Below are 57,671 nucleotides of genomic sequence, written 5' to 3'. Positions count from 1 at the left end.
TGGCTGCAAATATGCTGGGCTATCTGAGCATATTTGATACGGAAACCGGAAGAAAAGCACTAGAGAATCTAAAAGAAATTCAAGCTCTTCAAATTGCATATGACACTTTAACTCATTGTGTAGAATTTATCAAACAAAACCGCTTAAAAATAAATGCTGATGAAATAAGGTTTGGGATGTATCTGGCTAATCAAAAAAAGCTTGAGTTACATAGAGGGTATTGTGGATTCGGAGGAATTCCGGGATTTATTCAAGTTTCAATATTCCCCAATTCATATAACATACCGAGACTGCCTGCTGTAATCGCACATGAATTTCATCATAATATTCGTTTTTCGTATTTCAATTGGGATTATGGGAACGTAACGGTTGGGGATTACTTAATTATAGAGGGGCTGGCAGAATCGTTTGCCAAAGAACTTTACGGAGAAGCTCTGTTAGGTCCCTGGGTTACTTCTTTTGAAAAAGAAGACTTAGAATACTCAAAAGAAATCATCAAAGACTCATTAAATGTGAAAGGGTTTGCTGAGGTCAGCAGTTACATGTTTGGTGACACCTTTGCAGCCGAACAAGGTTATCAGCCTGTCGGCTTATCACCGTTTGCCGGTTATGCGGTTGGCTACCAAGCGGTGCAATCCTTCATGAAAGCCAACAATGTGGGCATTAGTGAGGCCACTTTACTTGGCACAGATGAGATACTAAGAAATAGCGGGTTGTTTCTTTAAGAATGAAGATTATTTTATCCCGTATTAAAGCGATGGAAGAGGGTTTTCTTTTCCCCTCTTTCCACGCTATAAATGATCATCCTATTTTTTCCGCAAGAAAACAACCTTCAAATAATTCCCTTCTTTAAACGCGGGAATCGTTTTGAAATCTTCCGGAAGCGTATATTCTTCCAAAATGTCGTAACGCTCATTTGTTTCTTTAAAGGCGGTCTCTATAAAGCCTTTAAATTTCTTCATATTGAAGGCGCTGCTGTTTGTCGAAGCGATGATGATGCCGCTTTTTGCAGTGATGGCGATCGTTTCCTTCAGCAGGTTTTTATAATCTTTCGCCGCGCTGAACGTCCGTTTTTTTGTGCGGGCGAAAGAAGGCGGATCAAGGATGATGAGGTCAAACTCCAGCCCTTTTTTTGCCGCATAGCCGAAGTATTTGAAAACATCCATGACCTTAATGTCATGCGCCTCATAATCAATTCCGTTGGCGCTGAACTGTTCAATCGTTTTTGCGAGACTGCGGTTGGCGACATCGACGCTGGTCGTTTTCTCAGCTCCGCCAAGCGCCGCCGCAACGGAAAATGCCCCCGTATAAGAGAACGTATTCAGCACCCGTCTGCCGCTTGCATACTTATCCCGAATCGCTTTGCGCACATGACGCTGGTCTAAGAAAATGCCCGTCATCGCCCCGTCGTTTAAATCCACCGCGTACCGTATACCGTTTTCTTGAACAATGACCGGAAAATCTCCTCTTTCGCCTTTGACAAAATCGTCGTCTTCCACGTATTGCCCGGCCGTATCGAATCGTTTCTTTTCATAGATCGCTTTATAAGAAAGCTCCAGTCCGTCAATCGCCTCCATCATGCTGTCCTTATAAGCGTAAATGCCTTTACTGTACCATTGAATCAGCAGATAACCGTCATAAAAGTCAATCGTGACGCCGCCGATGCCGTCGCCCTCACCGTTGAAAAGCCGGAACGCCGTCGTATCGGGCGCCTTAAACAGATGGGCTCTTGCTTCAGCCGCTTTTTTCAGCTTGTCCAGAAAGAAACGTCCGTCGATCCGTTCATCTCTCGCGCGGGACAGCACCCAGCCGACTCCTTTATTCTGCAAACCGTAATAGCCTTTTCCGATAAACTCACCCTTCTCGGATGTCACATCAAAAAGATCGCCCTCTGTTAAATGAGCCGAGCTTCCGGACAGAGCGTCTTTTTCAATCAGGGGGAATCCTTTTTTCAGCTTTCCGGCAAATGTATCTTTCACTGTAAGTAGCTTCATTGTGCATTCCTCTTTCGTTTTGCTTTCTCTTATCGTACCATAAAACATGATCAACACCGCATTGTCCCGAAAAATTCAAAACAGGGGGAAAACCATGACAGCCAAAAGAATCGACCATACAGGCATTATGGTCAAAGATATTGAAACATCCATCGCCTTTTATCAAGACGTTCTCGGTATGACGTTAAAGGATCGTATCACTCATACGAACGGCATTATTGAACTTGCCTTTCTCGGCTTTCAAGAAGGGCCGGAGACGGAAATTGAGCTGATCCAGGGCTACAGCAGCGAGCTTCCCGCAGAAGGAAAAGTTCACCATGTCGCTTTATTGACTGAAGATATCGCGGCGGAGTTCACGCATGCGAAACGTCAGGGCGCCGTATTTATCGATGAAGAAATCACGACGCTTCCGAACGGGTACCGCTACTTTTACATTGAAGGACCTGACGGCGAATGGATCGAATTTTTCCAGCGTTAAAAAAAACGGGCGAAGGCGCCCGTTTTTTTTATGTTTCTTCTGTGACGTTTTGTTCCGCCGCCCGTTCCTCTCTCCATTTTTGAAGATCCCAAATTCGGAAAAACGGATAATAGATGATAAATGTAATCAGGAGATTGATCAGCTGCATGACCGAACCGGAGATTTTCCCGCCCGTCGCCAAATAACCGGATATCAGCGGCGGCATCGTCCACGGCACGGCGATTCCCGCCGGTTTTGCCACCATCCCCGTGCTCATCCCGATGTACGTCGCCGTAATGGTCAAGAGCGGCGCAATGATAAAGGGCACGATTAACAGCGGATTCATGACGAGCGGCATCCCGAAAATAATCGGTTCGTTAATGTTAAAAATCGCGGGCCCGATGCCGAGACGGCCGAGCTGTTTCATCTGTTTGCTTCTGGAGCGCACAAGCATGGTCAGCACAAGGGCAAGCGTCGCTCCGCTTCCGCCGACATTAATCCATATTTGAAAAAACTGTGTCGTAAAAATGCTCGGCAGCGCTTCTCCCGCCTGAAAAGCCAAACGGTTGGCGTCCATCGCCCCGTACCAGATCGGCGACATGACGCCGCCGATAATGGACGCGCCGTGTATGCCGCACGACCAAAGCAGCATTTGCACGAATTCGGCGATAAGACTTCCGCCGAGACTCCCGCCCAGAATAGACAGCGGGGTGCCCAGCAGATCGCCTACGACATTGTGGAGGCTTTTAAAAGGAGTTATTTCAATAAACAGACGGGCCAGCCATACAAGCGTAATAATAATGAAACCGGGGATGAGCGCAACGAACGATTTGCTGACCGCAGGCGGCACTCCGTCAGGCATCTTAATAACGATATTTCTTTGTATGATAAACCGGTACACTTCCGTAGACAGCATTGCAATGATCATCGCGACAAACAGACCTTTGCTTCCGAGCAGCGAAATCGGAATGCCGCCTCCCACCATAATCTCTGTTGCCGAGCCGTCAGGAATAAACGGAATCTGATACGGCGTCGCCAATAAAAAGGCGGCAAGGGCAATGGCTCCCGACGACAGGGCATCCACCTCATAGCTTTCCGCAAGCCGGTAGGCAATCCCAAAGGCGGCGACAAGCGCCATAATGTCAAAGGACGCATTCACGGGATACCCGAGCTTTTCAACCCAATTTTCACCGAAAAGACCAGCCATAAAATCGGCATAACCGGGAATCGGAAGACTCGTCAGAATCAGAAAAACCGATCCGATGATGATAAGCGGCATAGTCAAAATAATGCCGTCCCGCAAAGCTCTTAAGTGCCTTTGGCCGGCGACTTTTCCGGCGACAGGCATGATTTTTTCTTCCATGACCCGATTGAACGTACTCATTTATCAAAAACCCCCTTTTTGAGTTCATTGCGCAGATGTCTTAAAGCATTTTCTCCATCATATTTTGGAAACGCTTACATTTGCATACAGAAATTTTCCTTATCCCTCAGGAAAAAAAGAATTCCGCACTGCCGATATATAAAGAAAAAGGGGGAATCACAATGTATCACATCCTGAAACCGATAATGGCCGCGGCCTTGTGCGTCGGCCTGTTCTCCGCCGCGGCGCCCGCGCACGCCGAGACGCACGACCGGGACGTTATCGTGGTGTACAAAAATCAAAACGGCAAGGAATCCGCCATAGACAGCGGAGCGGATGTGGAACAGACCTATCAGCATCTCCCGGCAGTCGCCGTGTCTGCCGATTCACAAACGGTGAAAGACCTGAAACAGGACCCTGACATCTTATATGTAGAAGACAATGTATCCTTTCAGGCAGCAGGCGGTTTTGATATCCGCCCGTTAACAGCGGCCCAAAGCAGCAGTTACACGCTGCCGCAATGGGATATAGAACCGACTCAGGTCAAGCAGGCGTGGAAAGAAGGCTTGACGGGAAAAAAGGTGAAAGTGGCTGTCATTGACAGCGGCATTTACCCTCATGATGACCTTTCCATTGCCGGAGGCTATTCCGCAGTCAGCTATACTTCCTCATACAAAGATGACAACGGACACGGGACGCATGTCGCCGGAATCATTGCGGCCAAACATGACGGATACGGCATTGACGGCATCGCGCCGGATGTCCGGTTATATGCGGTTAAGGCATTAGACAGAAAGGGTGCAGGCGATCTTAAAAGCCTTCTTAAAGCGATCGACTGGTCGATCGCCAACAAAATGGACATCATCAATATGAGCCTCGGAACTAACGCAGACAGCAAAATTCTTCACGACGCCGTAGACAAAGCATACAAAAAAGGAATCGTGATCGTAGCCGCCGCAGGAAACGACGGCAACAAAAAACCCGTCAATTATCCGGGTGCCTACAGCAGCGTAACGGCAGTCTCAGCGTCAACTGAAAAAAACGGTCTCGCGGCTTTTTCCACGACCGGAAAACAAATTGAATTTGCCGCACCCGGCACCAATATTACGAGCACGTATCTGAATCAAATGTACGCCGCGGCTGACGGCACATCTCAAGCCGCGCCGCACGTCACCGGCATGTTCGCGCTGCTCAGGCAGAAATATCCCGAGGAAACAAATACACAGCTCCGGCAGCAGATGCAGCAAAACATCAAAGATCTGGGCGCTCCCGGACGTGACAGCCGATTCGGCTACGGCCTGGTGCAATATCACGTAAAGCAAAAGAGTTTCGCCGAACGGGCCGTAATAAAAGCGGAAAAGACGAAAAAACAGGCAGATATCAATCAAGCAAAAACGGCAGTCAGCAAGCTGTCCAAGTCAAAGGGAAAAACCGCTCTTGAGGCGCGGATCAATAAAGTCCAGACGGCAAGAAATGTGACGGACGCAAGAGACAAAGTCCGGACTGCCGAAAAACAAAAGAAAAAAACCGCCGTCAATGCCGCACAAAGCGCCATCCGCAAATTACCGGCCGGTTCAGAGAAAAAAGGGCTGCAAAAGCGGCTTAACGCTGTCAACTCAAGCCTTTTGAAAACAGCTGAGGCCAGCGTCAAGCAGGCGGAAAAAAAGACCTCTGAGGCCAGCACCGCAAAAGCCCAAAAAGCAGTCAGCGAAATCCAGCCGGGAAAAGAAAAAACCGCTCTGGAAAATCGGCTTGACCGGATAAAAGATAAACTCAACCGGCAGCAGGCTAGAGACAAAGTAAAAGCGGCTGAAAAAACCAAGACGAAAAAAGCACAATCAGCGGCGCAAACGGCAGTCAGCCGATTGAAGCCGTCTGCCGAAAAGACCAGCCTGCAAAAACGCGTGCGTGCGATTCGGGTGAAATAATAAAAAAAAACGCTTGTGAGCCGGATAGCGGCTTCACAAGCGTTTTCATCGCACCTGCCTATTGGTTCATGGCCGGGCGGTCAATCGTGTTCCATTTCGTAAAGGACATATATCGGAAATAATGATCACGATACGGGTGCGAGGTGCCTGTATTCCAAGGCTTGTCGCTGCCGCAGAAATGGACGATGGCCGGTTCGGCACGTGTTTCTCTGTAACGGATACGGTCGATCAGTTCAGGAGGCGTTTTCTCATTCATGATAATATGCGTCTGCGCGTTCCAGCGCGGATGCAGTTCATGCCATTGATCATATAAGATCGCGTTAAGCGCGTCCTGATCATGAAACACGAGAAAATCCTCCGAGCTGTTTTCGTTGATAAAATCAATCACCTTTTCGGAAATATTCTGTCTTCTCCAAGGTTCGAAATCTATAATCATAATGCCGGAATTAAAATACTTGGCAGTGTCGCTGATATTCATTTTTTTCAGTCTTTCATGCTGTCCGGCGTCTTCTACCGCCGCAACTATTGCCGGGGAAATATCCAAGTCCCATAAAACCGAAATATCTTCCATCACAATTGCATCGCAATCAATGTAAATCATCCGCTTTACGGACTCATCCTTAATTAAATCAGGGATGGAAATGCGGTAATAAGCCGCTTTTGTAATGTGGCTGCTTTCGACTGCATGCTTGTATTGATCAGCGTCTACTTCTAAAAATTCAAGCGGTGTCCCGAATGACATCGCGGTCTGTTCAAGCTTGTCCTTGTTTTCGGAAGTAATTCCGCCGTCGATCACATATAATTTCGCATCCCTTGTTTTATCCATATTCATCAATAAAGAAGCGAACATCCCACCCAAATGACGAGCATAATGATCATCGGCACATGATACGATATGCATTGTTTCATTCTTTCCCACTGATATTCATCTCCCTTTTTGTTGTACAAATGTCTTTCCCTTTTTTTAAAAAGTAAACCTCGATCTTACACATTTTTTCTGCGGGAATGTGCTGTTTGCGATTTGATATCTTTTGCATTCTCTGTTAAAATTCATTTCATAGCTAATGATTCTGACAATAATAAGGAGCAAGACGCCATTGACGAATCGCAACGATGCCGGATCAGACAATAAGAAGCCGAACAGGCCTTTTTCCGATCTATCCGGCCGAAACAAAGAGGCGGCCTATATTGCCGCTGCACTCTATCGGTCCGCCCAGCAGCTCCGTGTAAAAATGGAGAAAGAGGTGCTGTCGGCACACAAATTATCATGGACGGCGTTTTCCATTCTGTATGACCTTTGTGAATGGGAAACGCTTGATACAAGAAGGATAGCCGCTCTATCCGGAATTACCGCGGCGACGGCGAGCAATGTCCTGAACACTTTGGAGAAGAAGGGCTTATGCAGCAGACAAACGAACAAAAGAGACCGCAGGCTTGTATTCGTCAGTATTACCGATGAGGGCAGAAAGGTTATTGAAGACCTTTACCCCGACTTTCATCAGGGGGAAATTGAACTGACGGCCTGTCTGGATAAACAGGAACAAAAAACGCTGTCCGCCCTGCTGCAAAAAATCGCTGACAATTTCATAACATAGCAGCTATGACGGGAATCAGTAACGGATTGTCTCCCTGTTTCAGAGAGCCGGCGGATGGTGCAAGCCGGCACAAAGACAAACGTGAATTACCTCCCTGAGCTTTCTTTGTGAACTTCAGTAGCAAAGAACGGGAAACCGTTATTCGAATGAGCGGAAGACGTCGTCTTCAATCAGGGTGGTACCGCGTGCATACAGCCACGTCCCTTTTGGGATGCGGCTTTTTTGTTTGGCTAAAAAAAGGAGGATGTAAAAGATGGAATCAATCACTTTAACGAATGATCAGGAGAAAGAAGTGCAAAGGCAGCTGGATTTGTACATGACCGGCGCCGCGGACGTCATACCGCCTGAAGAATTGAGAAATAAAATCGCCAAATCAGTGACATCCGGCAAGCCGCTGAACATTAAACTCGGCCTTGATCCGTCCGCACCCGACGTCCACTTGGGCCATACCGTCGTGTTAAACAAATTGCGCCAATTTCAAGAAAACGGCCATATCATACAGCTTGTTATCGGGGACTTTACCGGAAAAATCGGTGATCCGACGGGGAAGTCGCAAGCCAGAAAACAGCTGACTGATGAAGAAGTCCAGCACAATGCCAAAACCTACTTTGAACAGTTTGGCAAGGTGCTGGATCAAGACAAAGTTGAACTTCACTGCAACTCAAAATGGCTGAAGACATTGAATCTGGAAGATGTGATTGAATTAGCGGGGAAAATTACTGTCGCCCGTCTGATGGAGCGCGACGACTTTGAGGAGCGCATCGCCATGCAAAAACCGATCTCACTTCACGAATTCTTTTACCCGCTGATGCAGGGCTACGATTCTGTCGTTCTCGAAAGCGATATCGAACTCGGCGGTACGGACCAGCATTTTAACGTGCTGATGGGCCGCCATTTCCAAGAACGCTACAAAAAAGAAAAGCAGGTCGTCATCCTCATGCCGCTTTTGGAGGGTCTTGACGGCGTTGAAAAAATGTCTAAATCAAAAAACAACTACATCGGTATTGACGAGCATCCGAACGACATGTACGGCAAAACGATGTCATTGCCGGACAGCCTGATGAAAACATATATTCATTTAGCGACAGACTTAGAGCCTGCGGAGAAAAAACAGATGGAGAAGGATTTGGAATCAGGAAAGCTTCATCCGAGAGATGCCAAAATGATCTTAGCGGGTACAATCGTCAGAATGTACCACGGCAGGAAAGCGGCGGATGCGGCAGAACAGCATTTCAAACGTGTCTTCCAGCAAAACAGCCTGCCTGAAGATATGAAAACCGTCATATGGGACGGAGAAAAGCCCGTGCCCCTTATTGAGCTGCTCGTCACGATTGGACTCTTTTCTTCAAAAAGCGAAGCACGCCGTATGATTCAAAACGGCGGAGTCAAAGTGAACGGGGAGAAAACGGATGCCCTTCATACCGTCATTACCGCAGAAGACGGCATGACGATTCAGGTGGGCAAGCGAAAATTTGTACAGCTGCGCGTAAACGGATAAATAAACAGCCGGACTGCACATAAAAGCGGTCCGGCTGTTTGTGATGCGTCAATCGTTTAATCGACTTCTTTCTTAATCCCAAGCATCTTTTCGTCTAAATAATGGGCGATGTCCGCTGCTTCCTTCAGCTCGTCGGTCAGATGCTTTGGGACTTCGTTATTTAATTTGTAATAAATTTTATGTTCAAGACTCGCCCAAAAATCCATGGCGATGGTGCGGATTTGAATTTCCGCCTTCACATATTCCACACGATTCGTCAAATAAACGGGAATTTCAATAATCAAATGCAGGCTGCGGTAGCCGTTCGGCTTCGGATGTTTGATATAATCCTTCACCTTTACGATCTTCAGGTCCTTATGCTGCTTCAAAACCTCAGCGACATTATAAATATCGGAAATAAAGGAACAGATAATCCTGACACCCGCAATATCATGAATATGCTCTTTCATTTCCTGCGTCGTCACATCGCAGCCTTTGCGCATCAGTTTATTGACGATACTCTCGAAACTTTTTACGCGTGATTTTGTATGCTCGATCGGGTTATGCCCGTGAATCAAATTATATTCCTGGCTGATGATCGAAAACTTCGTATCCAGCTCATCTAAAGCGAATTTATAAACTAATAATTCATTTTTCCAATCTTCCATGACCGTTTTCAAATCATCCATATGGGCTGTTGACAAGTCCATTTTTTTCATCTCCTTGCTTTGCTGTCCGTATATAAGACGGGTCAGTCCTCAGTCAGGTTCTTTACAAAATCATGAAGATTATTTCATAAAAAAAAGCAAATGCCGGTTATGGCATTTGCCTTTTCATTTGATCAGCGGAAATAACTGATCAGGAGTCCGATTGAAAGCAGGAATCCGAAAAATGTATTGGTTTGCGCCGTTGATTTCATCGCAATAATCATGTTCATCGGCATTTCGTTTTTCACAAAGCCTTTCACAGCCTGAACGGGCTTCGGCACGCTCAGGAAGACCAGGAACAGCCATGGGCTTGTGTAACCCATGATGACAAGACCGACGATCCAGATGTAAGCGATGGCAAAAGATGCGGCCAGTATCATGACGGCTCCTCTATGCCCCATCAAAATGGCCAGCGTTTTACGTCCGCCCTTTTTATCTTCCTCAATATCACGGATATTGTTGGACAGGTTAATCGCTCCGACCAAGATGGCAATCGGGATGGAAATCAAAATGCTCTGTTCATTAATTCTGCCTGTCTGAATGAAGAAAGAAATAAGGACAAATACAGAGCCCATGCAAATGCCGGAGAACAGTTCCCCGAACGGTGTATACGCAATCGGCAGCGGGCCGCCCGTATACAGATAGCCGATCAGCATGCCGGCAAGGCCGATAACCGCAAGCCACCAGCTGCTGCTCATGCAGATATAAACACCGAGCACGAGGGCAATCGCATAAGAGCCGAGCGCCAGCTGCAGAATTGTTTTCGGCTTCATGCCGTGGCGGACGATCGCTCCGCCGATACCGACGGAATCCTCCGTATCTAAACCGCGTTTAAAATCGTAATATTCATTGAATAAGTTCGTGGCGATCTGAATCCAAAGGCAGGAAAACAGCATGGCCAAAAACAGCAGGAAATCAACCTTTACGTAAAACATCGCCAATACGGTGCCGAGAAGTACGGGCACAAACGATGCCGTCAATGTATGAGGGCGGGTTAGCTGCCACAAAATGCGGCCCATGCTTTCTTTCTCGGGCGTCTTTTGGCTGCCCCCCATATTGTTTTGATTCATTTTCCTCTTCCTTTCTATTAAAAGGCTTTCACAGTCAGCCGATAACAGTAGTGTTGAATTGGGGTTTTCACGTTTTCTGCTACCTTATCTATCATAATAATTTCTTCCTCATTTCACAAGATGCGGCGCTTTATCGGCTATCCTGCCGGAAACGGCTTTTCGCCCTTCTCCATTGGGGTTCGGCACAAGCCTGCGTAAGAAAAAGCCGCCAAAATTTTTTTACCTCGTTTATATTTACGATAAGTTAAAAATCCCGCCTGAACAGCGCCTTTTTAGTATGATCATTTGCCAATTTATACATGCGTGTTTTCCATCCTTTTGTTTCTCATTCATTTTTAAGGAAATTTTAAGCTTAGGATATTAGACATATTTTGAAACTTTTTGTTAATCTAATCGTCATATACTGGTGTAATTATTGAATACGCGGGGAAGGAATTTTGAATATGATGCAAAAATTAAAACGTGCTTATGAAAATACATTGATCAAATGGACGTTTCATACGGGCTTTTATTTTCTGATATTAGTATTGCTCTTTTGGATGTATGGATTTCATACAGCGAATACCGGCACTTATATTTACAACGATTTCTAATCGGGGAGGATAACTATGAAACTACTTGATGCTATAAAAACATACGCAGACGCCAAGCCGCAGGCCGAAGCGTTTCGTTCCTTAGATCATTCCCTCACTTACGGGGAATTATGGGATTTGTCGGAGCGGGTTGCGTCCGGCATTCAAAAACATACAGCTGACGGTTCGAAAGCGCCTGTCCTGGTTTACGGACATATGGAGCCGAATATGATCGTTTCTTTCTTAGGAAGCGTCAAAGCGGGCCGCCCTTACATCCCTGTCGATGTTTCCATTCCGGCGGAGCGGATCGTCAAAATCATTGAAAGCTCAGGCGCAGAGCTGCTTATCAGCGTATCGGGCGATGCAGTCGATACGGGAAGCAATCTGATTAAAACCGTTACGCCCGAAGAGCTTGCAGCTGACGGAGATGCAGACCTCAGCCGTGAGAACTGGGTAAAAGAGCTGGACACATTTTACATTATTTACACGTCCGGCAGCACGGGAAATCCGAAGGGCGTGCAGATATCGGCTGATAACCTGCAAAGCTTCACTGACTGGATCTGCAGGGATTTTCCTGTGGGCGATGGTAAGACATTCTTAAACCAAGCGCCGTTTTCTTTTGATTTATCTGTCATGGACATTTTCCCTTCGCTTCAAACGGGAGGTACGCTGCATTGCGTAACGAAAGACAAAATCAATAAACCGAAAGTACTATTTGAAGAGCTGGAGAAATCCAAACTGAACGTCTGGACATCGACGCCGTCTTTCGTCCAAATGTGTCTGATGGACCCCGGCTTTACGCAGGAGCTCCTGCCTGAGACAGAAGTATTTATGTTTTGCGGAGAAGCGCTTCCGGCTGCCGTGGCACAGGAACTGTTAAACCGTTTTCCGAAGGCCCGCGTATTCAATACATACGGCCCGACTGAAACAACGGTTGCCGTCACCTCCGTTGAAATTACGCAGCAGATCATCGATGAACATGAATCTCTGCCCGTCGGTTTTGCAAAACCCGATATGAATATCTTCATCATGGATGAAAACGGGAATAAGCTTCCGGACGGAGAAAAAGGGGAAATCATCATCGCGGGCCCGAGCGTGAGCAAAGGCTATCTCGGAGAGCCTTCTCTGACAGAAAAAGCGTTTTTCCCGATCGACGGCCAGTGGGCATATCACACGGGTGATGCCGGTTATGTTCAGGATGGTCAGATTTTCTGCCAAGGACGCCTTGATTTCCAGATTAAGCTTCACGGCTACCGCATGGAGCTGGAGGAAATCGAAGTACATGTAAGGCAGTCTCAATATGTGCGCACGGCGGTTGTCATCCCGTATCAGCCTAACGGACCTGTCGAATATTTAATTGCCGCCATCGTGCCTGAAAAACATGATTTTGAAAAAGAATTCCAGCTGACAAGCGCCATTAAGAAAGAACTGGCCGCTTCGCTTCCGGCCTACATGATTCCGAGAAAATTCATTTATCAGGATCACATCCAAATGACTGCGAACGGAAAAATCGACCGTAAACGCATTGGCGAAGAGGTTCTTGTATGACGCCTTACAGCTCGTTTTTCTTCTTTATCTTACTTGGAATCCTTCTTTTGCCGACGATTATTTTAGGGCTGAACGGCAAGAGATTCCAAGGATACAACATGTTTATATCCATCATCGTATTGGCTTTGATTTTCGCGCATGATCTGCACGGCGTGATCGCACTATGTATCTTTACGCTGTGGCAGGTGCTTTTAATCAGGGGTTATCTCGCTTACAGACTGAAAGCCAACAGCGGCTTTGTCTTCAGTATGGCCGTGATCGCGTCCATTTTACCCCTGTTTTTATCTAAATTATGGCCGTTTTTCTTTCCGCCGGCGCCTCATCACCCGGTTCATAACCTGATCAGTTTCTTAGGAATTTCTTATTTGACATTTAAAGGCGTCCAGCTGATCATGGAAACGAGAGACGGGCTGATTAAAGAAAAAATGCCGCTTCACCGCCTTTTGTACTTTATTATGTTTTTCCCGACCATTTCTTCCGGTCCGATCGACAGATACCGCAGATTTGCCAAGGACGAACAGAAAGTATGGACAAAGGGAGAATACGCTGATTTACTGTATACCGGCATTCATAAAATTTTTATCGGTTTCTTATACAAATTCATTATCGGATATGCGATTAACACGTATTTCATTATGAATCTGTCCCATATCACCCACAGCAAACTGTGGGGTAATGTGCTGTACATGTACGGATACAGCTTGTACCTGTTTTTTGATTTTGCGGGTTACACGATGTTTGCCGTCGGTGTAAGCTATATCATGGGCATCAAATCTCCGGAAAACTTTAATAAGCCGTTTATCAGCAAAAACATTAAAGACTTCTGGAACCGCTGGCACATGTCCTTATCCTTCTGGTTCAGAGACTACGTATTTATGCGCTTTGTTTTCTGGATGACAAAGAAAAAATGGATAAAGAACCGGATGGCCGTCTCGAACATCGGGTATTTCCTGCTGTTCATGCTGATGGGCGTCTGGCACGGACTCGCCCTGCAATATATTGTATACGGCCTGTACCACGCCGTATTAATGACCGGGTATAACTTTTTTGAGAAATGGAATAAGAAATACAAGTGGCTGCCCGCCAATCGTTTTACGGCCTTTTTAGCCATCGTCATCACATTCCATTTCGTATGTTTCGGATTTTATATTTTCTCAGGAAAACCATTTCATCACTAAAGGAGATTGAAAACACATGGAATTTAAACAGGAAGTATTAGACGTATTAGCTGAAGTTTGTCAGGAGGACGCTGTGAAAGAAAATCCTGATATTGAAATCTTTGAAGAAGGACTGCTTGATTCTTTCGGAACTGTAGAGCTGCTTGTCGCCATCGAAAACCGCTTCGGCATTACAGTGCCGATCACTGAATTTGACCGTGACGAGTGGAATACGCCAAACAACATTGTAAACAAACTGACTGAGTTGAAGTAAATGAAAAAGCGTTTCTTTGGACCAATTATTTTAGCGTTCGTCCTGTTTGTCGGAGCTATCGCAGTTCCGGCTTCATGGCTTACGCGCTTCATTCCTGAAAAACGTGTCGAAGAGTCGGCGGCAGCCTTAAATCCGAATATGTTCCAGGGGCTCTATCTGCAAAATAAAATGTTCGAAGACTCGAAGTATCTGCCGATTTTCGGTTCTTCCGAGCTTTCAAGACTGGATGAGTTTCATCCGTCCAACTATTTCCAAGTGAACAACCAAGGCTTTACGCCTTATCTTGTCGGAAAAGGCGGGGACCAATCCTTGATACACGCCGTGAACTTTGCGGCGCATTATCAGCAGCTGAAAGGCAAAAAGCTGGTATTCATTGTTTCTCCGCAATGGTTTATCAAAAAAGGTTCTGATGAACAGCACTTTGCGCCGAATTTTTCATCACTTCAGGCATTGGATTTAGCATTTAATAACCAGATTGATCCCGCGGTCAAAAAGAACATGATGAAGCGCATGCTCCGTTTTAAAGTCGTTCAGCATGATGCCGTCCTTTCTGAATTGTACAAGGGAATGGTCAACGGACAATCATGGAAAGTGAAAGCGGTCATGCCGGCTGCCAAAGCTTATTATTCTCTGCTTGAGAAAAAAGATCTTTATTATTCAATGGGAGAAACCAAGGGCCCTGAACGGACGATCTCTGAAAACCTGAAAGGGAAATCGTGGTCAGAGTTAAAAACAGCCGCCGCGCAATTAGGAGAACGGAGCTCCAAGTCCAATCCTTTCTATATCGATGACGCTTCTTATAAAAAGATTAAGAAGAAAGTAAAGAGAGTGAAAGGGATCAACAAAGGAAGAACGTACGCCAAATCAGTCGAATATCACGACTTTGAGGATATGCTGGACATTCTGAAAGATGCCGGCGCTGAACCGATGTTCGTGGTTATTCCGGTCAACGGAAAATGGTATGACTACACCGGCTTCCCGAAAAAAGGCCGGACTGATTACTACAAAAAAGTCACTAAGCAAATTAAAGCGAAGGGCTTTCAGGTTGCCGACTTATCCGGGCACGAATATGATCCGTACTTTATGAAAGACACCATCCATATCGCCTGGAAAGGCTGGGTGTACGTCGATAAAGCAATGGAGCAGTTTTACAAAACCGGCAAGGTGACGGTTCACTGAGCACGGTGATGACAGAATACGTAAAAACGAACACGCAGGGGGCATTCTCTCCCCTGCTTTTTATGTGATTTGATTTTTTCACAAATTTGAGGAAAACTATTGCGAATATTTGTTGAAGGTATACAATAGAATATAAATTATTTTCAAATAAGTTTGACAATAACACCAATAGGGAGACAGAACATTATGAAACAAGACATTCGTGTTGAATTGACTTCAGCCAAAAAACCGAAACCGGACCCCCATGACCTTGCGTTCGGCAGAATTTTCACCGACCATATGTTTGTTATGGATTACGACGCTGATCAAGGCTGGTACGATCCGAGAATTATCCCTTATCAGTCCATCTCAATGGATCCTGCGGCCATGGTTTATCATTACGGCCAAACCGTTTTTGAAGGGCTTAAAGCGTATGTAACGAAGGATCAGGAAGTGCTTCTGTTCAGACCGGAGAAAAATATGGAGCGCCTGAACCAGTCAAATGACCGCCTTTGCATCCCGCTCATTGATGAAGAGCTTGTTCTTGAAGGCCTGAAACAGCTCGTAGCCATCGACAAAGACTGGATTCCGAAAGCGGAAGGCACTTCCCTTTATATCCGTCCGTTTATTATTGCGACTGAGCCTTTCCTCGGTGTAGCGGCATCCCATACGTACAAGCTGTTTATCATTCTTTCCCCGGTCGGCTCTTATTACAAAGAAGGCATTAAACCGGTGAAAATCGCCGTGGAAAACGAATTCGTGCGCGCCGTCAAAGGCGGCACCGGAAACGCGAAAACCGCCGGCAACTACGCATCAAGTCTGAAAGCGCAGCAGGTTGCGGAAGAGAAGGGATTTTCCCAGGTTTTATGGCTTGACGGCATTGAGAAAAAATACATCGAAGAAGTCGGCAGCATGAACATCTTCTTCAAAATCAGCGGCGAGATCGTGACGCCGGAGCTGAACGGAAGCATTCTTGAAGGAATTACGAGAAATTCTGTCATCACCCTTCTCAAACATTGGGGACTGACTGTGTCTGAGCGGAAGATTTCGATCGATGAAATCATCCAGGCGCATCGTGACGGCCGATTGGAAGAAACATTCGGAACCGGTACGGCGGCGGTCATTTCTCCGGTCGGCGAACTGATCTGGAATGATGAAAGTCTTGTCATCGGCAGCGGTGAAACCGGAGAGATCTCGAAGAAATTGTATGATACCATTACAGGCATTCAAAAAGGCGCGGAAGCCGACGTGTTCGGCTGGACGACGGAAGTCGCCTCACTAAGCGAATCAAAATAAGCAAAAAACCCGGAAGCGAATCCGGGTTTTTTTTACTGCTCTTATGCTTCAATCGACTTAAAGAAATGAGGCAGATGTTCTTTGTGGGCCTCAAGCATTTCATCCAGAATGGCCTTTGCCACGGAGTCTGACGGGACGAGAGGGTTGATCGTCATCGCAAGTAGCGCCGTTTGATAATCTCCCGTGACGGCTGCTTCAGCGGCGACGCGCTCAAATGATTTGATTTGCTGGACGAGTCCGCGGACAGACACCGGCAGATCACCGACGGCGATCGGTTTCGGACCGTCTTTCGTCATGACACAGTTCACTTCGACCGCTGAGTCATTCGGAATGCTGGCGATCGCGCCGTTGTTTATCGTATTGACGGGCTGGATATCATGTTTGTCGTTATAGATGGAGCTGATCAGGTTGCAGGCCGCGTCACTGTAGTACGCTCCGCCCCGTTTTTCAAGCTGCGGCGGTTTGATGGCGAGATTCGGATCTTTGTACAGTTCGAACAGTTCTTTCTCAACCTTCTGCACGACCTCGGCGCGTGTGCCCTCCGTCTGTGACGCTTCTATTTCATGCTCGAGCATTTCTTTCGTTTTGAAATAATAGCGGTGGTAGCCGCAAGGAATCAGATCGAGCGCCTTCAGGAATTCAGGCTCCCATTCCGCTCCTGAAATATTTTTCATCGTCATGGCGTTTTTCGGGTCTCCCATGGCTTCAATGACTTGATCTTTCACGCTGACGCCGTCTAAGAAAACATCTAATCCGAAGACCATGTGATTCAGCCCGGCAAATTGCACTTCGATCCGGCTGACATCCACATCCAATGCTTTTGCGACGCCCATTTTAATGCCGATCGGCACATTGCAGAGGCCGACGACTTTTGTGAGATTCGAGTAGCGGAGCAAGGCCTCGGTAACCATGCCGGCAGGGTTTGTGAAATTCACGAGCCATGCATTCGGACAAAGCTCTTCGATGTCTTTCGCGATTTCCAGAATAACCGGGATGGTGCGCAGCCCTTTGAATAAACCGCCCGGACCGTTTGTCTCCTGGCCGATTACGCCGTATTTTAACGGAATCCGTTCGTCTTTGGCGCGGGCCTCAAGAAGGCCGACGCGGAATTGAGTCGTTACGAAATCCGCATCCTTCAAGGCTTCTCTCCGGTCAAGCGTCAGGTGAATCTCTATCGGAACACCCGCTTTTTCGACCATGCGTTTTGCAAGCGTGCCGACGATATTGAGTTTTTTCTCGCCTTCAGGAATGTCGACGAGCCATAATTCTCTGACAGGCAGTTCCTCATAGCGCTTAATGATGCCTTCCACAAGCTCCGGTGTATAGCTTGAACCTCCGCCGATCGTTACAATTTTAATTCCTTTTGTCATATTTTTGCTCCCCCTTGCAGACTCACTTTTTCGTAAATCTCGACTAACTCAGCGGCCAAGTCTTTCACGGTCATGGCATTCATTAAATGATCTTGCGCATGCACCATCAAAAGCGTCATGTCTGTTTTTTCTCCGCCGGCTTCATTTTGGATCAGTTCTGTCTGATAATGATGAGCTTCGGTCAGTTCCCTTGCGGCTTCCTGAAGCTTTTCCTCCGCCATGGCTCTGTCCCCCCGCTTTGCGGCGGCAATGGCTTCCATTGATGCGCTTCTGCCGTTGCCGCCATGCAGGATGATCTGAAAAATGGTCTGTTCCATTTTTTCATTCATGTGTTTCACTCCCTTTCTCTACAGCACGGCTTTTTCGTCTCCCTGTACGGCTGGCGCCTGCGATTGTTCAAGTTCGTTTTCTTCTTTCAGCTTTTGCGAATCCCACATTCTGAAGAACGGATAGTACACGATAAAGGCTGTGATGATATTAATCGCCTGCATGACAGCCCCTGATATTTTTCCGCCCGTGGCAAGATAGCCGGAGAAAATCGGCGGCATCGTCCATGGGACGACAATGCCGGCAGGTTTGGCGACGAGGCCGGTGCTCATGCCGATATAGGTAAGGACCAGTGTGACAAGCGGTGTGATAATGAACGGAATGAGAAGCATCGGGTTCATGACGATCGGCATTCCGAAAATAATCGGCTCATTAATATTAAAGACGGCCGGCCCGATGGCGAGTTTCCCAAGCTGCTTCATCTGCTTGCTTCGCGAACGGAGAAACATGGTGACCACGAGCGCCAGTGTCGCGCCGCTTCCGCCGATGTTGATCCAGATTTCAAAAAACTGCTGGGTGAAAATATTCGGAAGCGCATCGCCCGCCTGAAACGCAATCCGGTTGGCATCCATCGCTCCGAACCAGATCGGCGCCATGACGCCGCCGACTATGTTCGCCCCGTGTAATCCGCACGCCCACAAGAGCATTTGAACCGCTTCGGCTATCAGGCTTCCGCCGAGACTTCCCCCAAGAATCGAGAGCGGCGTCCCCAGTACAACGCTTACAATGTTATGAAGGTTTTCAAACGGCGTCGCTTCGACAATTAAACGCGCACCCCAGATCAGAAAGATGACGGCAAAGCCGGGAATTAAGGCGACAAACGATTTGCTGACCGCCGGAGGTACGCCGTCCGGCATTTTGAAGACGAAATTCCGCTGGATGATCAAGCGGTAAATTTCCGTCGACAGCATGGCGATGATCATCGCGACAAACAGCCCTTTGCTTCCCATGAGAGACAGCGGGATGCCGCCGCCCACCATGATTTCCTCTTTGGCGCCGGAAGGCAGAAACGGAACTTTGTACGGCGTTGCCAAGAGAAACGCCGCCAAAGATATCGCACCGGCCGATAATGCGTCCACCCCGTATTTTTCGGCCAGGCGGTAGGCGATTCCGAAAGCGGCGACAAGACCCATGATTTCAAAGGTCGCATCAACCGGATATTGCAGTTTTTGAGACCAGGCGCTTCCGAACGTCTTTGCCATGAAATCCGCATATCCCGGAATCGGCAGGTTGCCGATGATCAGAAAAAACGAACCGATGATGATAAGCGGCATGGTGAGGATGATCCCGTCACGCAATGCTTGCAGATGCCGCTGGGAGGCAATTTTTCCGGCAATGGGCATGACTTTCTCTTCTAAAAACTGGTTCACCTTATTCACACGGCCCGCCCCTTTCTACGATGCGTTTCCGAGCTGTTCCGCTGATTTCAGAACCTCCGCTCCGTTGCAAGTGCCGTAATGGACGGTATTGATGACTTCAACCGGCACTCCTTTTGATTCACCCAATTTTTTCAGCTGCGGAAGCAAATAACGGACTTGAGGCCCAAGCAGCAATACGTCCGCTTTATCAATATGCTGGTTGACTGAATCGCCTGACACCGCCCAGATTTTATATTCTTTTCCTTGTTCCTGCGCGCTTTTTTCCATCTTGGTAACGAGTAAGCTTGTTGACATCCCTGCTGCACAAACGAGTAATATATTCATGTAAAAGACCTCCTGAAAGTTTGATATTTTGTATGTCTCGATGTTAGTACCATCATATTATGAAATCGCTTTCATAACTACTCAGGCTTTTTCCGCTGCTAACGGAAAAAAGGTGTATCCCGGTCTTTCTCTGATCGTTTGTCTCTGAATACTCGTAAAACCTCCTGATAGGTTGTGCATTTTAAGAGACGGCTTACCGCGGCCGGATCATCTAACATGCCGCCGAGCCATTTGTACATATGCTGGAGGTCGGCTTTGCTTTCTTTCTCGACGCAGAGCAGGCAGACAAATTGGACACGCTTATCCGCCCAGTCAATCGGTTTCTTCAGCGTGCATACCGCCCAAAACGTCGTGTCTGTCTGCGGAACGAGCGGGTGCGGAATCGCCGTAAGATTGCCGAAACTCGTAGGAGAAATCGCTTCCCTTTCAAAAATAGAATCGGTCAGAGAATCAGAAGCGAGGCCGGCTTCTGCAACCTGCTGTCCGAGAAAACGAATGACGTCTTCCTTCGTCTCCAGATCCTGCTGCAAAAATACCAGCTCCGGTTTCAGAAAGTTCAATTGTTCCCGCTTTTCTTCCAGCATGGCGTCGATTTTTGTAAAATCCCCGCCGCCCAGCAGCGTATGAACCTTCAATACGGGAACGGGCAGGTCTTTTTTGATCGGCACTGTACTGACCACAAAATCAATCGACTCAAAGGAAAGCTGGTCAAGGCTGCAGTAATCAGCCGTTCCGACGATTTCAAGACGCTTTGCGAACCGGGAACGGAGCTTTTCTCTTAAAAGCTGCGCGCTGCCGGCGCCGGACGCACAAACAATCAGACAGCGTTTAGGCGGCCGTTCCGTCTTTCTCCTTTCAATGGCGGCTCCGAAATGAAGCGCCAAATATCCGATCTCATTTTCATGAATATCAATGCCGGTTTGCTCCTTGATCACGATTCCCGCAATCACTCCCGCTTCAAATGCGAGCGGATAATTTTCCTTTATGGCGGAGAGCATCGGGTTTCTCAGGTTCATTCCGTACCGGTTTCGGTTAATCGCCGGCTTGATGTGGAGCGCAAGACCCGCTTTCAGCTCATTGTCGTCCGTGATTCCGAGCTTCAGCTCCCGCTCAATGGCTTCGATCATGGCCTCCGTCAAACGGCTGGTTTCCCCGTCTATCAGCCTTGTAAGCTCTTTTCCGTCCAATTGTGACTGGGTCATGCGCTTTGTCCCGAGCAGGTGAATGGCAATATAGGCGGTTTCCTGTTCGGGAAAGGTGACCGAAAGCGCAGATTCAAGCTCTTTTACGATGGCTTCCGCTGACTGATATTCTGTTTCAAGCTTAATATCATGAAGATCTTCCGGGATGAGAGATACATAGTTTTCTGTCCGGATTCGTTTGCAGGCAATGGCGATATGGATGATGAGATTGTTCAGGCCGAAGAAAGAAAGCGGGATCTTATGGTTTCGAACCTGCTTCATAATGGCTGTGCGGATCACGTGAATGTCGTCTTTCGGCAGAATACCGGCCTTTTCACTCAGGAGATCAGGCTCAGGCTCGCGGTCGTCCACTAAGTATTCCGCCATACAATAACGGAGGCGGAGCTCTTCGCCGCGCAGCTTAAAGCCGTAGTTCGGCCTTGTTTCCAAAATGATGTCATAGGGGCGGAGCCGTTTTTTGACTTCTTTTAAATCAGATTGAAGTGTGGATTTACTGATGAACAGTTCTTCCGCCAAGTCATCCAGCTTGAGGTAGCCGTCGGCCAGAAGCATTCTTTTCATAAGGTAATCTAACCGTTCACCGGGAAAAATCGGCACGGTGCTGTTCTGCTGGAAATTGTCCTGAAGCCAGTTTTTAAACGGCTGCTCATTCCGGATCAGCAGCTTATAGCCGCTCCCTCTGACAGATTGAATGGATGCGCCGTGTTTTTCTACAATGGTTTGCAGTTCCTTTATGTCATTGCGGACCGTCCGCGTCGTTACCTTTACATTTGCAGCGATGACTGAGCTTGTAACCGGTGTTTCAGCAGCTAAAAGCAAGCGCAGAAGTTCACGAAGCCGCCCATGAAGCATGAGAAAAACCTCCTATCAGATCAGATGCAGACGTGAAAAATGGGCAAATAGAATGAGGAAGGGGTAAATGTATGTAAATTCTATAATGGGGAGGATTTCAAGTCAATGCGGCAATCCGATGCCAGGCCCGTAAAAAAACAGCCGGATCAGCCGGCTGTTCGGGATGCGGACATGCGGTTCCGCTTAGATGCCTTCCGTTCTTTTATGATTTTTCTGATGATCGGATAGATGACGGGCGCCCATTTGATAATCGTTTTGAAAAATTTTTTCAATGTCTGAATCCCCTTTCTTTTACCTTGTCTTTCCCCTGTTATCAGCGTTTATAAACATGGTCAGCGTGAGACATACCGGTTCCCCGTCACCCAATAGCGCCACGGATAATCCCGGGCTTCTCCGCTGTTGTCAATCCCGATTCTCGGGCCTGTTGATATATGCTCAGGCGTAAAGCCCTCCGTAATATACAGCGGCGGTTCCGTGATCATGCTGCCGTAGTCGTTCATTGAAATGCCCATCGCCTTCGTCAGTTTTCCCGGGCCGTTTGTCCGCTCTCTCGGGGGTCTGCCCGGTCTCCTGCTCTCCATCAGGAACTGTCCTTCATGAGGCTCCGCCGCCCTGATTAACACGGCCTGCGGAATGCCGATGTCCGCGGCGACGACGTTCATTAATGTATGAGTGTGCATGACGTATGTATAAATGCGGCCCGCCTCATGGAACATAATTTCCGTCCGTTTCGTGCGCCGGTTGCCGAAGCTGTGCGCCGCCCTGTCATCCGCTCCCATATAAGCTTCCGTTTCCACGATAAAACCTGAAGCCGTTCCCTCGTCCGTCTCCTTCACCAAGAGACAGCCGAGCAATAAAGGGGCAAGCTCCACTGACGGTCTCTGGTAAAATTCAATCGGCAAAGGCTTTCGTTCTCCCGCCATTTGCCTCCCTCCTTTCTGAATATAGCGATTTCCTCTTTCACGTTTTTCACTTCTTTTTTACAATATAAACATGAGAGAAAAAAAGGACATCATTGTTGAACGCTCTATTGCGTTTTGAAAATCAGCTCGGTATAATATGATGGTTCAAATGAAAATGATTCTCACATTCAATAAATACCGGACAATGATCATAAAAGTAGGTGAATTGATTTTTGAGCGATTCTGTCACGTCCGCAAACCGTCTGATCAGCATCTTAAAAAACGGGGTTTTCTTCCTGATCGCGGTGATCGGGCTGCTTGTATCTATTTTTTTCGCTGTCTCATTCGGCGCGAAAGACATTACTTTACATACGGTTTGGTCGGCTGTTGCTGATTACAATCCGAACATAACGGGCCAGCAGATCATTCATGAATTGCGTCTTCCGAGGGTGCTCGGGGCGGCCGTTACAGGAGCCGCTTTTGCTGCAGCCGGCGCCCTCATGCAGGGTGTCACGAGAAACCCGCTTGCCGATTCGGGTGTCTTAGGCGTAAACGCGGGCGCCATGTTTGTTGTTGCGCTCAGCTTTGCTTTTTTCCCTCATTTGTCATACGCCCTGCTGATGGTGATGTCATTTTTGGGAGCACTGGCAAGCACCGGCTTGATTTTCTTTATCAGTGCGGCGGGAAAAGGCAGCATGACACCTTTAAAGGTGACGCTTGCCGGGGCGGTCGTGGCCGCTCTTTTACATTCACTCAGTACCGGTGTGGCGATTTATTACGATTTAAGCCAGGATTTGGCCTTCTGGTACGCCGGCGGGGTGTCAGGGATCAAGTGGGCTCATTTACAAGTCCTTGTTCCCGTGATTGCGGTCTTCATCATTCTCGCGACATTCATGGGCCGGTCCGTCACCCTTCTCTCAATGGGAAATGACGTGGCGGCGAATTTAGGGGTGAACACGGCTCTGACGCGTGCCGCCGGATTAATGATCGCCGTCGTTCTTGCCGGTGTGTCTGTTTCCGCTGCGGGCGCGATCGGCTTCGTCGGGCTGGTCATTCCCCATATCGCGCGAAAGATCGTCGGCGTTACGTACAGGCTGATTATTCCGATGTCCGCGTTACTCGGCGCGATTCTATTGATTTTGGCCGACCTGGCCTCGCGCACGGTCAGTCCCCCGAGGGAATTGGCGATAGGCATTATGGTCGCACTTGTCGGTGTCCCTTTCTTTCTTTATATTGCCCGCAAGGAAGGGAGAGACTTATAAATGAAAGTACAGAAAGAAACAAAAAAAGCGGCGGCGGCAGGACTCATTCTGCTGGTCATCGCCGTTTGCATGATTCTGATCGGGCTGCATACGGGCTCATTCCGGCTTTCTCCTCTCACCGTGGGAAAAACGCTGTTCGGATACGGCACGTTTCAAAGCACAACCGTTTTATTCGATTACCGGCTTCCCCGGATTCTGGTGACGATGCTGGCCGGCATCGGTTTAGGAGTGTCGGGCGCTATTTTGCAGGGTGTATCCCGAAATCCGCTTGCCGATCCGGGCATTCTCGGACTGCATGCCGGCGCTTCCTTCGGTTTGATGATGTATATCACATTCTTTCATTCCCTGGAGGCGCAGGCGTCGATGTTCATCCCGCTGTTTACGTTTGCGGGCGGAACACTCGCCGCCCTGCTGATTGTAGTGCTTACGTACGACAGGCTGAACGGTTTTTTAACGATCCGTATGCTGTTAGTCGGGATCGCCGTTTCCGCGGGCTTCAGCGCCGTTACATTGTTTATGTCGCTGCGCCTGAATGAAGAAACTTATACATTCGCTTCCCGCTGGCTGGTGGGAAACGTCTGGGGCAGGGATTGGATTCACGTGTGGTCGCTATTGCCCTGGATCGGCATTCTCGCACCGCTTGCATGGCTGAACGCCCGCTCTTTGAATATTTTAATGCTCGGTGACCAGGCAGCCGCGGGGCTCGGCGCACACGTGCAGAGAAAAAGGATCATGCTGATCGCCATAGCGGTCGGCTTGTCCTGCGCGAGCGTCGCGATGGCCGGCGGAATCGGCTTTATCGGCTTTGCCGCCCCTCACTTGGCAAGACGGCTCGTCGGTACCATGCATCAGCATATTATTCCGATTGCAGGATTAATCGGACTTGTCATTCTTGTCGCGGCAGACACCATCGGCCGGTCTTTGTTTCAGCCGAACGCCATTCCGGCCGGCGTGGTTGCGGCAGCCATCGGCGCGCCGTATTTTCTCTATCTCGTCATGAAAATCAAATCATAAAACAAGGAGTATTCCCATGAAAAAAATAATTGCGCTCGTCAGTTTCATGTGTATTTTCTTACTGGCTGCCTGCCAATCCGATTCAACACAGCCGGAGTCAAAAAAGAAATCCGGCGATCATAAAATCGCTTCGATGTCCATTCACCTGACAAATGATCTGCTGGCTCTCGGCGTTACACCTGCCGGTTCCGTCGTGGGCGGAGAATTAAAAGATTTTCTCCCTCATGTGAAAAATCAGCTGAAAGACACGAAAAAACTCGGCCCTGCCTCAGATCCGGATATGGAAGCTTTACTTGAGCTGAACCCTGACAACATTTATCTTGATAAAGAATTTGCGGGAAAAGATGTGTCAAAATACAAGAAAGTCGGAAACACACACGTTTTCGACCTTGATAAAGGCACATGGCGCGATCATTTAAAAGACATCGGAAAAATCGTCAAGCGTGAAAAAGAAGCGAAAACGTTTATTCAAGATTACGAAGATGAAACAAAACAAGTCAAATCCATGATAAATAAGGAATTAGGGAAAAACGCCAAAGTCATGGCGATCCGCGTGAACGCAAAAGAGCTTCGCGTCTTCAGCACACGCCGCCCGATGGGACCGATTCTGTTTGACGATCTGAAGCTGAAACCGGCTGACGGCATTAAAGAAATGAACACCTCCCGCCCTTATGAAGTCATTTCTCAAGAAGTGCTGCCTGATTACAACGCAGATGCGATTTTCGTCGTCGTTAACAGAGACGACAAGTCACAGCAAGCCTATAAAGAATTGCAAAAAAGCGCTGTATGGAAAGGGCTGAAGGCCGTGAAAGCAAACCACGTCTATAAAATTGCCGATCAGCCTTGGCTTGATTATTCAGCACTGGGAAATAAATTAGCAATGGATGAAGCGAAAAAAATGTTCCAAAAATAAACATGAGCCGGTTTTGCAAAAAGTGCAAGGCCGGCTTTTTTATATTGTCGTTTACTTATATAAACAACCGCTTATATAATAGTGTGAAAAAGGAGTGAGCGCATGGAACGGCGGCATCATGCTTTAAGTTCCGGAGGGATCAGCCAGTGCCTCAAGCTTCTAAGCGACCCGACGAGGCTTTTGATGCTGAAGCTTCTGGAGGATAAGGAATATTGTGTCTGCGAGCTGACGGCTATTTTTGATATAAGTCAGCCCGGCATCAGCCAGCACTTGCGGAAATTAAAGAACGCCGGCCTTGTGCGGGAAAGACGCGAGGGCCAGTGGCGGTACTATGCCATTCATCCGTCCGGTCCGGAATACGCGCTGGTTTGCTCGATTTTGCAGCAGATAGATGAAAAGGACGAAGTTTTACAGACATTGCGGCAAAAAGAAGTCACTGTTACATGCCGGTAAGGGGGATATATTCTTGGGAGTTGCGGTTTTATCAGCGCTGATTTTTGTGCTGACACTTGTGTTTGTCATATGGCAGCCGAAACATGTATCAATCGGCTGGTCTGCCTGCGGCGGAGCGGTCCTCGCTTTGATCGCCGGAGCAGTCAGCCTGCACGATATCGCGGAAGTGACGGGAATCGTCTGGAATGCGACACTTGCCTTTATCGCCATTATTATCATTTCATTGATTCTTGACAGCATCGGTTTTTTTGAGTGGGCCGCGCTGCATATGGCCATGGCGGCCAAAGGCAGCGGGCTGCGGATGTTTCTCTATGTGTCGGTCTTAGGGGCTGTTGTCTCCGCCCTGTTTGCCAATGACGGAGCGGCGCTCATTTTGACGCCGATCGTACTGGCGATGGTGCGGGCTTTGAATTTACCTGAAAAGCTGGTTTTTCCGTTTATTATCGCCGGAGGATTCATCGCCGACACCACCTCGCTTCCGCTCGTTGTAAGCAATTTGGTCAATATTGTATCCGCCGATTACTTTCATATCGGGTACATTGAATATGCATCACGCATGCTGGTGCCCAACCTTTTTTCTCTGGCGGCAAGCATTTTGGTGCTGTATCTCTATTTCAGAAAAAACATTCCGAAACGGTATGACACCGGTCTTGTGAAACATCCGGCATCCGCGATTAAGGATGAACGCCTTTTCCGGTTATCATGGGGTGTCCTGGCCGTTTTATTGATTGGGTATTTCGTCAGTGCGCTGCTGTCGATCCCTGTGTCCTTCGTTGCCGGCTCCATCGCGGTCATTTTTCTCATTCTGGCGCAGCGAAGCCCCGCCGTCCCTGCGAAACAAGTCATCAAGGACGCCCCGTGGGCCATCGTGTTTTTTTCTGTCGGCATGTATGTTGTCGTGTACGGCTTGCGGAATGCCGGACTGACGGATTTTCTTTCTCAGCTTATACAGAAAGCGGCGGATCACGGACTGTTTGCGGGCACACTCGGGATGGGGTTTATCGCTGCGATCCTGTCCTCCGTTATGAATAACCTGCCGACGGTGATGATTGACGCCATAGCCATCAGCGGAACGGACACTCACGGGCTGATGAGAGAAGCATTGATTTACGCGAATGTTATCGGTTCGGACCTTGGGCCGAAAATCACGCCGATCGGATCGCTGGCGACATTGTTATGGCTCCACGTGCTGAGCCGGAAAAACGTGAAAATTTCCTGGGGAATGTATTTCAAGACAGGTCTGATATTAACCATTCCGACGTTATTCATCACCCTGATCGGACTTTATTTATGGCTGTTATGGCTCGCTTGAGATGAAAAACCTTTTAAGTTGAATCTTAAAAGGTTTTTTTGTGTCAAAAATCCGAAAAGTAAAACTTTTATATTTTAAAAGTATAGACATTTAAATTCAAAAGATTATAATATTCATGAAAACGTTTTAACTTTATGAAAGAAGGGATTCTCATGAAAAGAATTTTATTAGCCTGCAGCTCAGGCATGTCCACCAGCCTTCTTGTTACGAAAATGCAGAATTACGCCCGCTCCATCGGTGAGGAAGCCGAGATTTGGGCAGTCGGACAGGATAAAGCAAAAGAAGCGATGAAAGATGCAGACGTCGTACTGATCGGCCCGCAGATGAGTTTTTTAAAAGGTGAGCTTCAGAAAGAGGCGGACCCGCTTCACATCACCGTTGATGTGATTGACATGATGGCTTACGGCATGGGAGACGGCAAAAAAGCATACGAACAGGCCGTTGCCTTGATTGAGAACAAATAAAGGAGGCGATAAGCATGGAAACGTACACGGATGAACAGATCAGTTTTCAGCTGATTCTTCACAGCGGTAATGCCCGCAGCTGTATTATTCAATCGATACGCGCTTATAAAGACGGCCGGCCAGATGAGTCAGACACCTTTCTGACAAAGGCTGAAGAAGAACTGGGGAAAGCGCACGACATCCATTTTCAGATGATTCAAAAAGAAGCCGGCGGCGCCAAGACGGATGTCTCTCTGCTTTTTATGCATGCCGAAGACCACTTAATGTCAGCGCTTTCTATGAAAGAGCTCGTTAAAGAAATGCTCGACTTATTTCAATCGAAAAATTTATAGAAAGCCGGGGGTGAAGACGTGTTTGAGAAAATCAGCCAATTCCTTGTTCCGATCGCGGGCAAATTAAACAATAACCGCTACTTGCAAGTCTTACGGGATGCTTTTATGCTGGCGTTTCCGCTGACCATTTTCGGTTCGGTGTTCGTCGTGCTGACGAACCTGCCGTTTTTAAACAAAATCATGAGCAGCTCCGCACTGTCTGTCTTTCAATCCGGATTTGGCGGCGCTTCGACGGCGACGATGGGGATCATGTCCATTTTTGTCGTCTTCGGGATCGGCTATTACCTTTCCAAAAGCTACGATGTGGAGGCCGTATTCGGCGGAGCGATCGCATTGGTTTCTTTTCTGCTGCTCACCCCGTTCGTTTTAGAGCCGGAAACGGGCAAAGCGGTCGCAGGCGTCATTCCGGTTGACCGGCTTGGAGCAAAAGGAATGTTTCTCGGCATGATTACCGCTTTTTTGTCAGGTGAAATCTACAGAAGAATCGTCCAGAGAAACTTAACGATTAAGATGCCTGCCGGTGTTCCTCCGGCTGTTGCTAAATCGTTCGCCGCATTGATCCCGGCTTTTATCACGCTTACCGTCTTCCTCTTGATCAATGCGGCTGTCACCCAGATCTTTCACACCAATCTGCATGATGTCATTTATCATACGGTTCAAGCCCCGCTTGTCGGACTTGGAAGCGGCATCATTCCTACATTAATCGCTGTTTTCTTTATTCAGATTTTATGGTTTTTCGGACTTCACGGACAAATCATTATCAATTCCGTGATGGACCCGATTTGGAATACATTACAGGTCGAAAATTTGGCTGCGTATACAGCGGGAAAAGAGATTCCCCATATTATTTCTAAGCCGTTTATGGAGATTTACACCGTCGGAATGGGCGGAACCGGAATGACATTGGCCATAGTGATCGCCATCTTGCTTTTTATGAAAAGCAAACAGATGAAACAGATATCCAAACTCGGTCTCGCGCCGGGCATTTTCAACGTCAATGAGCCGGTTATTTTCGGTTTGCCGATCGTGATGAACCCGATCATTATCATTCCGTGGGTCATCGCACCGATGGTTGTCACCCTTGTCACCTACCTGGCCATGTCGGCGGGGATCGTGCCCCCTCCTACCGGCGTGACCGTGCCTTGGACCGTCCCCCTTTTCATTAACGGGATTATGGCGACCAATTCCGTCATGGGCGGCATTATGCAGCTGGTCAACCTCTGTATTGTGTTTGTCATCTGGTTCCCGTTTCTTAAAGCGCTGGACAAATTAAACATGGCAAAGGAAAAAGAAGCTGAGACCGAGCAGCATGCCCGGGATGACAGCATGAGTATGTAATCAAAATCGCAGTAAGGGAGAGAAATCAATTGACTGAATCAAATATTCAATATCGTTTTCCGGAAGGATTCTGGTGGGGGTCTTCCGCCTCCGCCACCCAAACAGAAGGCGCCGCTGACAGAGACGGAAAAAGCCAAAACATATGGGATTACTGGTATGAAAAAGAGCCGAGCCGTTTTTTTAACGGCGTCGGCCCCGGCGACACGTCATGTTTTTACGATCAATACAAGGAGGATATCCGGCTGATGAAAGAAATCGGCCATAACTCCTTCCGGCTGTCTATTTCCTGGTCAAGATTGATTCCGGACGGAACTGGCGAGGTCAATCAGAAAGCGGTCGCGTTTTATCAGGACGTCATCGATGAAATGCTTGCCCATCACATTGAGCCGTTTGTCAATTTGTTTCACTTTGACATGCCGCTCGCCCTTCAGCGTAAGGGGGGCTGGGTCAGCCGGAACACCGTTGACGCGTTTGAACATTACGCCAAAACATGCTTTTCGCTATTCGGTGACAAGGTGAAAAAATGGTTCACTCACAACGAGCCGATTGTGCCGATTGAAGGCGGCTACTTATACGACTTTCACTACCCGAATCACGTTAATTTTCAAGAAGCGGTGCAGGCCGGCTTCCATACCCTGCTGTCGAATGCAAGGGCTGTCAAAGCCTACAGAGAATTGAAACAGGACGGACAAATCGGAATCATTCTGAATCTGACGCCTTCTTATCCGAGAAGCTCACATCCTGAAGATCTGAAAGCGTCCCGGATTGCCGACGCCTTTTTCAACCGCTCATTTTTAGATCCCGCCGTAAAGGGCGAATTTCCTGAGGAGCTTGTCGAGATTCTCAAGGCGGAAGGCTTTCTGCCGCATTATGAGAAAGAAGATCTCCGCCTCATTCAGGAGCATACGGTTGACCTCTTAGGCGTGAACTACTACCAGCCGAGGCGCGTCAAGGCAAAAGAACATGTTCCGAATCCGCATGCCCCTTTCCTGCCCGAGCGTTTCTTCGATCCGTATGTCATGCCCGGCCGTAAAATGAACCCTCACCGCGGGTGGGAAATTTACGAAAAAGGAATCTACGACATTCTCACAAATCTCAGAGAACATTACGGAAATATCGAGTGTTTTATTTCTGAGAACGGCATGGGAGTAGAAGGCGAGGAACGCTTCCGCGATGAAAACGGCATCATTCAGGATGATTACAGGATTGAATTTATCCAGGAACATCTGAAATGGGTGCATCGGGCCATCGGAGAAGGTTCAAATGTAAAAGGCTATCACCTGTGGACTTTCATGGACAACTGGTCTTGGACAAATGCTTATAAAAACCGCTACGGCTTTGTATCTGTCAATCTGGAAAACGGGGGCGAACGGACCGTCAAAAAAAGCGGCCGCTGGTTCAAAGCCGTTTCCGATCAAAACGGATTTTAACAGATGAGGAGGGACGGCCATGCTTGGAGGTATTGAAGCCGGCGGCACGAAATTTGTCTGTGCCGCCGGACAAAGAGACGGCACCATTCTGGACAGAGTAGAGTTTCCGACGGGAGAACCGGATGACACACTCAGACAGGTGATCCGTTACTTTAAAGATTTCCCGATAGACGCCATCGGCATCGGGTCGTTCGGGCCGATTGATATCCGTCCCGACAGTCAAACATACGGGTGCATCACCGCGACGCCGAAGACAGCCTGGCGGAACTGCCCTATTCTTCAAACGATCAAAAGCGCTCTGGATATTCCCGCAGGCTTCACCACCGACGTTAATGCGGCGGCGCTTGGAGAAGCTTCTTTCGGCGCGGCCAAAAACGCGGACAGCTGCCTCTATTTGACGGTCGGCACAGGCATCGGCGCGGGCGCCATTATGAACGGCAGATTTGTTCAAGGGCTGTCTCATCCTGAAATGGGCCACATTTATGTCAGAAGACATCCGGACGACGGCTACAAAGGCAATTGCCCTTACCATACAGATTGCCTGGAAGGCCTCGCGGCAGGCCCCGCCATTGAGAAACGCTGGGGGAAAAAAGCAGTTCTGCTCACGGATCAGCAGGAAGTGTGGGAGCTTGAAGGCTATTATATTGCCGAAGCGCTTGTGCAGTATATTCTCATACTTTCGCCGGAAAAGATTATTCTCGGCGGAGGCGTCATGAAGCAGCGGCAGCTGTTCTCTTCTATCCGTCAGCACGTAAAAAAGCGGCTGAATCAATATATTGATCTGCCCGACATTGAAAACCGCATCGTCCCCCCTCAATTAGGCATTCACTCCGGAGCGGCCGGTTCGCTCGTATTGGCGGAGCGCGCATTAGAGGCGGCAAACCGGGAGGCGGAAAAATGACGAAACTCTTATTTTTGGAACCGGTTTTTAAAGAAAGATTATGGGGCGGGACGAAGCTGCGCGATACATTCGGGTATGAAATTCCTTCTGAGCGGACGGGAGAGTGCTGGGCGATTTCAGCTCATCCGCACGGCACATCCATCTTGCGGAACGGGCCTTTTTCCGGAACATCATTACATCGTCTCTGGAATGAACACCCTGACCTGTTCGGGCATCCGAAAGAAGAAGCCTTTCCCCTGCTCACAAAAATTCTCGACGCAAATATGGACTTATCCGTACAGGTTCATCCGGATGACGCATATGCACATCGGCATGAAAACGGAGAACTCGGAAAAACGGAATGCTGGTACATATTGGACTGCAAAAAAGACGCGGAGCTCATTTTAGGGCACCGCGCCCAAACGAGAGAAGACTTCGTTCGGCTCATTGAACGAAACGAGTGGGATCACCTGCTCCGCCGCATCCCCATTAAGCCCGGCGACTTTTTCTATGTCCCGAGCGGCACACTGCACGCTTTATGTGAAGGTACGCTCGTTCTTGAAATCCAGCAAAGCTCTGATGCCACCTACCGGCTTTACGACTATGACCGGACGGATGGGAACGGGAATAAACGCGAGCTTCATCTTCAGAAAGCAATTGACGTAACAAGTATTCCGCATACCGATGAAAATGTAAAAAGCACAAAGCATCGGATCGGAAATGCTCTTATTACAACACTTGCCGAAACACCTTTCTTTTCAGTTTATCAATGGGATGTGAGCGGGAAAGCATCATTCCCCGCACCCGGCCGTTATTTACTCGCAAGCGTCATTAAAGGACGCGGAGAACTGGATGGATGCCCCATTCACAAAGGCGATCACTTTATCGTGCCGGCGGATTCCGGAGATTTTGTTATAGAAGGAGATTGTGAGGTTATCGTTTCACATCCTTCATCATCTTAAAAATCAGGAGGTCTTTTTTATGCTCAAAAAGTTAGCAGTCTGCCTGTCTATCGTTTTATTACTCTTAGGAGCCGCCAGTCCGATATCGGCTCACACCGTTTATCCCGTCAACCCAAATGCCCAGCAGACGACAAAAGATATCATGAACTGGCTGGCGCACCTGCCCAACCGTTCAGAAAACAGGGTCATGTCCGGTGCGTTCGGCGGGTACAGCGATGTCACTTTTTCAATGACAGAGGAAAACCGCTTGAAAAACGCGACGGGACAGTCTCCCGCCATCTACGGCTGTGACTATGGGAGAGGATGGCTGGAAACAGCGGATATCACCGATTCTATCGATTACAGCTGCAACAGCAGCTTAATCTCATACTGGAAAAGCGGCGGCCTCCCTCAGGTCAGCCTGCATCTCGCAAATCCGGCTTTTCCATCCGGAAACTATAAAACGGCCATCTCAAACAGCCAGTACAAAAACATCCTGGACCCTTCAACTGTTGAAGGAAAACGGCTTGAGGCGCTGCTCAGCAAAATCGCCGACGGCCTTACTCAGCTGAAAAATCAAGGCGTCACCGTTCTGTTCAGGCCGCTTCACGAAATGAACGGCGAGTGGTTCTGGTGGGGGCTGACAGGCTACAACCAAAAAGACACGGAAAGAATCTCGCTGTACAAAGAGCTTTACAAGAAGATATACCGCTATATGACAGAGACAAGAGGATTGGATAACCTTTTGTGGGTGTATTCGCCGGATGCCAACAGAGACTTTAAAACAGACTTCTACCCAGGCTCATCTTATGTGGATATTACCGGTCTGGACGCTTACTTCACTGATCCGTATGCGATATCAGGCTATGATGAAATGCTGTCTCTGAAAAAACCGTTTGCCTTTGCCGAAACCGGTCCGTCCGGCAATATCGGAAGCTTTGATTATGCTGCTTTTATCAATGCGATCAGGCAAAAGTATCCCGAGACCACGTACTTTTTGACATGGGATGAACAATTAAGTCCGGCGGCCAATCAAGGCGCGCAAAGCCTTTATCAAAACAGCTGGACACTGAACAAGGGCGAAATATGGAACGGCGGATCTTTGACGCCGATCGCGGAATAACCGCTTCTTTTGAAAATCGGTTTTAAAAAACGGCTCTGCTGGGCATATTGTTACCGTTCAAAAAGGAGGGTTCAACAATGGAAAATAACAAAAACAGCGAAGAAACGCTTTCCAGTAAGACGACCGGTAAAGGCGAGTCAGAAGACACGCTGACAAACCGGCAGGGCCATCCGGTCACTGACAACCAGAATGTCAGGACAGTCGGCAATAGAGGACCGACGACATTGGAGAATTATGATTTTTTGGAGAAAATCAGCCACTTTGACCGCGAACGGATTCCCGAGCGCGTCGTTCACGCGCGCGGCGCCGGCGCACACGGATACTTTGAGGCGTACGGAAGTTTTGGAGACGAGGAGATTTCTAAATACACAAGAGCGAAAGTGTTTCAAAAGAAAGGAACGAAAACTCCGGCGTTTGTGCGGTTTTCTACCGTCAACCACGGAAAGCATTCCCCGGAAACATTGCGTGATCCCCGGGGTTTTGCCGTTAAGCTTTATACCGAAGACGGCAACTGGGATCTGGTCGGCAACAACCTGAAAATCTTTTTTATCCGTGATCCGCTGAAGTTCCCGGATCTTGTGCACGCATTTCAGCCTGATCCCGTTACGAACATTCAGGACGGCGAGCGTATTTTCGACTTCATTTCCCAATCACCCGAAGCGACTCATATGATCACTTTCTTGTTTTCGCCGTGGGGCATCCCGGCCAACTACCGGCAGATGCAGGGCTCAGGCGTCCATGCCTACAAATGGGTCAATGAAGAAGGAAAAGCCGTGCTCGTCAAATATCACTTTGAACCGAAACAAGGCATCCGCAACCTGACACAGAAGGAAGCGGAAGAGATTCAGGGGAAAAACTTTAACCATGCGACACAGGATTTGTATGAAGCGATTGAAAAAGGCGATTACCCTGAATGGGAAGTGTATGCGCAAATCATGACTGATGACGAACACCCCGAGCTGGATTTTGATCCGCTTGATCCGACCAAGCTGTGGTATAAAGACGATTTCCCTTGGAAGCCGATCGGTAAATTGGTTCTGAACAAAAACCCGGAAAACTACCATGCCGAGGTGGAACAGGCCTCATTCGGAACGGGCGTGCTTGTGGACGGCCTTGATTTTTCAGATGACAAATTACTTCAGGGGCGGACATTCGCCTATTCAGATACCCAGCGGTACCGGGTCGGTGCAAATTACCTGCAGCTTCCGATCAACTCGCCGAAAAAGCATGTCGCCACCAACCAGGAAGGCGGGCAAATGCAGTATCGGGTCGATCGGGCAGAAGGACAAAACCCGCACGTCAACTATGAGCCGTCCATTATGGGAGGACTCAACGAAGCAAAGCAGGATGGGAAAGACCATACACCTCATGTCGAAGGCGATGTGAAGCGGGAAGCGATCGACCGGTCGAATAATTTCGGCCAAGCCGGAGAAACATACCGCAGATTTTCGGAATTTGAACGGAACGAATTGATCACAAACTTGGTCAATACGCTTTCTTCCTGCCGGAAAGACATTCAGGATCAAATGATTGAGAATTTCACAAAAGCTGATCCGGACTACGGAAAACGTGTTGCGGAAGGGCTGAAAAAGGTTTCCGAAAACAACAGCAACGGGCCGATCGGCACTACTGATACGGAACAGGCTGCAAAGCAGGCTGAACAGGAAAGCCATCCGTCTGATCCGTATTAAATAAAAAAACAGGACAATCGCGTCCTGTTTTTTTTTTGGCTAATTCAGCTCCTGTATATTCTGCTCCGCCGCGGCCGCAAATACTTTCGGCTCCGGACGTTCAAGATCTTCATGGAATAAACTTACTTTGTGAATCTGCCGGTTGTCGTACAGATGAAAGTAGTAGTTCCCGCTGTCACAGCACATGACCGACGTATACTGCGTATAATCAATTTCATTCTCCTCTGTGATCACCGCGCCTTTTGGAATATTCACATTGGACAGCACGTGAAAAGCGGCCGTAACGCCATCCGTTTCATGAGCGGCAGGCTCTAAATGCTCTTTCAGATAAGCGGCTCTGATGAATCGGGATGGCGGCGTGTAATCACCGGGAAGCCCGATCGTTCCAGATCCTTGGCCGAAAGCGGTTAATGTCATTCCGCCCAATGTTTTGCTTTCTGACTGCTGCGGCCTGATTCCGATATAATGGCGCAGATTGGTCACATGCCAAGGAAATTCCGGACTGTTGGTCATCACTCCGGGTTTGTTGTCATATACTTTCATTCCCTCCGGTGTCGGCTCGATGACAATGCAGCCGCCCGTGCGGTCTGATAAAATCCAATGAAGAGGCAGCACCGTATCCAATAACATTAACTTCTTCTCTACAATCGTCAGCATTGAGAGCTTTTCCTTTATGTCTTCAAGAGATTCACAGTTTGATAAGGCCCAGGTGACAAACTCATGAGGAGCGATGTGACAGGTGCCCTCCCGTTCCGCTTTCTCGTATCCCGCAAAGCCCGGAAAATACAGCGTCGCACACGACAGCCCCTTTTCATTTACGCCGTCGGCAAACAGAACATTGCCGAGATTTCTCCCCATGCCGATAAATGCGTATTTCGTCTTATGCATCCTGCCGTCAGCTTCGCTTTTCCAGCTGTACTGACGAGGGTAAAGCACGACGTCCGTACCGAGCTGAAATGCAAAATCCATCGTTCGCGCCAATAGGTGATTACCGTCTGTCGTTTTCAATGTAAGACTTGTACACATATCATCCATCCCCTTTTCATTAATGAAATTTACACAAAGTAAACTATTCTTTCAGCTTAACGAATAATGGCTCCATTCGTCAAAAGATTGACACATTTCTCCTTAATACATATTAGTCCGTAAGCATATCCATGCCTTTTAAACCCTGGCAAATCGCTTTGGCGGCAGTGTTTGTTCCGTTTTCCAAAAAAACTTTTGAACGGCTGTCAGCGAGGCTTTACAATGTTTTTCCTGCATGCTGGAATTTGTAAACGGCAGGTCAATCTGTTAAGCTATGTTTTTATGTTAAAGAAGAACATACGGAGGAGATTATCTATTGAAAGTAGAAAGGCGAACGATTGAACATATTCCGCATGACGAAAGACACGGAAAGGCTAAAGATTTATTCCCCGTCTGGTTCGGGGCTAATATGCATATTACGACGTTAGTCACAGGCACACTGCCCGTTACAATGGGACTCGATCTCTTTTGGAGTATCGCCGCCATTATTATCGGGACCTTTATCGGCGCAATCTTTATGGCGTCTCATTCCGCACAAGGACCTCAGCTCGGAATTCCGCAAATGATTCAAAGCCGCGCGCAATTCGGCGTGATCGGAGCGATTCTGCCCCTCTTTTTGGTCATGTTTATCTACCTGGGCTTCTTTGCGAGCAGTACGATTCTCGCAGCCGGTACATTGAGCAGCTTTGTACCGATTCCGGCTTCATGGTGTATTATCGGCTTAAGCGCCATCTGTTTTTTACTCACGATCTACGGTCATGATCTGATTCACAAAATGCAGAAAATCCTCTCTTGGACCTCCTTTGCCGTTTTTTTTGCTGCAACGATTCTTATTTTTCAACTGCCGATTCCTTCAGGAAGCTGGGTGCCCGGCTCATTAGATCTGCCTGTTTTTCTAGTGGCGGTCAGCGCGGTGGCCACATGGCAGCTGGCATATGCGCCATATGTCGCAGATTATTCCCGTTATCTGCCGGTCAAAACACCGGCATCGCATACCTTTTGGTACAGCTACGCAGGTACGTCAGTCAGTTCCATCTGGATGATGCTTCTCGGCGCCATTTTGACGACGGCGCTCCCGGAATTTACCGCTAATGCGGGAAATGAGATTGTCCGATTGTTCGGTCCGTTTTCCTTTATTATGCTGATCATCGTCCTGTTCGGACAAATGGCGATCAACGTCTTTAATTTATACGGAGCCTTTATGTCAACCACGACTACTTTGGAGCCGTTTTTAAAACTGAAGGTGACGCCGAAAACGAGAGTGGTAATGATCCTTTGTGTGACGGCAGCGGGTACTGTATTAAGTCTCTTGGGCCAAAGCAATTTCATGGAACTGTTTTTAAATTTCATCTTTTTCATCAGTTATTTCTTAATTCCATGGACGGCGATCAACCTCGTGGATTACTATTTTATCCGCCGCGGAAAATACCACGTCAAATCGATGTTTGACGTCAACGGGCAATACGGCAGGGTCAATTGGATTACAGCGGCCGCCTTCGTTTTGTCGATTATATTAGAAATCCCGTTCATCAATACATCCTTTTACATCGGGCCGCTCGCTGAAATATTCGGCGGAGGCGACATTGCCTGGGTCATCGGCCTGGCCGTTCCGTCGCTGCTGTATTATGTCCTGATGAAATCAAGGGTAAAACAAAAAGAGGCGCCTTCCCTATGAAGACGCCTTTTCTTTATTCATATTCCTTCCATACACGCGGCAGCAGTTCAGAAAGTTCGTGCGCCAATAAGGTATGGGCGGAGCGCTCTTTCGTCCATAATTCCGCACATTCGCCGTGAAGGCGGACGGCGTTCAATACGGCATGTTTCGGGTCTTGATGACAGCACAGCATGCCGAGAATCATTCCCGTCAGCGTGTCGCCGGTCCCGCCTTTTGCAAGCGCGCCGTTTCCGGTTGTATTCCTGCGGCATTCCCCGTCGGGAAAAGCGATAATGGTTTCGTTTCCTTTCAGGACAATCGTGGCATGAAGCCGCTCCGCCCATTCCGCGGCATATCCCGCTCTGTTCTGCTGAATCTCTTGAATCGAAAGGTCTGTCATTCTGGAAAATTCGCCGGGATGAGGCGTCAAGATCACGGGGGCTTTCCTCTTTGGATAGGTTCTTTTCGTAATGGCGCCCGCGTCCAGTATGACGGGATAATCGGCAGAAAGCAGCTGATCAGCCGCCTGCTGCACTTCGTCTGTTTGAGGAAGGCCCGGCCCGATGGCAGCGGCCCGGATGGTTTCCCCGGGCTGGCACGCCGCGGCTTTTTTCCAGCCGTCACGCCAGTACGTCGCTTCCGGCAGCACCGGGACGATGAGCGGAATGACGCCTGCCGATGTACCGATGACGAGCTTGCCGACACCGCTTCTCATCGCGCCCAATCCGGCCAGAAGGGCGGCTCCCGGCATGTCATCGCTCCCGGCCAGCAATAACGCCGTCCCGAACGTTCCTTTATGGCTGTCTGCCTCCCGTTTCGGCAGCGTATCTTTCACATCCTGTTCCGTCCAATCCATTATATTCATCTCTGTACCTCCTCTTCTGTCTCCTATTTATATTCCAAACAAGAAGAGATTTTAAACCGCACAAAAAAAACAGCCGCTCGTTTGCGGCTGTTTATGTTCTGATCGGAACATCAAGACGGTAAAGCTTCCGGTACCGTTCGTTTTCTGCAAGCAGCTCTTGATGGGTTCCTTCCATTTCTGCTTTTCCATTTTCTAAAAAGACGATTTTATCAGCTGTTTCCACACCCGCTAAATGGTGTGTAATCCAGAGGATCGTTTTCTCTTTAAAGACATCAAAAATCGTATCAAGCAATTCGCGTTCAGTGACCGCATCAAGGCCGACCGTCGGTTCATCAAGGATAATGACCGGCGTATCTTGGAGCAGAATACGGGCAAGCGCGATCCGCTGCCGTTCCCCGCCTGAGAAACGAATTCCCGTCTCCTGCACGGACGTTTCATATCCGTCAGGCAATGATTCAATATAATCATGCAGCTTCACTTGCCGCGCCGCACGCTTAACATCTTCATCACTCGCCTTGCCGTTTCCGAGCCGGATATTGTTCATAATGCTCGTGTTAAAGAGATGAGGTTTCTGATTCAAAACGGCCACCGCTGAGGAAATCTGCTCCTGCACGGCCGCAGTTTCCAGCCCGTTCAGCATCACTTTGCCCGAATCGGGAACTAAGGCGCCTTCAATTAAAGCGAGAGAGGTCGACTTACCGGAGCCGCTCCTGCCGAGCAGCGCCATTTTTTCACCTTGGCGGAGAGTGAAGGAAAAACGGTCAAGCACATGACTGTGCTGATCATAAGAAAACGTCACGTTATCAAATGTAAGTGTCACATCAGATACATCCAGTTTCTCATCCGTCTGCTTCACCTCACGACTTAGCAGCTCCGGAGCCGCCTTACTCATTCTTTTGATGGAATCCTGATAAGAAGGCACTTCCGTCAGCGCATCCGAAAGGGGCAGAAACGCCTCCGTCAATGGAAATACGACAAGCACAAAGGCCGCGATCATCGTGTTGGCGATGCTGCCGTCCGCATACTGACCCGCCGTCCAGAACAGCATGATCAATATGAAGCCGCCGACAAGACATTGCGCGGCGAGATCACGCCATCTTGTAAACCGCTGACGTTTGCTTTCAAGGTCAAACCATGCCTTCTCTTTCTCTTCATAAGAGGAAATAAAGGCCGCCTGGCGTCCCGAAAACATCCAGTCGCTCACGCCGAGCACGGCATCTGTCAGCCGGCTGTAGAGCATATTCCGGCCGCTTTTCAGCCTCATGTTATTCGCTCTCGTCACAAGAAGCGACACAACCGGAAACAATACAACCAATATAAACAGGTAAATCGCCGCAAAAGCGGCAAACGGCCAGGAAAAAAAGCCGAGTCCGATAACGGAGGCCGCATACAGCAGCAAAGCGGAAACCGCCGGGAAAATCGTTTTTAAAAACGCATCCTGCAAATGCTCAATATCCTCAGCCAAAATGCCGAGCATGTCGCCCGTCCGAAAACGGGATGAAAGCATGAGCGAGGCCGGCTCCAGCATATTGTAAAGCCGCACCCTCATGTCGGACACGATTTTCAAAATGATATGGTGCCCCGTCAGACGCTCGGCGTACCGTGAGACTGAACGGGCAATCCCGAAGGTGCGCACGGCCACAATCGGAACGTACACCAGCAGGATATTCTCAGGCCTTGTCGCCGACTTAGAGATTAAAAAACCGGAAGTGAACATGAGAAAGGCCGCCGAAAAAATCGTCACCGCGCCTAAAAAAATCACAAGAACAAACAAACGGGCATTTTGCTTTATATACGGCAGAATCCATTCTTCTTTTCTCATGTTCTTTCCCCCAGTTGCGCCTTTACAAGTTTGGCGTATACGCCTTGTTTCGCCATCAATTCGTCGTGGGTGCCGATTTCCGCCACCGCGCCGTCATCAAGCACGATAATTTCGTCCATCTCAAGCATCCAGTGAAGACGGTGAGTGGCCAGAAAAACAAGTTTGTTTTCAAACAGGTCTTTCATCGTTTCTTTTATTTCATATTCTGTTTCAATATCAAGGTGAGCGGTCGGCTCATCCAAAAGGAGAATCGGCCGGTTTCCTAAAAAGGCTCTGGCCAGCGCGACACGCTGAGCCTGCCCTCCGCTGAGCGCCCGTCCGCCCTCGCCGATCCGGCCGTCAAGGCCGCCGGGCAGATCACGGATCAGTCCGGAAAGACCCGCTGAATCAGCGGCGCGCGCCGTTTCCTCACGGGAAGCATCAGGATGATAAAACCGGATATTATTCAAAAGCGTGTCATCAAAAATGTACGGATGCTGCGGAATATAAAGCAGCTGCTTCTGCCAGCCGTCCGACTGCAGATGCGAGCGGGATTCACCGTTTACCTTGATCTCACCGGACGCAGGCTCTAAAAAGCCGCCCAGCACATCAATGAGTGTCGATTTTCCCGAACCGCTTTCCCCGATAATTCCGATTTTCTTCTTCCCTTTAAAGGACAGATGAAATTCAGACATCGATTCTCGGACGGACAAACGCGTAAGCTGTAATTCATCCCCGTCAGTCCACGTATCAAGTTCGAGCGGCTTTTCTTCTTTAAAACCGGGCTGCGCCAAAATCGTTTGAATGGTTTTCCCCGCCTCCTGCCCGTTTAACGTCGCGTGGTAATCATTTCCCACTTCGCGGACCGGGAGAAAATATTCAGGCGCGAGAATGAGCGCGGTCAGTGCCGGCCCGAGCAGAATTTGTCCGTCTATCAGCCGCAAGCCGAGAAACACCGCCACTGTCGCCACCGACAGCATCGTAAAGAAATCCAGGGCGAATGATGATAAAAACGCGACCCGGAGCGTGCTCATCGTCGCCTTACGGTATCTCTCACTGACATGAAAGATGTTTTTACTGTGTGATTTGCTTAATCCTAAAAACCGCAATGTCTCCAGTCCGCGAAGCGAATCCACGAAATGATTGGAAAGCGTCTGATAGGACTTCCATTGGCGATCGGCTTTTTTCTGTGCGACAAGTCCGAGCAGAATCATAAATACAATCAAAATCGGAAGCGCAAGAATCAGAATCAATGCCGATGTTTTATCCTGAAAAAACACGTAAATAACAACGGCCGCCGGTACAATCGCCATGCTGACCATTTTCGGCAGAAACAGCTCTAAATAACGGCGGAACTGGCTGATGCCTTCCATCGCCAGCGTCACCATCCGGCCCGTCCCCTCTTTTTTCGCAAAGCGGGGGCCGAGACGGAACAATTGCTCAAGAAATCTTTTTCTTAAGTCTGCGCCGGTTTGCGCGGCATATTGGTACACGATTTTCTGCCGGACCGTTGTCACCGCATGCCGGACCAAAAACGCAAGCAGGAAAAAGCCGATAACCGGATAAAGAGAAGCAATCCGCTTCCCGTTAAATAATCCGGTTACCGCCTGGCTCAGCCATTCCGCCTGCAAGATGATGGCGGCCGTTTGTATAATCGTTAATCCCGTAATGATCGCAAGAATCCGCTTCATTCCTTTATAAAGAAACAGGTCTTTTCCCATTAATAAGTCATAGGCTCCTTATGGCTGACGCGTTTCCGGAAGACATAATAGCTCCAGATCTGACTGCCGATAACAAACGGCAGCAGAGTCAGTGCGACAATTGTCATGACCTTAAGTGAATAATCACCGGAAGACGCGTTAGCTACTGTTAAGTCATACGCGCTTTTCAGCGAGCTGACCATGACGCGCGGGAACAGAGAGATAAAAATCATCGCAACTGTCAAAGCAAGACCCGCGCCGGTCATACCGAATGCCCAGCCGTCTTTTTTCTTGCTCATGAACACAACGGCAAGAACGTTGCAGATGACAATCAGCACGAATACCGGAATCGTGATGTTTGCCCGGCGTGTAAACATATCCGTATCGTATGCAGACATCGCAAAGAAAGCAAGTACAACAAGAAAGATAACACCGATTACGCGTTTTGCCATTTTTCTCGCACGCTCTTGTAAATCACCGATCGTGCGCAGGGTGATAAACATTAAACCGTGCAGGAATGAAAGAAGGGTGACGGCTGCTCCGCCAAGAACGGAATACACGTTCACAATATCTGAAAAACCTGCGTGAATGTTCATATGTCCGTCAATCGGCACACCGCGGAACAAGCTTGTGAAAATAAGTCCGAATACAAATGGCGGGATAAGGCTGCCGAAGAAAATCACCCAGTCCCATGTTTTGACCCATTTCAGATTATTCACTTGGCCGCGGAATTCAAATGCCACGCCGCGCCCCATCAAGGCAAGAAGAATGATGATAAACGGAATGTAATATCCGCTCAGCATCGTCGCATACCAGTTCGGGAATGCCGCGAAGATCGCTCCCGTACCTGTGATAAGCCACACCTCATTCGCATCCCAGAACGGGCCGATGGTGTTAACCAGCACTCTGCGTTCTAATTCATTATGGCCAAGAAATCGGGTCGAAATGCCGACACCGAAATCAAAACCCTCTAAAAAGAAAAATCCGACAAACAAAACTGAAACGAGTATAAACCAAAGATCATGAAGTGACCCCATGGTAGACCTCCTGACTGAACGGATCCGTTGATACAGGAACATCCTTATGATCATCATGGTCCGCACCTTTTTTAATTTCACGAACGAATAGGAAAACAAGCAGAGCGCCTAAAATCAAGTACATGACGCCGAAGCTGATAATTGAAAACAGCAGAGATCCCGTCGTTACGTTAGGAGAAACGGATTGTGCGGTCGTCAATTGTCCCATGACCGTCCACGGCTGGCGGCCGATTTCAGTCATAATCCAACCGGCAGAGTTCGCAATGAATGGGAATGCGATCAGTGCGATCATGCCCCGTAAATACCACTTGCTTGTATGAAGCTTTTTGCGGCGGTTCAGAATAAAGCCGGCAATCGCGGCAAAAATCATAAGCGCGCCCGCGCCCGCCATAATGCGGAAACTCCAGAACGTCGTTTTAACAGGCGGGATATAGTCGCCTTTTCCGTACGTTTTTTCGTATTCTTTTTGAAGTGTTTTCATCCCTTTCACACTGCCGCTGAACTTCTGGTAAGCCAAGTAGCTGAGTGCGTAAGGAATTGAAATTTCTGATGTGTTTTTTTCTTTATTCGTATCAATATTCGCAAAAGCCGTCCACGCGGCAGGATCACCGCTGTCATCCCAAAGCGCTTCACTGGCAGCCATTTTCATCGGCTGCGATTCCATTAAATGCTCAGCCTGCATATGTCCGCTGAACGCAACGCCGATACCGGCGATCAGACCGACAATCATCGAAAGCTTGAAAGATTTATGGAAGAAAGGCACTTCTTTTTTCTTCAATAATTTAAATGCGCTGACACCGGCGATAAAGAAAGCACCCGTCGCAAGCGCCCCGAAAATGACGTGAGGGAATTCAACCCAAAGCTGAGGGTTTGTCAAAAGCGCCCCGAAATCATTCATTTCCGCGCGGCCGTTTTTAATCGCAAAGCCGACCGGCTCCTGCATGAATGAGTTCGCCGTCAAAATCCAGAAAGATGACATAATCGTTCCGAAGGACACAAGCCAAATGCAAAGCAAATGCACTTTTTTAGATAAACGGTCCCAGCCGAAAATCCATAATCCGATAAAAATAGACTCCATAAAAAACGCCAAAAGCGCTTCAACCGCAAGCGGAGCTCCAAATACGTCTCCGACAAAACGGGAATAATCAGACCAGTTCAGACCGAACTGGAATTCCTGAAGAATCCCTGTGACGACGCCGACAGCAAAGTTAATTAAAAAGAGATGCCCCCAAAATTTAGCCATTTTGAGATAGGTCTCTTGTTTTTTGACAACATAAAGCGTCTCCATCAAAGCAACCATAAACACAAGCCCGATAGACAAAGGCACAAACAAGAAGTGAAACAATGTTGTAGATGCAAATTGAATGCGGGCTAATACCAACTCACTCATGATGTTTTTCCTCCAATCTGGTAAATTGCTCAACATTTCACAAACATAACGAGATCATTGCTCGGTATTTCACAAAAAATGATATATTTGCTCAATGTTTCACAAATTCGTCAAAACTATTGAAATATCAGCCTGTACACCCTGGGGGACAGCGGCTGTCATAGAAATGATTCAATATCATTACTTTACAACGATTCAGCCTAAAAAAAAAGATCAATATACCTAAAATAAGGCTGAAATTGTGACCGATTATTGTCGGATTTGTAGAGATTTTATGTCAGCGCCTAGGATATTTGTCCCTTTGATATCGTACCTCTTTTTTATCGTGTGGCGAACAAAATGCTTTTCTCGGCGAAAAAGCCCGCCAAATCGCCATTTTGAGAAAGAAAATGTGAAGAAAGCATGTCCTCTAGTAAATTCATAATATATGAACAATTTAAATTTTTTAGTATACTTTAAATGGGGATATTTTTTCACTACATAACGACTGGGGGAACAAGCATGGGAGAACTTCAACCAAAATTGCAAACGGATTCAATCCAAAAACAGGAACGGACTGATAACTGGTTTGCCAGAGCAATGAATATAAGAATCGGCATTATTCCTCTTCCTATCTATATCCTGCTTTTCTTGCTTATTACGGTGTTTGTCATGAGCCGTGATGTAAAAAGCGACATTCTGACATCAATTGCCGTCATGAGTTTTTTCGGATTTACCTTCGGCCAGATCGGAAAATCCATTCCGATCGTGCGGTCCATCGGCGGCCCTGCGATTCTCGCAACCTTTATTCCATCCGCTGTCGTCTACTACCACCTGCTTCCGAAAGACATTATTACTTCAACAACAGAATTCACGGAAAGCTCCAACTTTCTCTATCTATTTATTGCCGGTATCGTCGTCGGCAGTATTCTCGGAATGAAAAGAGAGACGCTCGTCAAAGCTTTCGTCAAGATTTTTATTCCGCTGATCGCCGGCTCGATCGCGGCCGCCATCGTCGGCTTATGCGTCGGGACGCTGCTCGGGCTCGGCTTTCAGCACACGCTGCTTTATATTGTCGTTCCGATTATGGCGGGGGGTGTCGGTGAAGGCGCGATTCCTTTATCCATCGGCTACTCCGATATTATGCCGATGTCCCAGGGAGACGCCTTTGCGCTTGTGCTGCCGTCCATCATGCTCGGCAGCCTGTGCGCCATTATGTTATCGGGTTTGCTGAATGTCATCGGGAAACGCAAACCGGAATGGACGGGCAACGGGAAGGTTGATAAGTCTGATCATTCCGCTCCCGCATTGGAACAGCCGGCCAATGATAAAACATTTGATTTGTCCTTTTTCGCTTCGGGCGGTATTTTAGCGGTTTCCCTCTATTTGGTCGGCATGCTGGCGCATGATTTCTTTCAGCTTCCGGCTCCTGTCGTGATGCTCGTCCTTGCCGTTCTCATTAAGCTGTTCAGGCTGGCGCCGGCTTCGATTGAAAACGGAGCCTTCGGCGTCTCGCGCTTTTTCTCGACAGCCGTGACCTATCCGCTCTTATTTGCGATCGGCGTTTCAATGACACCGTGGGACAAGCTGATTGCGGCGTTTACGATCAGCAACATCATTACCATTTTATCAATCGTCGTCACGATGATGGCCGTCGGTTTTCTGACCGGAAAATGGCTGAATCTGTACCCGATTGAGACGGCGATTATTAATGCCTGCCATTCCGGCCAGGGCGGCACCGGCGACGTCGCGATCTTGAGCGCCGCTGAACGGCTTGAGCTTATGCCGTTCGCCCAAGTGTCGACCAGGATCGGCGGAGCGATTACCGTGAGCGTCACCCTTCTGCTGCTTCATCAATTCTATTAAACTGAAAAAAGCCTCCGCATGATGCGGAGGCTCTGTTATTTCATCACATTTTGAATATAAGAGCCGAATGCCGCGCCGGACATGCCCGGCGACACACGGACGCGGTGAAGCCCGTAAAGCCCCTGATCTCTTGACGCCGCTCCCGGCTCCGTCGTGACCGCCATACGGTAGCCTGACGCGGCGGCGGCTTTTAATGTTTCCTTATTATATCGTCCGACAGGGTAGCTGATCATAGACGTCCGCTGCCCGAACATTTGATCAAATAAACGCTTAGAGTCCTTCATTTCACGTCGCTGCTGCTGCGGTGTAAGCCCGTTCAATTCGAGATGGTTCATCGTATGGCTCTGAATGGAAATGCCGTGGGCGGCCATCTCCTTCATCTGCTTCTCAGTCAGATGATTCTTGTGCCCGATAAAGTTTCCGATCATAAAAATTGTCGCTTTCATCTTGTATTTCTTTAAAATGGGATAGGCCGCTTTCACATTGTCGGTATAGCCGTCATCAAATGTGATCAGAACACATTTTTCACGCGGCTCCTTATCTTCCGTCAGCATCAGATAGGCCTCTTCAGGAGTCATCGTATAATAGCCGTGATCATGAAGCCACTTCATATGCTGCCGGAATTCTTCCTTCGGCACACGCAGGCTGTTTCCCTCAGAAATGCTGTGGTACATCAGAATCGGCAGTCTTGCCGTTCCTTTCGTTTTAACCCAGGCGGACGTATCCGGCTCTTTTTTGATTTGGCGCTTTACAGACTTTTTATCGTGGTGCGCCTCTGCCTTCGGAATGCTTTGTTCGGCGCTTGCCTCATGGCCCGAGCAGGCAGCAAGCGTAAACACGGCAGCCAAAAGGCACATGCACATGATCATGCGTTTCATCGTTTTCCTGCTTTCTGTCTTCTATTTACTTTTTATATCGGTTATGCGTCAAAAATTGTTACATCAAAAAAGCCGGACATCCAGCTGTCCGGCTTTGCGTTATGAGCGGATTCTGATTTCTGTTTCACTGTCAAAAAAGTGAGCCTTATTCATGTCGAAAGCGACGGTCAATTCCTCACCGGCATGAATGTCATGGCGGGCGTCAATCCGGGCGATAAAATCCTGATCCCCGATCCGGGAATAAACCATAATTTCTGACCCGAGCAATTCCGCGACATTGATTTTAGCTGTGATGGATGAATTCTTATAGGATTCCACCACAATCAGCTCGTCATGTATGTCTTCCGGGCGGATGCCGAAGATAACATCTTTGCCGGCATACCCTTTTTCCCGGAGCATTTTCATTTTCCCTTCCGGCACGCCGAGAGCGGCTGAACCGATCTGAATGGCGCCGTCCGTCAGCTTTCCTTTGAAAAAGTTCATCGCTGGGGAGCCGATAAACCCGCCGACAAATACGTTTTCGGGATGTTCATACACGTCTTTCGGGGTGCCGATCTGCTGAATTTTTCCGTCCTTCATGACTACGATGCGTGTCGCCATCGTCAGTGCTTCTGTTTGGTCGTGCGTCACATAGATTGTGGTTGTTTGCAGCCTTTGATGCAGCTTAATAATTTCTGCCCGCATCTGCACCCGAAGCTTTGCGTCCAGATTTGACAGCGGCTCATCCATTAAGAACACTTTGGCGTCCCTGACAATCGCCCGGCCTAATGCAACCCGCTGCCGCTGCCCGCCGGAGAGCGCCTTCGGTTTGCGGTGCAGATACTCTGTGAGCCCCAGCATTTTTGCCGCTTCTTCGACCCGTTTTTTAATCTCCGGTTTCGGCATCTTCCTCAGCTTCAGACCGAAAGCGATATTATCATAGACCGTCATGTGCGGATATAACGCATAGTTTTGAAACACCATGGCGATATCCCTGTCTTTAGGAGCGATGTCATTCACTCTCGTGTCACCGATATAGAAATCGCCCTTTGTAATGTCTTCCAGCCCGGCAACCATCCTCAATGTTGTCGACTTGCCGCACCCCGACGGACCGACAAACACGATAAACTCTTTATCTTTAATATGAAGGTTAAAATCATCGACAGCCGCCTCTTTTTGATCGTAATACTTATAAATATGCTCCAGCCGAAGTTCCGCCATGTCATATCCCCCTTTTTTTGCAAACGCTTTCTTAAATAGGATTGTAACAGCGTCAGACGGCGGCGGATATAGGCAATGTTCATAAAAAAAGTCCGCTGCCTTCGTGCACATTTCCCATTTAATGTGATTTTTCATACTGCAGACAAATGAAATAAGCCAGCAGGGCGCCCTGATATGTCTTAATATCAATACCCGAGCGTTCCGCAAATTTATCAATCCGATATTGAAGACTGTTGCGGTGCAAATGCAGTTTTTTCGATGTGAGCGACATGTTCGAGTTATGTTCAATAAAAGTCTGAATCGTATGCTTCAGCTCCGGTTCTTTCTGAAACAGCAGCGCCGCTTCTTCGTGAAGCAAGGCTGAGAGCTTTTCTCTGCTTTCTTCCGTGAGCATGGCCGGAAATACCGTTTCCGCGGTCAGCGTGCTCAGCTGCGGGAGATAACGCCGGCCAATCTGACAATATTGCTGTTCTCTCCGATAATGAAGGCGCAGACGTTCTCCCGCGCCGTAATACCTTCCGATGAAAAAACGGACACTGAAATAAAAATCGGCTTCGAGAATCTTCACAAAAGATGCGATGTCATCCGAATCTGGCGCTTCCAGCTTTTCTTCCTCCACAATCACGCCTTGATCCCTTCCCGTCCGGACAACTATATATGAAACCGGCCAGAAATGGCGCAGCGCTTCCGTAAATGCCCCCCAGTCCCGTTCTCCCAATAAGTCATAATGGATAAAACGGACACGCGGCTCCTTGACATCAGGCACCGGGCCTTCTTCCAGCAGAAAACGCCGCCACCTCTTTGCTGCCGCCGTCTCCGGAAAAAAATCGCCTTTTTCTTCAGCGGGCGTCAAAAATGATTCCAGAAGCAGTTTCTCCTTCGGGGTGATATCCTCCTTCGGAATGGCGACATAGCCCCGCCTTTTTTCATCATAAAAGCAAAAGACATCCTCCGCCGTACAGCACGTATCAGACAACACAGCCCTTGGGTAAATTGCCAATAACGGGTTCATATGCGCTCCTCTCTATCTCTCTATCATATTTTCAGTATAAAACGTCCGGCCGATTGTATCCACTTCGTTTTAAGAAACAGCTTTCAGGCTATTTCCCGGGAAACGGATCATCTGCCGGCATAAGAAAAAAACCCTCCGCGCCGGCAGAGGGATTCTTTTTATTTAGAGATATCGACGAAGCCTTCGCCAAAGACGTCACGCACATCATGAACAATGACAAACGCTTTTGTATCACAGCTTTTAATAATTTTTTTGAGCATGGAAAGCTCTTGTTTCTGGATGACGATATATAAAATCTCCTTCGACTGCCCCGTGTAATTTCCTTTACCCGACAGCAGCGTAACCCCTCTGTCCATAAGCGTGTTGACCTGTTCAGCGATTTCGTGCTTATGCTCAGATATAATCGTCACCGCTTTTTTCGTATTCAGGCCTTCAATGATAAAGTCCATCACCTTCGTTCCGATGTACAGCATGACAATGGTAAACATCATTTTTTCCGCACCGATGATGAAATAAGAACTGAAGACGACAATCAGATCAAAGAACAAAAGCGCATAACTGATATTCCAATCGAGATATTTGTTCGCAATCCTCGCCAAAATGGCAGAACCCGCAGTCGTGCCTCCGACTCGAATAATGATCCCGATTCCGACACCGGCAAACACACCCGCAAAAATAGTATTAATAATGAGTTCATGTGAAGGCGAGTGCCAATCATGCGTCAGATGCAGAAACAGTGAGTTGGCGACAACGGTAATGATCGTATAAAGCGTTGTTTTTCCGTCTAAAAATTTATATCCGATAATCAATAAGATCCCGTTCAAAATGATATTCGTCACCCCGGGCGACCATTCAAACACATAGTACAAGATCAGGGTGATTCCCGTTACCCCGCCCTCTCCAAGATCATTCGGAATGGCGAATAAATTAACAGCCAAAGCAAAGATAAAAGCTCCAATAATCAGCATCAGCACATCCAGCAATCTCTTTTTCATCCCAGACACTCCTTTTTTATAAAATCAAAAAAGCCCGGGAGAGCACTCTTCATCAAAAGAGCAGAAACTCCCGGGCTTTTATCCCAACGTGTCACAGCAGGAACCTGCTGTGTGTTTTCTCTCGGTCCAGACCAATTCAGCATTGCGGAACCCTAGAAAACCACTGTTTTTTATGTTCAGTTTTTGTATATCTTTCAAGATTATACGGGAAATCACGAACATGTTCAACCACTCTTTTTTCAATAAACCTATAAAAAATTCGAACGATCTGCCGATACTAAAAAAGGCCCTTAAAATACATGACTAAAAAACCATTAAAATACTTTTTTCTCAAAATATTATTGACTATAGGTTATTTTACAGGCATTATAGTATGTAGTTTTTAAGAAATAGTTTACATAGGAGGAAATATTATGGCAGGCAACCTGGTGTCTTGTAAGGCATGCGGCAAAGAAATCGCTAAAGGCGTTAAAAAATGCCCAAACTGCGGTAAAGATCAGAGAAACTTTTTTATGAGACATAAAATTATCACATTGCTTCTGGCAGTAGTGGTTATTATCATTCTCGTAAACATCGGCGGCGGAGGCGGATCTTCATCATCTAAAACCGCGTCTTCAAAAGCTGCGGAATCCAAGGAAAAACTGTATAACATCGGTGACACTGTTAAGACTGAGAAAACTGAAGTTACTGTTACCAAAGTGGAAAAAAGAGATTCAGTAGGCTCTCAATTTGTCGAGAAAAAAGCGTCTGACGGCGGCGTTATCGTAGCTGTTCAATACACAGTTAAAAATGTTTCAAACAAGCCGTTAAGCTCTTTCTCCATTCCAAGAGCGAAATTAGTAGATTCTAAAGGAACATCCTATGATTCAGATATTGATGCTTCTTCAAGCTATGCAACAGAAACAAAAGTAGACAACAGTAAAATTTTAAGTGACTTGAACCCGAACATTAAAGTTACTGACGTAAAAGCTTTTGAAGTTGATAAAAACGCATACTCTAAAGGCACTTGGAAATTAAAGTTCAGCAACGATGTTGAAGTGAAAATTAAATAATGACCGTAATAAAAGAGACCTTCACCATTTGAAGGTCTCTTTCTTTTTACACCTTTTGGTACCCGTTCACATTGGAGGACTGCCACTTCCAAGAGTCGGCGCACATTTCTTCAAGCCCGCGCTTTGCTTCCCAGCCTAATTCAGCCTTCGCTTTTGCCGGGTCTGCGAAGCATGCGGCGATGTCTCCCGGGCGCCGGGCGGCAAAACGGTACGGCACTTCTTTTCCTGATACTTTTTCAAACGCCTTGACCATCTCAAGGACGCTGTAGCCTCTTCCCGTGCCGAGATTATAGGCATCCGCGCCTGTTGTGTTCAGCACCTTCTCAAGCGCTCTGACGTGGCCCTCGGCAAGGTCAACGACATGGATGTAATCCCGCACGCCGGTGCCGTCCTTTGTCGGATAATCATTGCCGAACACCTGCAATTGCTCAAGCTTGCCGACAGCGACTTGGGCGACGTACGGCATTAAATTATTCGGGATGCCGTTCGGGTCTTCTCCGATCCGGCCGCTCGGGTGCGCGCCGAACGGATTAAAGTAGCGGAGCAGCGCAATGCTCCATTCAGAGTCCGCTTTATGCAGATCGCGTAAAATCTGTTCCAGCATCAGCTTTGTCTGCCCGTAAGGATTGGTCGCGCTTAATGGAAAATCCTCAGTGATCGGCGTTGTTTCCGGAACGCCGTAAACCGTCGCTGAAGAACTGAAGACGATTTTTTTCACACCGTGTGCCTGCATGGCTTCACATAAAATAAACGTCCCCGTCAGATTATTATGATAATAACGGAGCGGAACAGCCACAGACTCACCGACCGCTTTTAATCCCGCAAAATGAATGACGGCTTCAATCTCATTTTCAGCAAACACCCGGTGAACGGCATCACGGTCAAGGAGATCCGCTTCATAAAACACAAGCCCTTTTCCGGTAATGTCTTTCACACGCTCCAATGCTTCCGGTGAACTATTTGACAGATTATCCAGAACCACGATGTCATAGCCGCCGTTTAACAGCTCGACACATGTGTGGCTTCCGATATAACCCGCTCCGCCTGTCACTAAAATCGCCATGAAGAAAGCCTCCTCTATTGAATGAATTGACCATATTATATCGGTTTTTTCTTTCTCAAACATCCATTTCCAAAAAGTTTAATCGTTTAGTCATCGTTTCTTCATAATTTGTTTTCATTCGCGTAAAACACAGAGCCCTCGAATCAAACCGGTTGTGAAATAGAAATCCCTCCCCCGCGCATGGTAAGATAAGACAAAGGAGATGACGGTATGAAAAATGAAATCATTGAACGCTTTACCTCTTACGTAAAAGTCGATACACAGTCTGACGAAAACAATGAAAACTGCCCTTCAACCCCCGGCCAGCTGACATTGGCCAACATGCTGGCAGATGAATTAAAGTCGATCGGCATGACAGAAATCACAGTCGATGACAATGGGTACGTCATGGCGACTCTGCCGGCGAATACGGATAAAGACGTGCCGACTGTCGGTTTTCTGGCTCACGTGGACACCGCGACCGATTTTACCGGAAAAAATGTGAATCCTCAGATTATTGAGAGCTACGACGGACATGATATCGTTTTGAATGACAAACTCAATGTCGTCCTGTCGCCTGAGCAATTCCCGGAGCTCTCCCGCTATAAAGGCCAGACGCTGATCACAACAGACGGCACGACGCTGCTCGGAGCCGACAACAAAGCGGGCATTGCCGAAATTATGACGGCAATGGCATACTTGATCAAACATCCGGACATCAAACACGGAACGATCCGGGTCGCGTTCACGCCCGATGAAGAAATCGGCAGAGGCCCTCACAAATTCGATGTCGGCCGCTTCAACGCCGCATTCGCCTACACGATAGACGGAGGCCCCCTCGGCGAACTGCAATATGAAAGCTTTAACGCAGCCGCCGCAAAGCTGACTTGTTACGGAAAAAGCGTCCACCCGGGAACGGCGAAAAACAAAATGGTCAACGCTTCAAAAATCGCGATGGAATTTCATCACGCGCTGCCGAAAGAAGAAGCGCCGGAATATACGGAAGGGTATGAAGGCTTCTATCATTTACTTTCCATGAACGGAGACGTTTCTGAAGCCGCCCTGTCGTACATCATCAGAGACTTTGACAGAGACCGCTTTGCAGAACGAAAAGAATATATGCAGAAAACCGCCGATGCGCTGGCGGCCAAATACGGCAAGGAAAGCATCAAGCTTGAACTGCGTGATCAATATTACAACATGAGAGAAAAAATCGAACCGGTCAAAGAGATAGTCGATGTCGCCTATCAAGCCATGAAAAACCTCGACATCGAACCGATTATCGAACCGATCCGGGGCGGAACCGACGGATCACAGCTCTCTTACATGGGGCTGCCGACACCGAACATTTTTACGGGCGGCCAAAACTTCCACGGAAAATATGAATACATTTCCGTCGATCATATGGAAAAGGCGGTAAACGTCATTGTTGAAATCGCCAGGCTCTTTGAAGAGCGCGCTTAAAACCAAAGCCCCCTGCTTTGGTTTTTTTCTTTCACATGAAACCTTTCCTCCTTTCTTTCCGTATATAAGGTATGAAATGGAAAGAAGGAGTGAAGACTATGGCAAGAGGGACTGTAGCGAAAGAATTAAAAAAAACCTTAAAAGACCCGCGTGTTCTGGAGACGAAATCAAACCCTTTTAAAAAGCTGCGGAAAATGTTCAAACGATTTTTTTAAGATAACATCTCGTTTTCTTTAAAAAAATAAAGAAAGCGCTGTCATTCCGCAGTCATCTGTTAGAAGCAGTTATTTTGCATATTATAAGGTTTTTTAGGGTACTGAATAACACAAGGCAAACGAAAACAACGAAGTGGTTAATTAGACTCTTACAAAAAATAGTGAAAAAGTTATATAAACGATCATCATTCATCAGCCGATACAATCTATAGAACCACAACAAGAGCAAAATTTCTTCAACCCATAGTCATTTTTACGGAAAATGACGTTATTTTTTAAAAAAGTGACAATTGTTTGAATACTTTTCGTTTGTTTTTTCGTACAATAATAATACCAAAACTTTTTTTGGGAGGTATGTAAAATGATGCTACTTATTTTTGCTGCTTTGACAGGGTATCTTGTTTTCTCTTTCAGTAAGGACAACCGCCGGAAAACGCCAAAGACAAGCCCGCTGGTGACAGCTGCCGACACGAATAACATCATTGATTTAAATGCGATCCGTCAAAAACGCCGGATGCCGCTATCATAAAAACGACAGCTGCCGCAAAATCGGCAGCCTTTTTTTTATGCACCCGGCCGATATGAAACCATCCGCCTCCTTTTTTCGTACAACATAAAAAAGGAGTTTTTTTATGTACCATTTTTATATCAAAGAGCGGATGTTGACGTTTAAGAATCGTTTTCAAGTGTTTCTTGAAAGCGGGAAAGAAGTCTACAATGTTGAAGGAAAGCTGTTTTCATTCGGTGATGAACTGAAGCTGACTGATTTGGACGGCCGCACGCTCGCCAGCGTCAATCAGAAACTGATGTCGCTCGTTCCCCGTTACGAGATTTCCGTCAGCGGCAAACCCGTCTGCCAAGTCATCAAGAAAGTCACGTTATTCAAACCGAAATTTGAAATTTCCGGACTCGGCTGGGATCTTACCGGCGATGTGTGGGGCCGGAATTTTCAAGTGACAGACGGAAAATCAAACCGGATGACCGTCACCAAATCATGGATGAGCTGGGGCGATTCCTATCATTTGCAGATTGAAAAGGAAGAGGATATCGTTCTTTGTCTCGCGATCGCCATTGTGATAGATATGATTCTATTTGAGGGTGATAAATAAAATATTTATCGAAATATATTGACAATATGAGAAAACATACTAAGATTAAGAGTATTACAGTTTATTCTGAAAAATAGCATATTTCCTTATCAAGAGAGGTGGAGGGACTGGCCCTATGATACCCGGCAACCGCTGTTCAGCAGAATGGTGCTAAATCCTGAAGATAAGGTTGAGATTTGCGGACGCAAGCTCTTCCCTATCCGAGGGAAGAGCTTTTTATATTTCATCAGGAAAGAAGGAATCGTTCATGTCACAGCAAAACACAGAACAACCATTGCATACGCTTCTAAGAAAAAACCCGCCGTTTCGCGCGGATCAGGTCGGAAGCCTGCTGCGGCCGGCGGCTGTGAAGCAAGCCCGCCTGCAAAGAGCGGCGGGTGAGATTTCGGCAGAACAGCTGCGCGAAATCGAAAACAAAGAAATCATCCGCAGCGTGGAAAAGCAGAAAGAAACCGGCCTCAATGTCGTGACTGACGGCGAATTCCGCCGTGCCTGGTGGCATTTTGATTTTCTCGAAAACTTAGACGGCGTCGAAGCATTTACGCCTGAAAGCGGCATTCAGTTTTACAACGTACAGACGAAAGCGCGCGGCATTAAAGTAACGGGAGATATTGATTTTTCTCAGCATCCGATGCTCGAAGATTATAAATTCCTGCACAGCATTGCTGGCGATGCTGTTCCGAAAATGACCATCCCAAGTCCGAATATGCTGTTTTTCCGCGGAAAATTGGAAAAAGCGTCCTACCAGAATGATTACAAACAATTTCAGCACGATGTGTCAAAGGCGTATAAAAAAGCGATTCAAGCTTTCTATGACGCCGGGTGCCGCTACCTTCAGCTCGATGACACCGCATGGGCCGTTTTCTTATCGGAAGCGGGGCTTCGTCAGATTGAAGCTTTCGGCACAACGCCGGATGAGCTGCGCAAGCTGTTTGCCGCTTCCATTAATGACGCCATCAAGGACCGCCCTGACGATCTGAAGGTTACGATGCATATCTGCCGCGGCAACTTCCAATCCACATGGACGGCTGAAGGCGGCTATGATGCAGCGGCTGAAACGATTTTTGACGGGCTTGACCTTGACGGATTGTTCCTGGAATATGATGATTCCCGCTCCGGCGGCTTTGAACCGCTCCGTTATGTCAAACGCTCTGATCTTCAGCTTGTGCTTGGATTGATTACGTCGAAACATGGCGAACTTGAAGACAAGGACGCGATTAAACGCCGGATTGAAGAAGCTTCACAATATGTCAGCCTGGATCAGCTTTGCCTCAGCCCGCA

Annotated in this window: 54 protein-coding genes, 2 riboswitches and 1 other annotated feature (2 of these 57 only partly in view); of the genes, 31 read left to right on the top strand and 23 right to left on the bottom strand. The window is 47.9% G+C overall.

Features of this window, described 5'->3' with window-relative positions:
• A protein-coding gene (locus K3G25_RS11680; protein WP_088056382.1) for a DUF2268 domain-containing putative Zn-dependent protease crosses the window boundary here: on the top strand, positions 1 to 725 show its 3' portion. The gene continues 178 nt to the left of window position 1, outside the view; only the last 725 of its 903 coding nucleotides appear in the window; its start codon lies beyond the left edge, outside the window; it ends in the stop codon at positions 723 to 725.
• A gap of 81 nt (positions 726 to 806) precedes the next feature.
• On the opposite strand, the gene K3G25_RS11675 is transcribed toward K3G25_RS11680, so the two are convergent.
• A complete protein-coding gene (locus K3G25_RS11675) occupies positions 807 to 1,994 on the bottom strand; it encodes a class I SAM-dependent rRNA methyltransferase (RefSeq protein ID WP_232489317.1) in 1,188 nt (395 codons plus the stop codon).
• 94 nt (positions 1,995 to 2,088) lie between these two features.
• On the opposite strand from K3G25_RS11675, the gene K3G25_RS11670 reads away from it, so the two are divergent.
• Positions 2,089 to 2,472: a glyoxalase GlxA gene (locus K3G25_RS11670; protein ID WP_014419203.1), complete on the top strand. Its 384-nt coding sequence runs from the start codon at positions 2,089 to 2,091 to the stop codon at positions 2,470 to 2,472.
• A 28-nt stretch (positions 2,473 to 2,500) separates the two neighbouring features.
• Here the strand turns inward: K3G25_RS11670 and celB (K3G25_RS11665) are convergent, their stop codons facing one another.
• The gene (celB, locus tag K3G25_RS11665) at positions 2,501 to 3,835 is read right to left on the bottom strand and encodes a PTS cellobiose transporter subunit IIC (RefSeq protein ID WP_007407728.1); all 1,335 of its coding nucleotides are present in this window, start codon (positions 3,833 to 3,835) and stop codon (positions 2,501 to 2,503) included.
• A 161-nt stretch (positions 3,836 to 3,996) separates the two neighbouring features.
• Here celB (K3G25_RS11665) and K3G25_RS11660 point away from each other — a divergent pair, with 161 nt between their 5' ends.
• Positions 3,997 to 5,742 carry a S8 family peptidase gene (locus tag K3G25_RS11660; protein WP_269770600.1) on the top strand — a complete coding sequence of 582 codons (1,746 nt, stop codon included), beginning with the start codon at positions 3,997 to 3,999 and terminating at the stop codon, positions 5,740 to 5,742.
• Positions 5,743 to 5,800: 58 nt separating this feature from the next.
• Here the strand turns inward: K3G25_RS11660 and K3G25_RS11655 are convergent, their stop codons facing one another.
• The gene (locus K3G25_RS11655; RefSeq protein ID WP_038461681.1) at positions 5,801 to 6,661 is read right to left on the bottom strand and encodes a glycosyltransferase family 8 protein; all 861 of its coding nucleotides are present in this window, start codon (positions 6,659 to 6,661) and stop codon (positions 5,801 to 5,803) included.
• A gap of 178 nt (positions 6,662 to 6,839) precedes the next feature.
• On the opposite strand from K3G25_RS11655, the gene K3G25_RS11650 reads away from it, so the two are divergent.
• Both K3G25_RS11650 and tyrS read left to right on the top strand, forming a co-directional pair.
• Positions 6,840 to 7,337 carry a MarR family winged helix-turn-helix transcriptional regulator gene (locus K3G25_RS11650; protein WP_014419207.1) on the top strand — a complete coding sequence of 166 codons (498 nt, stop codon included), beginning with the start codon at positions 6,840 to 6,842 and terminating at the stop codon, positions 7,335 to 7,337.
• Positions 7,334 to 7,545 (top strand) — a binding site (T-box leader). (Overlaps the previous gene by 4 nt.)
• Before the next feature lie 45 nt (positions 7,546 to 7,590).
• A complete protein-coding gene (tyrS, locus tag K3G25_RS11645; protein WP_014419208.1) occupies positions 7,591 to 8,835 on the top strand; it encodes a tyrosine--tRNA ligase in 1,245 nt (414 codons plus the stop codon).
• A 56-nt stretch (positions 8,836 to 8,891) separates the two neighbouring features.
• Here the strand turns inward: tyrS and K3G25_RS11640 are convergent, their stop codons facing one another.
• Entirely contained in the window at positions 8,892 to 9,524 is a 633-nt protein-coding gene (locus K3G25_RS11640; RefSeq protein ID WP_007407732.1) for a GTP pyrophosphokinase YwaC, read from the bottom strand.
• A 131-nt stretch (positions 9,525 to 9,655) separates the two neighbouring features.
• Positions 9,656 to 10,591: a 1,4-dihydroxy-2-naphthoate polyprenyltransferase gene (locus K3G25_RS11635; RefSeq protein WP_007614633.1), complete on the bottom strand. Its 936-nt coding sequence runs from the start codon at positions 10,589 to 10,591 to the stop codon at positions 9,656 to 9,658.
• A gap of 443 nt (positions 10,592 to 11,034) precedes the next feature.
• Here K3G25_RS11635 and K3G25_RS11630 point away from each other — a divergent pair, with 443 nt between their 5' ends.
• The 6 genes from K3G25_RS11630 to K3G25_RS11605 all read left to right on the top strand — a co-directional run bounded on the left by K3G25_RS11630 (position 11,035) and on the right by K3G25_RS11605 (position 16,596).
• A complete protein-coding gene (locus K3G25_RS11630; RefSeq protein ID WP_003150882.1) occupies positions 11,035 to 11,184 on the top strand; it encodes a teichoic acid D-Ala incorporation-associated protein DltX in 150 nt (49 codons plus the stop codon).
• Between the two features lie 15 nt (positions 11,185 to 11,199).
• A complete protein-coding gene (gene dltA / locus K3G25_RS11625) occupies positions 11,200 to 12,711 on the top strand; it encodes a D-alanine--poly(phosphoribitol) ligase subunit DltA (protein ID WP_134986742.1) in 1,512 nt (503 codons plus the stop codon).
• Positions 12,708 to 13,889: a D-alanyl-lipoteichoic acid biosynthesis protein DltB gene (dltB, locus tag K3G25_RS11620; protein ID WP_012118762.1), complete on the top strand. Its 1,182-nt coding sequence runs from the start codon at positions 12,708 to 12,710 to the stop codon at positions 13,887 to 13,889. The genes dltA and dltB overlap by 4 nt, the downstream gene beginning before the upstream one ends.
• Before the next feature lie 16 nt (positions 13,890 to 13,905).
• Positions 13,906 to 14,142 carry a D-alanine--poly(phosphoribitol) ligase subunit 2 gene (gene dltC / locus K3G25_RS11615; protein ID WP_003150875.1) on the top strand — a complete coding sequence of 79 codons (237 nt, stop codon included), beginning with the start codon at positions 13,906 to 13,908 and terminating at the stop codon, positions 14,140 to 14,142.
• Positions 14,143 to 15,321, top strand: coding sequence for a D-alanyl-lipoteichoic acid biosynthesis protein DltD (gene dltD, locus K3G25_RS11610; protein ID WP_007407736.1), 1,179 nt, complete (start codon positions 14,143 to 14,145; stop codon positions 15,319 to 15,321). It begins immediately after the preceding gene.
• A gap of 183 nt (positions 15,322 to 15,504) precedes the next feature.
• Positions 15,505 to 16,596 (top strand): branched-chain amino acid aminotransferase, encoded by a 1,092-nt coding sequence (locus tag K3G25_RS11605; RefSeq protein ID WP_025650062.1) that lies wholly within the window; start codon positions 15,505 to 15,507, stop codon positions 16,594 to 16,596.
• A gap of 41 nt (positions 16,597 to 16,637) precedes the next feature.
• On the opposite strand, the gene licH is transcribed toward K3G25_RS11605, so the two are convergent.
• From licH to K3G25_RS11575, 7 genes are all read right to left on the bottom strand, one after another.
• Complete coding sequence (gene licH, locus K3G25_RS11600; RefSeq protein ID WP_014419213.1) at positions 16,638 to 17,966, bottom strand: 6-phospho-beta-glucosidase LicH; 1,329 nt, start codon at positions 17,964 to 17,966, stop codon at positions 16,638 to 16,640.
• Positions 17,963 to 18,295: a PTS lichenan transporter subunit IIA gene (gene licA, locus K3G25_RS11595; RefSeq protein ID WP_003150867.1), complete on the bottom strand. Its 333-nt coding sequence runs from the start codon at positions 18,293 to 18,295 to the stop codon at positions 17,963 to 17,965. The genes licH and licA overlap by 4 nt, the downstream gene beginning before the upstream one ends.
• 18 nt (positions 18,296 to 18,313) lie before the next feature.
• Positions 18,314 to 19,672: a PTS cellobiose transporter subunit IIC gene (gene celB / locus K3G25_RS11590; protein WP_061861657.1), complete on the bottom strand. Its 1,359-nt coding sequence runs from the start codon at positions 19,670 to 19,672 to the stop codon at positions 18,314 to 18,316.
• A gap of 15 nt (positions 19,673 to 19,687) precedes the next feature.
• Positions 19,688 to 19,996, bottom strand: a complete 309-nt coding sequence (licB, locus tag K3G25_RS11585; RefSeq protein ID WP_003150863.1) for a PTS lichenan transporter subunit IIB — start codon at positions 19,994 to 19,996, stop codon at positions 19,688 to 19,690.
• A gap of 98 nt (positions 19,997 to 20,094) precedes the next feature.
• Positions 20,095 to 22,050 (bottom strand): transcriptional regulator LicR, encoded by a 1,956-nt coding sequence (licR, locus tag K3G25_RS11580; RefSeq protein WP_232489316.1) that lies wholly within the window; start codon positions 22,048 to 22,050, stop codon positions 20,095 to 20,097.
• Between the two features lie 146 nt (positions 22,051 to 22,196).
• Positions 22,197 to 22,331: a hypothetical protein gene (locus K3G25_RS20755; protein ID WP_369719122.1), complete on the bottom strand. Its 135-nt coding sequence runs from the start codon at positions 22,329 to 22,331 to the stop codon at positions 22,197 to 22,199.
• A 51-nt stretch (positions 22,332 to 22,382) separates the two neighbouring features.
• On the bottom strand, positions 22,383 to 22,973 hold the full coding sequence (locus tag K3G25_RS11575; protein ID WP_021494728.1) for a DNA-3-methyladenine glycosylase: 591 nt from the start codon (positions 22,971 to 22,973) through the stop codon (positions 22,383 to 22,385).
• Positions 22,974 to 23,215: 242 nt separating this feature from the next.
• On the opposite strand from K3G25_RS11575, the gene K3G25_RS11570 reads away from it, so the two are divergent.
• From K3G25_RS11570 to katX, 13 genes are all read left to right on the top strand, one after another.
• Positions 23,216 to 24,214 (top strand): FecCD family ABC transporter permease, encoded by a 999-nt coding sequence (locus K3G25_RS11570; RefSeq protein WP_042635747.1) that lies wholly within the window; start codon positions 23,216 to 23,218, stop codon positions 24,212 to 24,214.
• A complete protein-coding gene (locus K3G25_RS11565) occupies positions 24,215 to 25,228 on the top strand; it encodes a FecCD family ABC transporter permease (protein ID WP_021494727.1) in 1,014 nt (337 codons plus the stop codon).
• Positions 25,229 to 25,244: 16 nt separating this feature from the next.
• Positions 25,245 to 26,141, top strand: coding sequence for an ABC transporter substrate-binding protein (locus K3G25_RS11560; protein ID WP_232489315.1), 897 nt, complete (start codon positions 25,245 to 25,247; stop codon positions 26,139 to 26,141).
• Positions 26,142 to 26,243: 102 nt separating this feature from the next.
• Entirely contained in the window at positions 26,244 to 26,594 is a 351-nt protein-coding gene (locus K3G25_RS11555) for an ArsR/SmtB family transcription factor (protein WP_014419219.1), read from the top strand.
• A 13-nt stretch (positions 26,595 to 26,607) separates the two neighbouring features.
• The gene (locus K3G25_RS11550; protein ID WP_072176906.1) at positions 26,608 to 27,906 is read left to right on the top strand and encodes an arsenic transporter; all 1,299 of its coding nucleotides are present in this window, start codon (positions 26,608 to 26,610) and stop codon (positions 27,904 to 27,906) included.
• Positions 27,907 to 28,058: 152 nt separating this feature from the next.
• Positions 28,059 to 28,370 carry a PTS sugar transporter subunit IIB gene (locus tag K3G25_RS11545; protein WP_007614670.1) on the top strand — a complete coding sequence of 104 codons (312 nt, stop codon included), beginning with the start codon at positions 28,059 to 28,061 and terminating at the stop codon, positions 28,368 to 28,370.
• Positions 28,371 to 28,384: 14 nt separating this feature from the next.
• The gene (locus K3G25_RS11540; RefSeq protein ID WP_003150849.1) at positions 28,385 to 28,702 is read left to right on the top strand and encodes a PTS lactose/cellobiose transporter subunit IIA; all 318 of its coding nucleotides are present in this window, start codon (positions 28,385 to 28,387) and stop codon (positions 28,700 to 28,702) included.
• An 18-nt stretch (positions 28,703 to 28,720) separates the two neighbouring features.
• Positions 28,721 to 30,040, top strand: a complete 1,320-nt coding sequence (gene celB / locus K3G25_RS11535; RefSeq protein ID WP_021494724.1) for a PTS cellobiose transporter subunit IIC — start codon at positions 28,721 to 28,723, stop codon at positions 30,038 to 30,040.
• Between the two features lie 29 nt (positions 30,041 to 30,069).
• Positions 30,070 to 31,470, top strand: a complete 1,401-nt coding sequence (locus K3G25_RS11530; RefSeq protein ID WP_095060344.1) for a glycoside hydrolase family 1 protein — start codon at positions 30,070 to 30,072, stop codon at positions 31,468 to 31,470.
• 19 nt (positions 31,471 to 31,489) lie between these two features.
• Positions 31,490 to 32,371: an ROK family protein gene (locus tag K3G25_RS11525; RefSeq protein WP_232489314.1), complete on the top strand. Its 882-nt coding sequence runs from the start codon at positions 31,490 to 31,492 to the stop codon at positions 32,369 to 32,371.
• A complete protein-coding gene (gene manA, locus K3G25_RS11520) occupies positions 32,368 to 33,312 on the top strand; it encodes a mannose-6-phosphate isomerase, class I (RefSeq protein ID WP_232489313.1) in 945 nt (314 codons plus the stop codon). The genes K3G25_RS11525 and manA overlap by 4 nt, the downstream gene beginning before the upstream one ends.
• A gap of 19 nt (positions 33,313 to 33,331) precedes the next feature.
• A complete protein-coding gene (locus K3G25_RS11515; RefSeq protein WP_095060350.1) occupies positions 33,332 to 34,414 on the top strand; it encodes a mannan endo-1,4-beta-mannosidase in 1,083 nt (360 codons plus the stop codon).
• Positions 34,415 to 34,491: 77 nt separating this feature from the next.
• The gene (gene katX, locus K3G25_RS11510) at positions 34,492 to 36,105 is read left to right on the top strand and encodes a catalase KatX (protein ID WP_022553975.1); all 1,614 of its coding nucleotides are present in this window, start codon (positions 34,492 to 34,494) and stop codon (positions 36,103 to 36,105) included.
• A 39-nt stretch (positions 36,106 to 36,144) separates the two neighbouring features.
• Here katX and K3G25_RS11505 read toward each other — a convergent pair whose 3' ends face one another.
• Positions 36,145 to 37,131 carry a penicillin V amidase gene (locus K3G25_RS11505; RefSeq protein ID WP_014419228.1) on the bottom strand — a complete coding sequence of 329 codons (987 nt, stop codon included), beginning with the start codon at positions 37,129 to 37,131 and terminating at the stop codon, positions 36,145 to 36,147.
• A 316-nt stretch (positions 37,132 to 37,447) separates the two neighbouring features.
• On the opposite strand from K3G25_RS11505, the gene K3G25_RS11500 reads away from it, so the two are divergent.
• Entirely contained in the window at positions 37,448 to 38,806 is a 1,359-nt protein-coding gene (locus K3G25_RS11500) for a purine-cytosine permease family protein (RefSeq protein ID WP_014419229.1), read from the top strand.
• Between the two features lie 13 nt (positions 38,807 to 38,819).
• Here K3G25_RS11500 and K3G25_RS11495 read toward each other — a convergent pair whose 3' ends face one another.
• The 5 genes from K3G25_RS11495 to K3G25_RS11475 all read right to left on the bottom strand — a co-directional run bounded on the left by K3G25_RS11495 (position 38,820) and on the right by K3G25_RS11475 (position 45,578).
• A complete protein-coding gene (locus K3G25_RS11495; protein ID WP_232489312.1) occupies positions 38,820 to 39,650 on the bottom strand; it encodes an NAD(P)H-hydrate dehydratase in 831 nt (276 codons plus the stop codon).
• A gap of 91 nt (positions 39,651 to 39,741) precedes the next feature.
• Positions 39,742 to 41,472 carry a thiol reductant ABC exporter subunit CydC gene (gene cydC / locus K3G25_RS11490; protein ID WP_232489311.1) on the bottom strand — a complete coding sequence of 577 codons (1,731 nt, stop codon included), beginning with the start codon at positions 41,470 to 41,472 and terminating at the stop codon, positions 39,742 to 39,744.
• Complete coding sequence (gene cydD, locus K3G25_RS11485) at positions 41,469 to 43,172, bottom strand: thiol reductant ABC exporter subunit CydD (protein WP_094296195.1); 1,704 nt, start codon at positions 43,170 to 43,172, stop codon at positions 41,469 to 41,471. The genes cydC and cydD overlap by 4 nt, the downstream gene beginning before the upstream one ends.
• On the bottom strand, positions 43,172 to 44,188 hold the full coding sequence (gene cydB, locus K3G25_RS11480; protein ID WP_014722010.1) for a cytochrome d ubiquinol oxidase subunit II: 1,017 nt from the start codon (positions 44,186 to 44,188) through the stop codon (positions 43,172 to 43,174). The genes cydD and cydB overlap by 1 nt, the downstream gene beginning before the upstream one ends.
• Entirely contained in the window at positions 44,172 to 45,578 is a 1,407-nt protein-coding gene (locus tag K3G25_RS11475) for a cytochrome ubiquinol oxidase subunit I (RefSeq protein WP_007614697.1), read from the bottom strand. Before K3G25_RS11475 ends, cydB begins: the two co-directional genes overlap by 17 nt.
• A 501-nt stretch (positions 45,579 to 46,079) precedes the next feature.
• Here K3G25_RS11475 and K3G25_RS11470 point away from each other — a divergent pair.
• Positions 46,080 to 47,423: a citrate/malate transporter CimH gene (locus tag K3G25_RS11470; protein WP_012118784.1), complete on the top strand. Its 1,344-nt coding sequence runs from the start codon at positions 46,080 to 46,082 to the stop codon at positions 47,421 to 47,423.
• Positions 47,424 to 47,458: 35 nt separating this feature from the next.
• On the opposite strand, the gene K3G25_RS11465 is transcribed toward K3G25_RS11470, so the two are convergent.
• From K3G25_RS11465 to K3G25_RS11450, 4 genes are all read right to left on the bottom strand, one after another.
• Positions 47,459 to 48,301, bottom strand: coding sequence for a polysaccharide deacetylase family protein (locus K3G25_RS11465; protein ID WP_061861669.1), 843 nt, complete (start codon positions 48,299 to 48,301; stop codon positions 47,459 to 47,461).
• Between the two features lie 99 nt (positions 48,302 to 48,400).
• On the bottom strand, positions 48,401 to 49,501 hold the full coding sequence (locus K3G25_RS11460) for an ABC transporter ATP-binding protein (RefSeq protein WP_014419235.1): 1,101 nt from the start codon (positions 49,499 to 49,501) through the stop codon (positions 48,401 to 48,403).
• Between the two features lie 118 nt (positions 49,502 to 49,619).
• Positions 49,620 to 50,513, bottom strand: a complete 894-nt coding sequence (locus tag K3G25_RS11455; RefSeq protein ID WP_232489310.1) for a PucR family transcriptional regulator — start codon at positions 50,511 to 50,513, stop codon at positions 49,620 to 49,622.
• Positions 50,514 to 50,671: 158 nt separating this feature from the next.
• A complete protein-coding gene (locus tag K3G25_RS11450) occupies positions 50,672 to 51,508 on the bottom strand; it encodes a YitT family protein (protein WP_003150818.1) in 837 nt (278 codons plus the stop codon).
• Positions 51,509 to 51,573: 65 nt separating this feature from the next.
• A riboswitch (guanidine-I (ykkC/yxkD leader) is annotated at positions 51,574 to 51,675 on the bottom strand.
• A gap of 345 nt (positions 51,676 to 52,020) precedes the next feature.
• Between K3G25_RS11450 and K3G25_RS11445 the strand changes: the two genes are divergently transcribed.
• A complete protein-coding gene (locus K3G25_RS11445; RefSeq protein WP_119834765.1) occupies positions 52,021 to 52,560 on the top strand; it encodes a DUF4352 domain-containing protein in 540 nt (179 codons plus the stop codon).
• Between the two features lie 46 nt (positions 52,561 to 52,606).
• Here the strand turns inward: K3G25_RS11445 and galE are convergent, their stop codons facing one another.
• Positions 52,607 to 53,623 (bottom strand): UDP-glucose 4-epimerase GalE, encoded by a 1,017-nt coding sequence (gene galE, locus K3G25_RS11440; RefSeq protein WP_014419237.1) that lies wholly within the window; start codon positions 53,621 to 53,623, stop codon positions 52,607 to 52,609.
• Positions 53,624 to 53,833: 210 nt separating this feature from the next.
• Here galE and pepT point away from each other — a divergent pair, with 210 nt between their 5' ends.
• The 4 genes from pepT to K3G25_RS11420 all read left to right on the top strand — a co-directional run.
• Positions 53,834 to 55,066, top strand: a complete 1,233-nt coding sequence (gene pepT / locus K3G25_RS11435; protein ID WP_014419238.1) for a peptidase T — start codon at positions 53,834 to 53,836, stop codon at positions 55,064 to 55,066.
• A 576-nt stretch (positions 55,067 to 55,642) separates the two neighbouring features.
• Positions 55,643 to 55,810, top strand: a complete 168-nt coding sequence (locus tag K3G25_RS11430; RefSeq protein ID WP_003150808.1) for a hypothetical protein — start codon at positions 55,643 to 55,645, stop codon at positions 55,808 to 55,810.
• Between the two features lie 103 nt (positions 55,811 to 55,913).
• Entirely contained in the window at positions 55,914 to 56,390 is a 477-nt protein-coding gene (locus K3G25_RS11425; RefSeq protein ID WP_017418594.1) for an LURP-one-related/scramblase family protein, read from the top strand.
• 83 nt (positions 56,391 to 56,473) lie between these two features.
• A riboswitch (SAM riboswitch) is annotated at positions 56,474 to 56,560 on the top strand.
• Between the two features lie 77 nt (positions 56,561 to 56,637).
• Positions 56,638 to 57,671, top strand: partial view of a 5-methyltetrahydropteroyltriglutamate--homocysteine S-methyltransferase gene (locus tag K3G25_RS11420; protein ID WP_110124437.1) — the 5' portion only. It continues 103 nt past the right edge of the window; the window shows 1,034 of its 1,137 coding nt (coding positions 1–1,034); its start codon is at positions 56,638 to 56,640; its stop codon lies off the right edge, out of view.

Source organism: Bacillus sp. FCW2, from assembly GCF_021228595.1.
GTDB lineage: Bacteria > Bacillota > Bacilli > Bacillales > Bacillaceae > Bacillus > Bacillus velezensis.
Note: the sequence above shows the minus strand (reverse complement) of the source record. Positions and strands in the feature narration are given on the sequence as shown.

Excerpts from the sequence above, each read along its gene's own strand:
- K3G25_RS11515 (WP_095060350.1), top strand. The coding sequence starts at position 33,332 with ATGCTCAAAAAGTTAGCAGTCTGCCTGTCTATCGTTTTATTACTCTTA.
- K3G25_RS11630 (WP_003150882.1), top strand. The coding sequence starts at position 11,035 with ATGATGCAAAAATTAAAACGTGCTTATGAAAATACATTGATCAAATGG.
- K3G25_RS11445 (WP_119834765.1), top strand. The coding sequence starts at position 52,021 with ATGAGACATAAAATTATCACATTGCTTCTGGCAGTAGTGGTTATTATC.
- licR (WP_232489316.1), bottom strand. The coding sequence starts at position 22,050 with ATGCTTCATGGGCGGCTTCGTGAACTTCTGCGCTTGCTTTTAGCTGCT.
- dltA (WP_134986742.1), top strand. The coding sequence starts at position 11,200 with ATGAAACTACTTGATGCTATAAAAACATACGCAGACGCCAAGCCGCAG.
- cydD (WP_094296195.1), bottom strand. The coding sequence starts at position 43,172 with ATGGGAAAAGACCTGTTTCTTTATAAAGGAATGAAGCGGATTCTTGCG.
- K3G25_RS11670 (WP_014419203.1), top strand. The coding sequence starts at position 2,089 with ATGACAGCCAAAAGAATCGACCATACAGGCATTATGGTCAAAGATATT.
- celB (WP_007407728.1), bottom strand. The coding sequence starts at position 3,835 with ATGAGTACGTTCAATCGGGTCATGGAAGAAAAAATCATGCCTGTCGCC.
- dltB (WP_012118762.1), top strand. The coding sequence starts at position 12,708 with ATGACGCCTTACAGCTCGTTTTTCTTCTTTATCTTACTTGGAATCCTT.
- K3G25_RS11430 (WP_003150808.1), top strand. The coding sequence starts at position 55,643 with ATGATGCTACTTATTTTTGCTGCTTTGACAGGGTATCTTGTTTTCTCT.
- K3G25_RS11505 (WP_014419228.1), bottom strand. The coding sequence starts at position 37,131 with ATGTGTACAAGTCTTACATTGAAAACGACAGACGGTAATCACCTATTG.
- K3G25_RS11575 (WP_021494728.1), bottom strand. The coding sequence starts at position 22,973 with ATGGCGGGAGAACGAAAGCCTTTGCCGATTGAATTTTACCAGAGACCG.
- dltD (WP_007407736.1), top strand. The coding sequence starts at position 14,143 with ATGAAAAAGCGTTTCTTTGGACCAATTATTTTAGCGTTCGTCCTGTTT.
- katX (WP_022553975.1), top strand. The coding sequence starts at position 34,492 with ATGGAAAATAACAAAAACAGCGAAGAAACGCTTTCCAGTAAGACGACC.
- tyrS (WP_014419208.1), top strand. The coding sequence starts at position 7,591 with ATGGAATCAATCACTTTAACGAATGATCAGGAGAAAGAAGTGCAAAGG.
- K3G25_RS11475 (WP_007614697.1), bottom strand. The coding sequence starts at position 45,578 with ATGAGTGAGTTGGTATTAGCCCGCATTCAATTTGCATCTACAACATTG.
- K3G25_RS11560 (WP_232489315.1), top strand. The coding sequence starts at position 25,245 with ATGAAAAAAATAATTGCGCTCGTCAGTTTCATGTGTATTTTCTTACTG.
- K3G25_RS11450 (WP_003150818.1), bottom strand. The coding sequence starts at position 51,508 with ATGAAAAAGAGATTGCTGGATGTGCTGATGCTGATTATTGGAGCTTTT.
- K3G25_RS11460 (WP_014419235.1), bottom strand. The coding sequence starts at position 49,501 with ATGGCGGAACTTCGGCTGGAGCATATTTATAAGTATTACGATCAAAAA.
- dltC (WP_003150875.1), top strand. The coding sequence starts at position 13,906 with ATGGAATTTAAACAGGAAGTATTAGACGTATTAGCTGAAGTTTGTCAG.
- K3G25_RS11495 (WP_232489312.1), bottom strand. The coding sequence starts at position 39,650 with ATGAATATAATGGATTGGACGGAACAGGATGTGAAAGATACGCTGCCG.
- K3G25_RS11525 (WP_232489314.1), top strand. The coding sequence starts at position 31,490 with ATGCTTGGAGGTATTGAAGCCGGCGGCACGAAATTTGTCTGTGCCGCC.
- K3G25_RS11660 (WP_269770600.1), top strand. The coding sequence starts at position 3,997 with ATGTATCACATCCTGAAACCGATAATGGCCGCGGCCTTGTGCGTCGGC.
- K3G25_RS11540 (WP_003150849.1), top strand. The coding sequence starts at position 28,385 with ATGGAAACGTACACGGATGAACAGATCAGTTTTCAGCTGATTCTTCAC.
- licA (WP_003150867.1), bottom strand. The coding sequence starts at position 18,295 with ATGAATGAAAAAATGGAACAGACCATTTTTCAGATCATCCTGCATGGC.
- K3G25_RS11640 (WP_007407732.1), bottom strand. The coding sequence starts at position 9,524 with ATGGACTTGTCAACAGCCCATATGGATGATTTGAAAACGGTCATGGAA.
- K3G25_RS11465 (WP_061861669.1), bottom strand. The coding sequence starts at position 48,301 with ATGAAACGCATGATCATGTGCATGTGCCTTTTGGCTGCCGTGTTTACG.
- licB (WP_003150863.1), bottom strand. The coding sequence starts at position 19,996 with ATGAATATATTACTCGTTTGTGCAGCAGGGATGTCAACAAGCTTACTC.
- K3G25_RS11425 (WP_017418594.1), top strand. The coding sequence starts at position 55,914 with ATGTACCATTTTTATATCAAAGAGCGGATGTTGACGTTTAAGAATCGT.
- K3G25_RS11675 (WP_232489317.1), bottom strand. The coding sequence starts at position 1,994 with ATGAAGCTACTTACAGTGAAAGATACATTTGCCGGAAAGCTGAAAAAA.
- licH (WP_014419213.1), bottom strand. The coding sequence starts at position 17,966 with ATGACAAAAGGAATTAAAATTGTAACGATCGGCGGAGGTTCAAGCTAT.
- K3G25_RS11470 (WP_012118784.1), top strand. The coding sequence starts at position 46,080 with ATGGGAGAACTTCAACCAAAATTGCAAACGGATTCAATCCAAAAACAG.
- manA (WP_232489313.1), top strand. The coding sequence starts at position 32,368 with ATGACGAAACTCTTATTTTTGGAACCGGTTTTTAAAGAAAGATTATGG.
- galE (WP_014419237.1), bottom strand. The coding sequence starts at position 53,623 with ATGGCGATTTTAGTGACAGGCGGAGCGGGTTATATCGGAAGCCACACA.
- cydC (WP_232489311.1), bottom strand. The coding sequence starts at position 41,472 with ATGAGAAAAGAAGAATGGATTCTGCCGTATATAAAGCAAAATGCCCGT.
- cydB (WP_014722010.1), bottom strand. The coding sequence starts at position 44,188 with ATGGGGTCACTTCATGATCTTTGGTTTATACTCGTTTCAGTTTTGTTT.
- K3G25_RS11555 (WP_014419219.1), top strand. The coding sequence starts at position 26,244 with ATGGAACGGCGGCATCATGCTTTAAGTTCCGGAGGGATCAGCCAGTGC.
- pepT (WP_014419238.1), top strand. The coding sequence starts at position 53,834 with ATGAAAAATGAAATCATTGAACGCTTTACCTCTTACGTAAAAGTCGAT.
- K3G25_RS11635 (WP_007614633.1), bottom strand. The coding sequence starts at position 10,591 with ATGAATCAAAACAATATGGGGGGCAGCCAAAAGACGCCCGAGAAAGAA.
- K3G25_RS11565 (WP_021494727.1), top strand. The coding sequence starts at position 24,215 with ATGAAAGTACAGAAAGAAACAAAAAAAGCGGCGGCGGCAGGACTCATT.
- K3G25_RS11455 (WP_232489310.1), bottom strand. The coding sequence starts at position 50,513 with ATGAACCCGTTATTGGCAATTTACCCAAGGGCTGTGTTGTCTGATACG.
- K3G25_RS11545 (WP_007614670.1), top strand. The coding sequence starts at position 28,059 with ATGAAAAGAATTTTATTAGCCTGCAGCTCAGGCATGTCCACCAGCCTT.